Origin of the sequence: Nitratireductor sp. GZWM139, assembly GCF_030068685.1 — a bacterium.
GTDB classification, from domain to species: Bacteria; Pseudomonadota; Alphaproteobacteria; order Rhizobiales; family Rhizobiaceae; genus Nitratireductor; species Nitratireductor aquimarinus.
Map to the genome: position 1 here is coordinate 166,341 of NZ_JAMQML010000005.1, position 56,895 is coordinate 223,235.

Here is a 56,895-nt window from a genome sequence, read left to right on the forward strand (position 1 = left end):
CGTTCTTGATGCCGACATCGGCCTTGATAACGCCCTGCACCGCGTCAACGATGGTGACGTTGGTGATGACGAGGTCGGGCGCGCCGGCGGCGCTGGTCAGCTCATTGTCGAAGCCCATGCCGTCGCGCAGCGTCTTGCCGCCGCCATAGACGGCCTCTTCACCGTAGACGCGCAGGTCTTCCTCGATCTCGATGTAGAGATCGGTATCACCGAGGCGGATCTTGTCGCCGGTCGTCGGTCCGTAAAGGTCGGAATACTGCTGCCTGGAAATCTTTGCCATTTCATAAGTCCTGTAAAACGAGATTGCGCCCGGGCGATTATTTTTCCGTCTTGAAGCCGTACCGCTCGACGCGCTCCATGGCATCGGCGAGACGCGGACGGGAATCGTCGTAGCTCTCGTCGCCGACCCAGCCATTGACGAGGCCGTTGAAGCCGATGGCGCGCTGCTTGCCCTGATACGGGACCAGCGTGACTTCCTTTTCATCGCCCGGCTCGAAGCGCAGGGCTGTCGTGGCAGGGATGTTCAGGCGTTTTCCGAAGGCCTGCTCGCGGTCGAATTCCAGAGCGGCGTTCACTTCGAAGAAATGAAAGTGGGAACCAACCTGGATCGGACGGTCGCCCGTGTTGCGCACCTTCAGGTCCGTGGTCGGGTAGCCGGCATTGATTTCAATGTCGCCTTCGCCAAGCACCAGTCCGCCGACTGGCGTTTTTTTCTGTTCGGTCATTTAAGAAGCTCCCTTCGCGGCACGCACTACTGGATAGGATCGTGGATCGTCACAAGCCGGCTACCATCGGTGAACACGGCTTCCACCTGCACGAAAGGAATCATCTCGACGACGCCTTCCATCACATCGTCGCGGGTGATCTCCTTGCGGGCGATCTCCATCACTTCCTCGACGGTCTTGCCGGCGCGCGCGCCGTTGAGAGCGGCCACGGAAATGAGCGAAACGGTCTCGGGGTGATTGAGCTTCAGCCCCTGATCCTTCCGCTGCTGAGCGACCTGCGCAAGCGTGTAAATCAGAAGCTTGTCGATCTCTCTTGGTGTAAAGTGCATGTACTTCTTCCCTGTCAGAATGGATAAACTTGCACGTCGCGCAGGTCGGTGGGGCACCGACATGCAGACAATCCCTGCCAGCCGCAGATCCAGAAAAAGCGCAACGCCTCCGGATCAGAGCTGTTTGACGACGATTTAGCGACACACCTCCCAAATGCTTTTATCGCTCAAAGCAGACAAAACAGCCCGCTTGATTGTAAAAACACCCAAGGCGAACGTCGCGCCGCCACGTAAAAGCCACCCTCCTTCAAAAACCCTCTAATACCTGCCATGGAATACAAAATGCATACAAGCGTTTTTCATTTTTTTATTGATTAACCAGAGGTTAACGCAGAAAAACGCCATACATATACTAAAACGCTTGCACTCCGTTGAAATACAACTTGGCGGCGTGCACGCCAATGAACGCAAATCCGAACGAAACGACGATCGTGATGAAGACGTAGTAGAAGGCGGCAAGGCTTTCGCCCTTGTCGATCAACTGGATCGTATCAAGCGAGAACGAGGAGAATGTCGTGAAGCCGCCCAGAACGCCGGTAACGACAAGGGCCCGCCACTCTGCAGAACTGACGGCGGCGCGCGATATGATCTCGACAGCAACACCGATCACGAAAGAACCGATGATGTTCACGATCATCGTGCCCCAGGGAAAAGCATCGCCCCAGATGCGGTTGGCGAGAAGCCCGACAGACCAGCGCCCAACCGAGCCAACGGCTCCGCCGAAAGCGACAAGAAGCGCGAGAGAAAAGTAATTCATCGACCCAGCAAGCCCCACTGAAATCCATTGCCTATGTAAACCATTAATACACCGGACTCACACGCGCAATGAATTCATGTGGAATTTTGAATATACTTGATCACCTAAATAAAACTTGAAAATATACAATTAAACAACCATTTAATATAAACCGATATATGTCGACTGGTCTATTCTCAAAAACTGGTATCCATACGTATTGACAGCGTCGCATTCCAAAAAGCGTAAGCGACTCACACACTCCACCCGCCCCTCCAGGCCGTCGAAAAGGCGCCCAAGGATGCGCAAACCGACTTCGGGGCCATGTCCGGCCAGCGAATTCCTGCAAATTCTGACGAATACTGACCAAATCTTACAGGTATCGCCGCTTTTTAGCCGCTTCACGAGAAATGACGGTTTTCACCGGCCCTGCCTTCTTGCACCGGCCCAAAGCTTGCGTCATCAAAGGTCATGCTCGACCTCAAGACGCTGCTGCTGCTGGAATTCTGCACGACGACACTCCAGGCAATCGCCTGGGTTCTCGTGTGGATGTCCTGGCGTCATCTCTATGAGCTGAAAGTCATCGCCGCCGGCTTCGTGGCCATCGCGCTCGGCCTGCTTCTCCTGCTTCAGCGCGGTCAGGAGGCTTCGGCGCTGCGCATCGTGCTCGACAACATGATGATCAAGATCGGGCTGGTTCTGCTTGCCGATGGCATGGCCCGGTTTCTCGGCCAGCCAAGATGCCTGAGGATCGGCGTTTTTTGCCTGGCCGCGCATCTCGTTTTCTGGGTCACGGCGGTCGCGCTTGCGCCCGAGCGCCTCGAACTGCGCATTCATGCCTCCACGGCTTTCACCGTCGTCATGATGGGGGTCATGATCAAGACCCTCTACATGGACCGCACCCAGCCGCCCTTCCTGCGCTGGATCACCATCGCTTTGCTGGGGGAATATGTCGGCGCAAGCCTCCTGCAGAGTTTCCTGCTCTACTGGTACCCGGACACTTTCGCCCATGGCGCGCTGCTGAGCGATGTGAACGCCTGGTACTTTTTCCAGGGCCATCTGTTCATTGTCGGCTTTTTCATCTGCCTTCTGTTCATGGTCGGCATGCGCCTTTCAAACGACCTGCGCGACAGGAACTCGGCGCTCGCCCGTGAGGTTGCCGAACGGCGGCGGCTTGAAGGCGAACTTTCCGCGAGCCTTGATGCGGAAAAGGCCGCGCGCGAAGAGCAGCGACAGCTCATTCGCATGGTGAGCCACGAATTCCGCACCCCGCTGGCCGGCATCCGCTATGCCAGCGAGATGCTCGAGATGATGCTCAAGCGCCGCTCGGAGGCCGTCACCAAGCGCCTCAGGAGCATTGATGACGCCGTCTCCCGGATGACCATGCTCATCGACCGGTTTTTGTCGACCGAACGACAGGTCGAGGGCGTGCTCAAGGTCGAGCAGCTGGACATCGGCGAACTGACACAGGACATCCAGCGGCATTTCGATCAGGTTGGTCTTGGCGACCGACTGCACTTCACGACCGTCGAGGCGGTTTCCGATTACTGGGCGGATGTCGAGATGCTGCGCACCGTAATCGTCAACCTGATCGACAACGCGCTCAAATATTCAGCCGATGACAAACCGGTCGAGATCGCCATTTCCGCGCGCAACAAACTTCTCATCATGGAGGTGTCCGATCGCGGCATCGGCATTCCCGAAGGAGCGCTCAGCCATGTGGGACGACGCTTCTTTCGCGCCCCAAACACGGGGAAGACGGCGGGCAACGGTCTTGGCCTTCACACATGCCGGCAATTGCTTGGCTACCACCGGGGCGCGGTGAACCTGAAAGCGCGCAGCGGCGGCGGCACCGTCGCAACCGTCATGCTGCCGATGCCCGGCCTGGTGCCGATGAACGATACGGAGCGGTGGGAGGAGAAAACCGCATGAGCCGGATACTGATCGTCGAAGATGAAGACGCCCTCAGGGGCGACCTGATCGACTACATGCACTTGCAGGGGTTTGACGCAGCCGGCGTTGGAACGGCCGGTGAGCTGAAAAAAGCCCTTGAAGTGCAGGCGCGGCCCGACGTTGTGATCCTCGACATAACCCTGCCGGACGGCGACGGCTTCCATCTGGCGGAGATGATCCGGGCAAGGCTCGATTGCGGCATCATCATGCTGACTGCGCATGGCGACACGGAAAGCCGGGTGCGCGGCTTTGACAGCGGCGCGGATATCTATCTCGTCAAGCACAGCAGCCTGCGCGAGATCACCGCAGCGGTTCACAGCCTGCTGCGCCGCCTGCCCCAGAACCAGGCACATGACGGGCAGACAGGAACCTGGGTGCTCGATACGGTGAGCTGGACCCTGCTTTCTCCCGATGGCAGTTCGGTAAAGCTCACCGCGACCGAGAATTCCTTCATCGGCGCACTGATCGAGAATTCCGGTACGCCACGCTCCCGCGAGGAACTGGCCCGGATCCTCTCCCGGCGGCAGACCCAGTTCGACAACCGCCATCTCGACGCGGTGGTGAGCCGCTTACGACGCAAGATCCTCGACCAGACCGACATCGACCCGCCGATAAAATCCGTCTACGGCGTCGGCTATTCCTTCAGCGCAGCCGGAAAGATCGGGAGCCTCCAGCCCGGCGAAGCGCGCGGCTAGCATTCAGACAAAAGAGTTTCGACGTGGGATATTCTGGTGCAGAGGCCGGCCCGTCTAAGCCACGCCTGAAATTTCCGCGACAGCGTCACCGGCAAGAACCTTCGCCAGATGGGCGCGGTATTCGCCGCTGGCATGGATATCATAGAGCATGTCATCCAGAGGCAGCGCGAGCCGCTCCAGCGCCTCCGGGTGGAAGCGCTCATTGAGCGCCTCTTCTGCCGCAGACCAGCGAAACACGCCATCGCGGCCGGCACCGGTGATGGCGACGCGCACACTCCCTGGCACACCGGCCACGAAGACGCCGACAATCGCAAACCGGGAGGCAGGATTGCGAAACTTCAGATAGGCGGAGCGACGCTGAAGGGGAAAACGCACCCCGGTGATGATCTCCCCCTCTTCAAGCGCAGTCTCAAACAGGCCCAGGAAAAAGGCGTCTGCCCCGATTTCGCGCCGGTCGGTAAGAACGGTCGCGCCAAGCCCCACACAGGCAGCCGGATAATCGGCTGCCGGATCATTGTTGGCGATGGACCCGCCAAGCGTTCCGCGATTGCGCACCTGCGCATCGCCGATCTCTCCGGCAAGGGCGGCAAGGCCCGGAACATGTCTGCGAACGGCCTCGGCGCCTGCCACCTGTGCATGGGTGCACATGGCCCCGACAATGATCGCATCAGGCTCGATGCGGATCTTTTTCAGAGCGCTGATCCCTGTCAGATCGACCAGCATGTCGGGCGCGGCCAGCCCCTGCTTCATCGTCGGCAGCAGGGTCTGCCCGCCGGCAAGCAGGCTCGCCTCATCGGCCTCGCCCAGAAATGCAGCCGCAGCCTCCACGCTTTCAGCGCGCCTGTAGCAGAACGGGTTCATGCAGAGATCTCCTGCGCGCCCTGGCGGATCGCCTTCACGATGTTCTCGTAGCCGGTGCAGCGGCAGATATTGCCTTCGAGCTCATGCCGAATGGTCGCCTCATCCAAAGCCGCGCCATGACGGCGCACCATATCGAGCGCCGACAGGATCATTCCCGGCGTGCAGAAGCCACACTGAAGCGCATGGCATTCGTGAAACGCCTTCTGCATGGCGTGCAGGTTTTCGCCCTCGGCAAGCCCCTCAATGGTGGTCACCTCCCGCCCCTCGCACTGCACGGCAAGCATGGCGCAGGATTTGATCGCCTCGCCATCGACATGCACCACACACGCGCCGCACTGGCTGGTGTCGCACCCGACATGCGTTCCAGTCAGGCGTCTGCGCACCCGCAGGAAATCCACGAGCAGCGTGCGGTCTTCGATGTCTTCGGTCACGGCCTCGCCATTGATGCGCATGGTCACGCAGGTCATGGACATACCTCATGGCGCTTCAGCGCAGACGATCTGCAGCACACAAACCAGACGTCAGATGCCGACATGGCGATGCACCAACTCTGAATCGCGCTCCAGATCGGCGCTTGTGCCCGACCAGACCGTACGTCCTTTTTCCAGAACGTAATGATGGTCGGCAAGGCGCTTGAGCACCTCGACATTCTTGTCGATCAGCAGGATCGACTGGCCTTCAGCCTTGAGGCGCTCCAGACATTGCCAGATCTCGCGGCGAATGACGGGGGCGAGCCCCTCCGTCGCCTCATCGAGGATGAGAAGATGCGGATTGGTCATCAGCGCGCGCCCGATCACCAGCATTTGCTGCTCACCGCCCGACAGGGTTCCAGAAGACTGCCCCGCCCGCTCGCGCAGACGCGGGAACATCTCGTAGACCCGCTGCAGCGTCCAGGGATTGTTGCGCTTCAGCCGGTTGCTGGCCGTCGCTACAAGGTTCTCCCGCACGGTGAGCGTTGGGAACACCTGGCGCGATTCCGGCACCAGCCCGACACCGAGGCGGGCGACCTTTTCGGGTGCGGCCGCGGTAACATCCCTGCCGCGAAGCTGCACCTTGCCGGACTGCGCCGGCAAAAGCCCCATGATGGTGCGCACCGTGGTCGTCTTGCCCATGCCGTTGCGACCGAGCAGGGTCACGACCTGCCCCTCTCCGATCTCCAGTGCGACATCGAAAAGGATCCTGCTTGCGCCATAGGCGGCCTGAAGCCCTTCAACGCTCAGCATAGCTCGTCTCCTTCGCCCAGATAGGCCGTCTTCACATCGGCATTGCTTCGGATTTCATCGGCGCTTCCGGTGGCAATGATCCGCCCGTAAACAAGAACGGAAATGCGGTCGGCCAGCGCGAACACGGCATCCATGTCGTGCTCGACCAGAAGCATGCTGAACTGTCCTTTCAGGCTCAAAAGCAGGTCGACCATCTGCTGGCTCTCCACATGGCCAAGACCGGCCATGGGTTCATCCAACAGGAGCAGGCGCGGCCTCGTGGCAAGCGCCACGGCGAGCTCGAGCTGCTTGCGTTCGCCATGGGCGAGGTTCGCCACCAGCTCACCGGCGCGCTCCTCCAGCCCGACACGGCGCAGAAGCACTGCCGCTTCTTCCTGCAAATCGGTGTCGCGCCGGGCGCTCGCCAGAAAGTGAAAGCTGTGGCCCTTCTGCACCTGGCAGGCGATGGAGACATTCTGCAACGCGGTGTAATCCGGCAACAGGCAGGTGATCTGAAACGTCCGGGCCAACCCGCGCGCCACGCGATCCGGTGTCGGCAGGCTGTCGATCTTCTGACCGTTCAGGCTGATGTGGCCAGCGTCGTGCGCCAGCTCGCCAAAGAGCTGCGAGATCAGTGTGGTCTTGCCCGCACCATTGGGTCCGATCAGCGCATGGATTTCGCCCGGCTCCACGGTGAGGCTCACATCGTCGGTGGCCGTCAGACCGCCAAAACGTTTCTGCAGGTTCTCGACCTTGAGGATGGAACTGGTCATGAGCGGCTCCCGAAAACACGCTGGAGCAAGGCCTGCACGCCGCCCTGCGTATAAAGGACAACGAACAGCAGGATGAAGCCGAGGCCGAGCTGCCAGTTCTCGGTCCACGAGGCGAGCAGCGTTTCCAGCACGATGAACGTGCCTGCGCCGATCAGCGGCCCAAACACGGTTCCGACCCCGCCGAGAATGACCATCACCATCAGTTCGCCCGATTTTGTCCAGTGCAGCATGTCCGGGCTGGCAAAGCGCATGAAGTTGGCCATGAGCGCACCGGCCAGTCCGGCCCCCATGCCCGAGATCACGAAGGCGACCAGCTTGTAGCGATAGGCGTGCAGGCCGATGGCCGCCATGCGCTGTTCGCTCTGCCGCAGGCCGGCAAGCACGTAGCCGAAGCGGGAGTTCACCAGCCGCGTCAGAAGCGCGAAGAACAGAACGGCGATTGCCAGACAGACATAGTAGACGGTCTGCTTGTCACGCATGTTCAGCCCCGGAACCTCGTTTGCACGGCGGATGATCAGCCCGTCATCGCCGCCATAGGCCTTGAGCGAGACGAAGAAGAAGAACAGCATCTGCGCGAAGGCCAGCGTGATCATGATGAACTGAATGCCGCTGGTGCGCAGCGAAAGCGCGCCGATGATCGCAGCGACCGCCCCGCTGACGAGAATGGCCAGAGGCAGGGTGATCAGAAGCTGATTGGTGCCCGGCAGGAAGCCGAACAGCGGTTCGCCCGATGCGTAGTGCTGATAAAGGATGCCGACCACATAGCCGCCGACACCGAAGAAGGCTGCGTGCCCGAAGCTGACCATGCCGCCGAAGCCGAGGATGAAGTTCAGGCTGGCTGCGGCGATGCCGTAGATCAGAACCCGCGTTGCCAGCGAGGTGAGCGCCGGCTGCCCCAGCATGTCGGCGATCACCGGCAGTGCCAGAAACACTGCCAGCAGGCCGATGCCCAGGAGAGTTTTGCTTGATGATTGTGTCATCGAAATAATCAATCCGAAACTTACGAGTGCGCCGGGAAGAGACCCTTGGGCCTGACAAGCAGAACAAGCGCCATGAGAAGGTAGATGCCCATCGAGGAGAGGCCCGCGCCCAGCGCATCGGCCTCGGAGCCCGCCATGATCTGCCTGAGGAAGCCCGGCAGATAGGCACGGAGCATCGTGTCGAAGACGCCGATGATGAGGCTGGCGAAGAACGCGCCGCGGATCGACCCGACGCCGCCGATCACCACGACGACGAAGGTCGTGATGAGGATCTGCTCGCCCATTCCCACCTGCACCGCCAGGATCGGGCCGGCCATGTAGCCGGCGAGGCCTGCCAGCAGCGCGCCCAGCCCGAACACGATCGTGTAGAGCATGCGGATATCGACACCCAGCGCGCGCACCATGTCACGATTGGTGGAACCGGCCCGCACCAGCATGCCGATGCGTGTGCGGTTGATGACCAGGTAAAGACCAAGCGCCACGAGCAGACCGACGGCAATGATCGCGAGCCGATAGCTCGGATAGAACAGGCCGGGCAGAAGCTCGACCGAACCGCTCAGCGCCGATGGCAGGCCCACGAACAGGGGCTGTCTGCCGAAGATGAGCGTGATCACCTGGTTGGAAATGAGGATCAGGGCGAACGTGGCCAGCACCTGATCGAGGTGATCGCGCTTGTAGAGACGCCTGACGACGAGGAATTCCATCGCCGCGCCCGTCAGCGCCGCAGCGGCCAGCGCCGCCGGAATGCCGGCGTAGTAGACGCCCGTCTCCATGGCGACATAGGTTCCGGCATAGGCCCCGATCATGTAGATCGAGCCATGCGCCAGATTGATGATACCCATGATACCGAAGATCAGGGTCAGTCCCGCGGCCATCAGAAACAGCATTACGCCGAGTTGCAGACCGTTGAGAACTTGTTCGAGAAACAGAGTCATTGCGTTTCGCTGGCCAGTTGCTCAGAGATTGGAAGGAAGCGGCCGCTCCGGCGCAAAGGCCATCGCGACCGCCATATGCGTGTGATTAAAGGCTGCACTCGGCGGCATAGACGTCGCCGTGATCCTCAAAGACCGTTCCCACGGTCTTGAGTGCCGGCTTGCCATCCTCGCCATCGACAACCTTGAGAGAGAACCAGTCCTGAACCGGATGCTGGTTGGGACCGAAGGCGAAATCGCCGCGCACGGATTCGAAGGCTGCTTCGCGCATGGCGTTGCGGAACGCGTCCGCATCGTCGACGGAACCGCCCGTCGCCTTCAGCGCCGCGGCAATGGCGCGCGCCGCATCGTAACCCTGGCTCGCATAATAGGTGAGCGGACGGTCATAGGCTTCTTTCCAGGCAGCCACGAAAGCTTCGTTGGCGCTGTTCTCGAAGTCCGTGTTCCAGTGGCTGGACACGTTGACGCCCTTGGCGGCATCGCCAACCGCGTTCAGGATAACCGCATCCATGGACGGTTCGGCGACCACCATCGGCACGGTTTCGAGAAGGCCCGCCTGCTGATACTGGCGCAGAAACGCAATGCCCAGACCACCGGGATGGAACTGGAACACGACATCCGGCGCGGCGTCGCGGATCTGCGCCATTTCGGCGGCGAAATCGGTCTGGTCGAGGCGGGTATAGACCTCACCGACGATATCGCCCTTGAAGAACCGCTTGAAGCCGGAGATGGCGTCCTTGCCGGCCTGATAGTTGGGGGCCAGTACGAAGGCCGTCTTGTAGCCCAGATTGGTCGCGTTCTGTCCCGCGCTTTCATGCAGGCTGTCATTCTGCCAGGACACCACGAAATAGTTCTCGTTGCATTCCTTGCCGGCGAAATTGGACGGCGCGGCATTGGGGCTGATGTAGAAAGCGCCTGCATCGACAATGTCCGGCACGGTGGCGCCGGCAACGTTGGAGAAGACGATACCCGTGAAGAGCTTCACGCCCTCATTGTTGAGGTAGCGATCCGCGATCTGGCGGCCATTGCCCGGTTTCAGACTGTCATCCTCGACCATCAGTTCCACCGGAACACCGCCGAGCTTGCCGTCTTCTGCGTCAATGGCCAGCTGGAAACCGTCGCGAATGTCCTGCCCCAGATAACCGGCCGGGCCGGACAGCGTGGTGATCATGCCGATCTTGACCGGCTCCTGCGCCGCCAGCGGGGTCGCTGCGGCTGCAGCCAGCACACCGGCCAGAATGGTCTTTCTCAATGTCATTTCCCGTTCTCCTCTGGTTCCCGCGCTGTGCGCGTTGTTGCCGGCTAGCTGACGTCCTCGACCGCGAGGGGACAGAACCGGAAGCTCGTCTCATCCGTTTTCAGACGACCGAAAACGGGGGCTGGAAAGTGGTAGGGTGCGAGAACAGCATTGCCTGCCGCAGCCTGGGCCAGAAGCCTCTGCCGGGTGCTGCAGGCCTGTTCCGGGTTCTCACAGAAGTTCGAGCTGACCGCCGCATCATCCAGCTGCAGCGGATGATGGATGGCATCGGCCGGAAACATCACGTCGCCGTGCGGGGTCGACAGAATGACGGCAGCCATTCCCGGTGAATGGCCGGGGGCCGGCTGGAAGCAAAGCCCCGGCGCAATCTCCGCGTCCGCAGCGACCGCTTCGTAACCGACCGTCTCCACGATGGGAGCGATGCTGTCGGCGAATGCGCCGTGCAGCGTTCCCACACCGTCCGGGCCAACGCCATCGTTCTCACGGTCGATTGCCGACCAATGGTCAAGTTCGGCCCCGCACACCACGTAGCGCGCGGAGGCGAAAGTCGGCTGCCAGACACCCTCCACCAGACATGTGTTCCAGCCAACATGATCTGCGTGGAGATGCGTGTTGATGACGATGTCCACCTGCTGCGGCGCAACGCCGAGCGCCGACAGCGCGTCGAGAAAGGAGCCGCTGCGGCGATGCCAGGCCGGACGGTCGGGCCGCTCCTTGTCGTTGCCGACACCGCAGTCGATCAGGGCGGTGAAATCCGGTGTTTCGATCAGGTAGCTGTTGAAGCTCAGCCGCACCGTTCCGTCCGACGCGTTGACCGTGCCGGACGGAGCGCGGGTTTCGGCAGCCGCCAGAGCGTCGGACGACAATGCGCCGAAAATGGCTTTTGCCGGCCACGCAATGTTTGCGATGTCGGGGATGCATGTCACCCGCACCGGGCCGCATTCCAAACGGTCGACAACCATGTCGACGCCCTCAAGTTTCTGCCGAATTACCCGCATGTCGTGCGCCTCAGAAGCTGCAGTCTTGGGCGAATGGATCGCCGTGAGCAGACATGAGTTTCTTGCGCGTCTTCAGAACCAGTTCACCCGCATCGTTCTTTTCAACACGCATCGCGTACCAGTCCTGGACCGGATGCTGGTTTGCGCCGAACTCGAAAGCACCGCGTGTGGTCTCGAAGTCGGTCTCGCGAAGGGCGCTCCGGAACGCATCCAGATCGCTGATGTCGCCCTCGACCTTGCCGAGCGCCGACGCGAAGGCGAGCGCCGTGTCATAGCCCTGCGCCGCATACATGGTGGGCGTGCGGCCGTAGGTTTCCTCGAACTGCGCCACGAAGGCCGCATTGGTCGGGTTGTCGAGATCGGTGTTCCACGCGCCGGAAACATTCAGGCCCTCGGCAGCGTCGCCAACAGCCTTCAGGATCGCGTGATCCATCGACGGCTCGGAGACAACCATCGGAATGGAGCCAAGCAGGCCCGACTGCTGATACTGGCGCAGGAAAGCGATGCCCAGACCACCGGGCTGGAACTGGAAGACCACGTCCGGCGCGACTTCGCGGATCTGCGCCATCTCGGCGGCGAAGTCGGTCTGGTCAAGGCGCGTGTAGATCTCGCCGACGATCTCGCCGTCGAAATAGCGCTTGAAACCGGTGATCGCGTCCTTGCCAGCCTGGTAGTTGGGTGCGAGCACGAAGGCGCGTTTATAGCCGAGGTCGCTGGCGTTCTTGCCGGCGCTGCCCTGCATCGTGTCGGTCAGCCAGGACAGCACGAAATAGTTGGGGTGGCAGCCCGCGCCGGCGAACTCCGAGGGCCCGGCATTCGGGCTGACAAAGATCGCGCCCTCATCGACGATATCGGGAACGGTCGCACCCGCCACATTGGAGAAGATGATGCCCGTGAAGAGCTTCACATCTTCATTGTTCAGGAAGCGGTCGGCGATCTGGCGACCATTGCCGGGCTTCAGTCCGTCATCCTCAACGAGGATCTCGACCGGAACGTCGCCAAGCTTGCCGTCATTCATCTTGACCGCGAGCTCGAAACCGTCGCGGACGTCTTGTCCCAGATAGCCCGCCGGCCCCGAGAGCGTGGTGATCATGCCGATCTTGACCGGTTCTTGAGCCCCACCGGTCACCACGCTCCCCAGGAGGCCGGCGAGCGCGAACAAGCCTGCTTTCATGTTTTTCATTTTATCGTTTCCACTTTGCAGGAGAGGTTAGAGTTGAACCCAATTCGCAGGCGGCTCCTTGCCCGGATGAACCGTTCCGCAATTGGGACAGATGCGCGCCTTCTCGTCGGCGTAGAACGCCTCGTAGATGGGCGGCAGGTCACGCACAATGCTCTTGAGTGAAACCTCGACGCGTTTGACGAGCGCCTGGCATTCGAAGCAATACCACTCGAACGCGTCGCGTTCGTCGGGCTGGCGCTTGGGTTCTACGACCAGCCCGACAGAGCCTTCCTGCGGACGTTGGGGTGAATGACGCACATGCGGCGGCAGGAGAAAGATTTCCCCCTCGCGGATCGGCACGTCATGGAATTCGCCATTGTCGACGACCTTCAAAAGCATGTCGCCGCGCAGCTGGTAGAAAAACTCCTCCACCGGATCGTCATGATAGTCGGTGCGTTTGTTGGGGCCGCCAACGACCGTCACCATCATGTCTGCGTCTTCCCAGATCTGCTGGTTGCCCACCGGCGGGCGAAGAAGATGTTCGTGTTCGTCGATCCATTTTGAGAAACTGAAAGCCGACAGTCTTCTTTTCGTCGTCATGTCAAACTCCCGTTTTTCCGCTGCCGTGGATGCGCCTGCGCCCATTCTTGCGGCAGGGCACGCCAGATTGTTTCGCTGGTTAATGGCATCTGCAGCTTGTGCGGACCGAACGGCGCGACCGCATCCGAGACCGCATTGAAGATCGCGGCTGGCGCCCCGATGCAGCCGGCCTCCCCCACGCCTTTCGCACCGAGTGCGTTGGCCGGAGAAACGGTCTCCAGTTTTGCGATATCGACGGCTGGGATGTCGATGGCGCGGGGCACGGCATAGTCCATCAGGGATCCCGTCAGAAGCTGGCCGTCATCGTCATAGACAATGCGCTCCATCAGCGCCTCACCAAGCCCCTGCGCCATGCCGCCGACCAGCTGGCCGCGCACAAGCATCGGATTGACGACGCGACCGGCATCGTCCACCCAGGAGAGCTTCTCGAAGGTCGGCGCGCCGGTGCGCGGATTGATGGACACAAACGCGAGGCAACAACCGCTGCTCCACGCTTCGCCTTCGGCGTGGTAGACGACGGAACCGGTCAGAAGCGGCTTGAGGGCCGGACCGGGTGCTTCTCCCGCCACATGATCGGCCAGGGCATTCCAGCTTATCGATGCAGCGCCCACAACACCGGCCGAAATACCCTCACGGGTGAAAAGCAGGATTTCCGGATCGCACTGGAAAAGCCCGGCGGCGATCTCCGTCAACTGGCCCCGTAACATCTCGCAGGCGCGAACGACTGCGCTGCCGCCGATGGCCGTGCCCCGGCTCGCCAGCGCGCCGATGCCGCCGGAAAGATCGTCGGTATCGCCCTGCCGGACGGCGATGCGATCGGGCGAGACCTGAAGCATGTCGGCCGCGATCTGGGCGAAGGCCGTCTCGCGTCCCTGCCCCTGCGCGCTCGCCCCGGTCAGGACCTGAAACATCCCGTTGCGGCAGAAATTCACATCCGCGCTTTCCCAGCCCTGCCCGCAGGGTTCGATGTAGAGCGCCAGACCGAGACCGACGACTTCACCGGCAGCCCGCCGTTCGTCACGCTGCGCAAGCAGGGCCTCATAGCCTGCATGGCTGCGCATCCTGTCGAGGAGCTGTCCGTAATCGCCGGAATCGAGCGTCTGGCCGGTCGGCGTCGTATAAGGAAAGGAGTTTGCGTCGATCACGTTTCTGCGGCGCAGTTCCAGCGGATCGATTTTCAGCCGTTTTGCCGCAGCATCCATCAGGCGCTCCAGCAGCATTGCCGCCTCGGGACGGCCTGCACCCCGGTAGATGCCAACGGCGGCGCGGTTGGCGCGATAGCCCTTCAGGTCGATGTCCATTGCCTGAACCCGGTAGGGGCCGGGAAGGATGCGGCTCGCATTGCGACCGGGAATGGCGGCGCTGTAGGGCATCCAGTGACCAAGCTGAAACGCCAGCCGCGCCCGGAGCCCGAGCAGAACGCCATCTGCGGACAAGGCCAGTTCGCCCTCGCTGCGCGCGCCACGCCCCTGCGTCGCGGCGAGCAATTCCTCACCACGGGTGGCGCACCATTTGACCGGCGCCTTCAGATGCCGCGCTGCCCAGGCGACAACCACATCTTCGGGATAGATCGACGATTTCCCGCCGAACGCACCGCCAACATCCGGCGCGACAACGCGCACCTGCGCCAGAGGCAGGTCGAGAATGCGCGCAAGATCCTCACGCACCCGGAAAGGGGTCTGCGTCGAAGCCCAGACGGTCAGCGTGTTCCGGGACCAGTCGGCAAGCGTTGCGCGCGGCTCGAGCGCGGTCGGAGCCACCAGCGCGTGTTCCACCGACACAGTGACAATGTGCGCCGCCTGCTCAAAGGCCGCGTCCACATCGCCATCGGTGTGGTGGTGTGCGTAGATCTCGGCTTCTGCCGCTGCACTGCCGCCCTCCGACGGCTCCACATCCAGAAACACGCTCTGGGCGGCGTCACGGGCAGCGGAAAGGGACGTTGCGATGATGGCGGCAACAGCCTGACCTGTCGCCTCGACAACACCCTTTGCCAGTGGACGCAGCGGGCGCGCGCCCATATCCGCCAGTACCAGATTAATCGCTGATGCGCCCAGATCACCAAGGTCGTCAGCGGTCAGAACGGCGACAACGCCTTCCGCCCGCCGGGCCGCTTCAACATCCAGCGCGACGATCTCGCCGCATGGATAGGGGCTGCGGACAAATTCCAGGAAAAGACAGCCCTCGGGCAGGAGATCGTCGACATATTGGCCGCCACCGCGCACAAGGCGCATATCCTCGACACGCAGAAGGCTGCGGCCAAGCCATGCATCTTTTCGTGCGGAGGTGTTCTCGCCGATATCCAAACTCTGCTCCCCATCGCGATCCTTGGTGGATCGTCGTTCGTTGGCGAGAAGCAAACATGGAATTCATCTATATGACCATCTGGATTTATCGTATTAATTTATCAGTTTTCATTATAAGAACGCCATATGAAGGTCACCATCAGACAGATCGAAAGCTTTCTTGCCGTTGCCAATGAGGGAAGCTTCTCCGCCGCAGCACGACGCCTCGGCTCGGCGCAGCCCGCACTATCCCAGGCCGTTCGGGATCTGGAGCTGGAGCTTGGCGTGCGCCTGTTTGACAGAACGACCCGGCGCGTGGAGCTGACGAGCGCGGGACGCGAGTTCATGGGCGCGTCTGGCAAGGTTCTGGAAGATCTGGATCACGCCGTGCAGAACGCGCGCGATCTTGCTGATCGCAAGCGGGGCCGCATCCGCATCGCCGCACCGCCACTGCTGGCGGCAGTCGTGTTGCCGCAGGCGATTGCCGAGTTTCAGGCGCAGCATCCCGGCATCAGGCTGGAGCTGGTCGATGTGGGCACCGAGCAGATCGTGGAAAGTGTGCTCAATGGCCAGGCCGAGTGTGGGCTTGGCACATTTCCGCCGGGCGAGACGGGCATTGAGCGGACCGTTTTGATGCGGGACAATCTGATGCTTTTTTGCGCCTATGACAGTCCCTTCACCGGAAAATCGACTGTGGAATGGGCTGATCTGGATGGGCAGCCCCTGATCACGCTGACACGCGACAGCGGCATTCGACTGCTGGTCGAGGTCGGTTTCGAGACCGTGCGCCTCCCGCTGAAACCGGCCTTTGAGGTTTCGCTGGTGACAACGGCTCTGGCACTGGTGGAGGCCGGGCTCGGCGTTGCCGTTCTGCCCACCTATGCGCTCGCTTCAGCGCAGCATCACAAGGTGACCGGCAAGATACTCACCAATCCCAGCATCGCCCGCGAAGTGGTTCTGATCCACGCCAGCGGCCGCTCCGTCGCGCCGGCAACAGCCGCCTTTGCAAGCGTGGTGCGGCGCATGGCGCAAAGGCTCACACCGCGCGAGCAGAGCTAGGGTCGGGATCTAGGGTCAGGACCGCTCCGGGCTGCCTTCGATCATCGCAACGAGCGCCCTGGCGAGATCGGTATCCGCATTGGCCAGATCGGAGATCACGTCGAAATGGTGGCGGTCCGGGACTTCCATCAGCGTGGAGGTCAGTCCCGCTGCCGACCACATTTCATGATAGGCGCGCGACTGCCGGCGAAAACCCGCCGGCTCGCCTTCTGCATAGGCGACGATGATGGGCGGGCCGCTCGCGGGAATGTTCTCGGCAGGGCTGAGGTCAGCCACTTCCTGCGGTGTGAGCGACATCCATTCCTGCACAAAAGACCGTGCGATGGGGGCCAGGTGGAACAGCCCGCTCACCGGCATCGCACCCTTGATCACATTTGTCGGAACGCCGAATTCCTCATGCCAGCCGGCCGAGAGCAGTGCGCCCGTCAGATGACCGCCTGCCGAGCTGCCGCCCACGAAGATGCGTTCGGGATCGACGCCGTGGACCTTTCCCTCCCGCCACAGAAACGCCAGCGCCGCACGAACCTGACGCACGATTTCGCTCAGGCTCACGGCCGGGGCAAGTGTGTAATCGAGGACGGCAGTGGCGATGCCCTTTTGCGCAAGCATCGACGCCATGAAGCCTGAATCCTGCTTGGAAAGCGCGCGCCAGTAGCCGCCATGCACAAAAAGGAAGACGGGCCGCGCCTCGCCCTCACGCACGCCGAAAATATCGAGGGTCTCGCCGCTGGTCTGGTCGTAAACCACGTCGCGCAGACCAGCGAGCGGGGCGCAGGCCTCCTCCGACAGCCGGCGATAGCGCGCCATCTCGTCGGCGAATGCCTGCTCAGACACGGATGCCCGCGCATTGTAGTCGACATCGAGAACGTCCTTCGGCAGCGCTTCCTCGCCGGCGAACGGGCTTGTCGTCATCATGTGTCTGACCTTTCGTGATTGAGCCCGAGGCAGGCGAGGCTGCCTGCCCGCATATGGCTACCCCTTCAGGGATTGCTCCCGAAATACTGCACCGCAAGCTCGCGGATCGTCCCGTCCTCCCGGGCCCCGATCACCTCGACGGTGAGCGGCTTGCGCAGCGGGCTCTGCGGCGGCAGGCCGAAGCCGTATTTGTCGGGATTGAAAACCGCGCCGACAACCGAGAAAGGCGCTGCCGGGTGGTTGTTGGCGAAATACTCCAGCACCGGCTTGTCGCCGATGATCGCATCCACATGCCCCCTGAGCAGAGCGTCGGCGGAGCGGGAGATATTCGGGAACGGCACCACAGCCAGTCCCGCAGCCTGTGCGAATTCCTCGGCCGTGCTCCCGTCCGTAACCGCGATAACGCGGCCACCGAGATCGGCAACGCTGTGAATTTCGCCACGCAGGGACAGGGTGGTCATCACACTGGTTACCGAAGAGGTCACGAATGCGACGACGATCACACCGAAGACGAGCCACAGGCCCTGCCAGACACGCCCGAACCAGCCAAACAGGTTCTTGCGAGCAGGCGGCTTGCCCGAGGTGGCAATCGTCATGACAGAGTAAAAGCTCTCCGCCAGCCCGTCGCGCCAGCGTTTGGGAAATGATTTGTCGAAATGCCGGTCAAAGAGCGTGTAGCCAAACGTGGCGGCGAGAACGACGAAACCAAGCCATGCATAGGCTGTGAGGAAGCCTGAATCCCGCAGGCCCCGCAGCAGGTCCCACAAGCCGTTCGAACCACTGTCATTGACCATGATGCGCAGACCGGAATCGAACCATGGCTGCGTGAATTCGATGCGTTCGGCGCGCGTCTCGGTGATCGTGAGATTGGTGACGGCGACATCCAACTCGCCTGCGGCCGTTGCATTGACCATCTCGCTTACCGTGTCGAACGGCACGTAGCGATATTCCAGCTCCAGTTCTTTGGCCAGATACTCCCAGAGATCGATGGCCATGCCGGAGAAGCGCCCTTCCTCTTCGGAAACGAAGGGCGGGCTTTCGTGAACCCCGACGATCAAAGGTTCGTCCTGTGCGGCGGCGGGTGCTGCGACACCCAGGGTCATGGCGCAGATGACAGCCAGCGCCAGACGCTGAAACCAGATGGCGGAAAAGCGAAGAAGGCCGCGATTACGAGGTGGCGTTTGCTGGTTCGTCATGGTGGCGTGCACGGAAAATCAGGGGGAAAATCAGGGAAGGATCGAGATGGTGATAAAGGCGGCGAAGATCACCAGGTGAATGCCGCCCTGCATGATCGTGGTTCGCCCGGTCGCCAGCGACAGCGTGCTGGTGAAGAGCGTCAGCACGAGAAGCACCATGTGCTCGGACGCCAGACCGAGGATCAGCGTCTTGCCCTGAAAAACCGAAATCAACGCAACGGTAGGAATGGTCAGACAGAGGCTGGCGAGCGCCGAACCGAGCGCCAGATTGAGGCTGGTCTGGAGACGGTTCTGTGCAGCCGCGCGGATGGACGCAATGCCTTCGGGCATGAGCACCATCAGGGCGATGACCACGCCAACCAGTGCGTCGGGCAGGCCGGCCTGTTCGATCTTCTCCCCCACGGGATCGGCCAGGATTTCCGCGAGCATGACAACGGCGACAAGCGACACAGGCAGCGCCAGAAGCGAGGATATGAGCATACGGCGCGGCGGAGGCTCATGCGCATGATCGTGCCCATGTCCCTGGGGCTCTCCTATATCGAGAAAGTCGTCGCGATGGCTGAACATCTGGACGAACAGGAACAGCGCATAAAGGCTGAGCGAAACGACGGCGACGAAGATAAGCTGTGCCGGCGCATAAACCGGCCCCGGCTCGCCGACCGTGAAGTTCGGCAGCACAAGACCGAGCACGGCCAGCGTGCCCAGAACGCCCAGAGCCGCCGTGGCGCTGCGCCCCTGAAAGCCCTGCTCGTGATAGCGAATGCCGCCGACCAGCAGGCAGACGCCGACAATGCCGTTCAACACGATCATGATGGCTGCAAAAACGGTATCGCGGGCCACCGGACTGTCGCCCGCGGGATCGGCCAGAAGAACGGACACGATCAGCGACACCTCGATAATCGTCACGGCCAGCGCCAGAAGGATCGAACCGAAGGGCTGGCCAACCCGATGGGCAATCACCTCGGCATGATGGACTGCGGAAAAAACCGACAGAAACAGAAACGGCGCAGCGAGGAGTAACAGAAAAACTGAAGTCGTTTCACCGGCCTGATGTTCGATGAAGAACGATAAGCCAAGTGCCACAATGGGCGCTGCGAGTGTCCAGGCTGGATTACGAATCATTTCGCCAATCTTCCAAGCAATAAATATCGAAGCGTATGTGAGGGGCCTGACGCCAAACGGTTAGCCATATTACGATTATGCGCATCGAAGCATTATCCTGTGCCCTGCGGGAATGAAACCCGCGCATTTTTTAAAGCTGTTCACAGGAAACATGGTTCTTCGGGCTGTTCATTCGAATTCGGCCTGTTTTTTCGCAAGTTTTCAGCGAATCCAGCCCATGACCACCCCATGGCCACGTATTTTGCGAGCGCCGCCAAACGACTAAACGCGTGAGAAGAAGTAAAATGGCGGTCTTGACCTTGCCTTCCAGAAACGAAAGAACTCCAATAGATGCTATTGGCGCCGACACGTTTTTTGCAGGAACGCTGTAATCTTGGTGTCGAATTGATGGCCTAAGTCTGGAAGCAAGTGCAGCGCGACCGCTGCGGGTTTGAGTAGCAATGGGGCGTTGTGTGTCGCGAACAACAAGAGTCACTGTTTCCCGTCTCCCCAGGCTTGCCCTGCTACTGGCCCTGAGCGCCTTACCGGCAGCCTGTGTATCCGAGATGTCCGAGCTGACCTCGCCAGCGCCCGACCAGGCGTGGAATGCTGAAGGCAAGAGCGGCGACTATTCTGTGCCGGCAAATATGGAGGCGGCTTCCCCCATCTCCAGCGCCGACCAGCGCTCTCCCGCATCGTCCACCCCTCAGATCCGCAGGGACCACGCCTACACGCTGCCCGAGCTGATCGACATGGGGCAGCGGCTGAACCCTGCGACGCGCGTTGCATGGGAGCAGGCGCGGCAGGCGGCCACCGCCGTGGGCATGGTCGAGGCCACCTTCCTGCCCGTCATCACGGCCAACATCATCGCCGGTCAGCAGGAGGTGACAACGCCGATCCCCACGCTGACAGGCGGCACAGCCTATCTCGACACGACCGTCAGCGGCGCGGTTCCGAGCGTCACCCTGCAATGGCTGATCTTCGATTTCGGCGAACGACAGGCATGGCGCGACGCCGCCAAGCAGAACGCCTATGCAGCCAGCGTGAGCTTCAACGGCACGCATCAGGCGCTGATCTACAACATCACGCGCGCCTATTATCAGTATGGTGCGGCCAGCAGGAACCTGCAGATCGCGCGGCAGACGCTGACCAACAGCCGGCGTCTGCAGGATGCCGCCAACACACGCTACAAGAACGGTGTCGGCACCACGATCGAAACCGCACAGGCGAAACAGATCGTCGCCCAGTCCGGTTTCCGCCTCGTGCAGGCCGAGGACACGGCGCGCGATTCCTATCAGGATCTGCTTGGCGCAGTTGGCCTCTCGCCCCACACCAACATCAAGATTGCCAGCGATGCGGCGCGTCGTCTGCCGCGCCCCCGCGCCCTGCCGACAGAGGAACTGGTCAGGACCGCGCTCGCCCGCCGGCCCGACGTTCTGGCAAGCTACGCAGCGGTGAAGGCCAGCGAGGCCAATGCCCGCGCCGCCGACGCCGCCTTCATGCCAAAAGTCTATCTCGGCGCGATGGCAGCCGCGAACAATGGCCGCATTCAGGCCGGCAGCCTGCCGGGCCTCGGACTTCAGAACACCTCGACCGGCATCGTCGTCGGCGCTTCGGTTCCGATCTATGATGGTGGCCTGCGCGCCAACCAGCGCCGTCAGGCGCAGTCGGTAACGAGGGCGGCCATCGCCACCCATGAGCAGGTGCGCACCGCAGCCATCCGCGAGATTGTCGTCGCCTCCGACACGCTGCGCTCGGCGCTGGCTTCGCACAGCGCTGCGAGCGAACTCGTCAATGCGGCCGGCGTCACCTACAACGCGTCGTTCGAGGCCTTCAAGAACGGGCTGGTGCCGATCACCGATGTGACGACGGCGGAGACCGGGCTTCTGGACGCGCGACAGGCGCAGGCCGACGCCCATGCCGCCTCGCTGATCGCGGCCTCCACGCTCGCCTTCTCGCTCGGGAACATGACCTCCAAGAACGCACCGTCACAGGCGGTTCGCTAGTTCCGGTCATTGTTGCGCCGGAACACAATCCATTCGCCCAGGAGAATATGATGCGGCTTCGTTTGGGAAAGAAATACGGGCACCTGGTTCACGGCCTGAACTGTGCCTGCCACAGTCCTGAAGCGCTCAGCCTTTTTCAGCGTGTCGACAAGGGCCTGTCGCGCCGCTCGGTCCTGCGCGGCATCGCGGCAACACTGGCCGCGCCCGCTCTTGGCGTTGCCTCGCCAAGCTTCGCGCAGCCGGCTCCAAAGCCGATCCTGCTCAAGAATGTGCGTATTTTCGATGGCCGTTCGGCGCAGCTCATCGATGGCAAATCCATCCTGATCGAAGGCGCGCGCATCGCAGCCCTGCCAGCGCAGGACGACACCGTGAGCGATGCCGAAATCATCGATTGCGGCGGACGCACGATCATGCCCGGCATGATCGACGCGCACTGGCACACAATGCTTGCCGGCATTTCCCAGATGACCGCGATGACAGCGCAGGTGCCCTATGTGCATCTCGTTGCGGCCGAAGAGGCGGAGCGCACCGTCATGCGCGGCTTCACCTCGGTTCGCGATGCGGGCGGCCCCTCCTTCTCTGTCAAGCGTGCGATTGATGAAAGCCGCATCCCCGGCCCGCGCATCTACCCGTGCGGCGCCATGGTGTCGCAGACTTCGGGCCATGGCGACTTCCGCCCGCTCTACGAGCTGCCGCGTTCGCCCCAGACCAATCTGAGCCATGCGGAAGAAGCGGGCATTTCGGCGATCGCCGATGGCGTGCCGGAAGTTCTGCGCCGGGTGCGCGAACAGCTCATGCTCGGAGCGAGCCAGATCAAGATCATGGCGGGCGGCGGCGTTGCCTCCGCTTACGATCCGCTCGACAGCCTTCAGTTCACCGAGGAAGAAATCCGCATGGCCGTGACGGCCGCTGAAGACTGGGGCACCTATGTGTGCGCCCATGTCTACACCTCGAATGGCATCAAGCGCGCCCTGGCCGGCGGCGTCCGCTCCATCGAGCACGGGCAGCTTGCCGATGAAGAGGCAGCGCGCCAGATGGCCGACATGGGCGCGTGGTGGTCCATTCAGCCATTCCTCGCCGATGAAGATTCCAACATGTATCCCAATCCGCTGCAGCGCGAGCAGCAGAAGCTGATTGCCGAAGGCACGGTGCGCGCCGTGGAGCTGGGCAAGAAGTTCGACGTCAAGATGGCGCTGGGCACCGACATCCTGTTCAACCCGCAGGCGACCGCCAGCCAGGGCAAGCAGCTGACCAAGTTCGCCCGCTGGTATGACAATGCCGACGTTTTGCGGATGCTGACGAGCGGCAATGCCGACCTGCTGGCGATGTCGGGACCGCGCAACCCCTATTCCGGCAAGCTCGGCGTCGTTGAAGCCGACGCCTTTGCCGATCTTCTGCTGCTCGACGGCAATCCGCTGGAAAACATCGACCTGATCGCCGATCCCGAGACCAGCATGAAGCTGATCATCAAGGATGGCCGCATCCAGAAAAATACATTGGGAGCATAGGAATGCGTGCATCACTGGCTGTTCTGGCTGCCGCCACCCTTACAGCGACTGCACTTGGCGCGAAGGCCTCGGACCTTCCTGCTCCCGCACAGAACGAGGGCGAAACCCAGCGCCCGTGGGTGCTACAGATCACGCCCTATGTGTGGGGCACGGGCCTCAGCGGCGATGTGTCGCCGTTTCGCCGCGGCCCCACAATCGGCATCAAAAAGAGCTTCTCCGACGTGATTGAGGATCTCGACTTCGCCGGCTTCGTGAATGTCTGGGGCCGGTATGAGCGCTTCGTGTTTTCAGCCGATATGCTCTACGTCTCGACCACGGACAGCAAGGTCGTCCACGGCACGATCCCGCGCCCGCCCCTCTCCGTGCGGCTTGATGCATCGATCGACACCAGGCAGTTCACCTCGACGCTGCAGGCCGGCTACCGCGTGATCGAAACGCCTGACTTCACATTCGACGTGCTCGGCGGCGTGCGCTTCTGGCACATCTCGAATGATGTCGATCTGGACGTCGAGGTCGCCGGCCAGAAGCGCAGGATCAGCTATGGCGAGGATTTCGGCTGGGTCGATCCGGTCATCGGCGCGCGCGCGTTTCTGCGCATGACGGAGAAGCTCTCGCTTCAGGCACAGGCCGATGTCGGCGGGTTTGGCGGTGGATCGAACTCCACCTGGTCGGTTCTGGCCACCGCGAATTACACGATGACGGATCACCTGTCCGTGTCAGCCGGCTACAAATATCTCGACATCAATTACGAAGATGACGGGCACGTGTTCGACACGACCATGAGCGGGCCGGTTATCGGTCTTACCTATCGCTTCTGACCAATCGGCATAACGGTTTCGGGCATGCATGGCCCAAAACCGCCCGCAACCAGCAGCGTCGTCCGGAGCGACGACCGACAGACGAAAAGGAGGTTACCGTGCGAAGACAATCCAGCCCCCGCACCGGTGGCCGTTTCAGGTTCCTCTTGCCGCTGGCCACGCTTCTGGCCGCCAGTGCGCCCGCTCATGCGGCAGCGCCCTCGGTGCCCATGTTCGGCAGTTTTTTCCCCTACTGGCTGCTCAGCCTTTTTGCCGGCGTCATTCTGACGGTCGTTCTGCGGCTGGTTTTCGTCCTGATCGGCCTCGATGACATCCTGCGCTGGCGTGTCCCTGTCTATATGAGCATGGCTCTGGGGCTCACCTTCATCATCTCTTTCCTGGCATTTGGGCGCTAGAAAATGAAGCACTCCCCTTCCCGTCGCGTTCTCGCCGTCCTCGGTGGCGCAATCAGTCTGGCGATCATCGCCGGCGCAGGCGCGCTCGCCTATCGCAGCCATCTCGAGACACAGGCCAATCCGCTATCCGACGATGCATCGCTCGATGCCGAAACGGTGAGCATCGCCGCCGGCGTTGCCGGGCGCATCAAGGCCCTGCACGTGAGCGAAAACGCCATGGTCCGCGAGGGCGACATTCTTGTCGAGCTGGACGATTCCGCATACCGGATGGCGGTGGAGCAGACCCGCGCGGATCTGGAGATCGCAACGGCGGCCGCCCACGACCAGACGCGCAACATCCAGGCCGAGCGCGCCAATGCGCAGATCGCTGCGGAGCAGGTTGCGCGCGCCACGGCCAATCTCGAACTGGCGACCCAGACGCTCGACCGCCTGCTTCCGATGCAGTCCAAGGGCTATGTCTCCGCGCAGCAGATCGATGACGCCAGGACCGTCAAGCGCGATGCGGAAGTCAGCCTGAACGAGGCGCTGCGTCAGCAGGAAGCCGCCGAGGCGCTGGTGGGCGATGAAGAAGGCGTCGAAGCGCTGATCCGCGCCCGTCAGGCCGCCCTCGCCATCGCCGAACATGAGCTGGCCGGCACGATCATTCGCGCGCCCGCCGACGGACGCGTGGTCGATCTGACGGTCGGCAAGGGCGGCTATGTGCTGCCGGCGCAGTCCATGTTCACCCTCATCAAGACCGATGCGTGGTTTGCCTCCGCCGCCTATGTCGAAACCGTTCTCCCCGGCATTTCCGTTGGCGACTGCGCCACGGTCTACGCGCTTGCCGACCGCAAGCGGGCGATCAAGGGAACCGTGGAGAGCATCGGCTGGGGCGTTTCGTCAAAGGATTTCATCACCCTGCCGGTGGGCCTGCCGATCGTTCCGAAGTCGCTCGACTGGGTGCGCGTTCAGCAGCGCTTTCCGGTGCGCATCCGGCTGGTCGATCCCCCGGAAGATCTCATGAGAGTGGGCGCATCCGCCGTTTCGGTGATCCACCGCGATGACTCCTGCTAGCTCACCCCTTTCGCGCCTGCTCAGCCAGGCCTGGGCCGACCTGCAGCCTTTTGCCGGCCGCTTCGGGCTGACCTGGAGGGTCGCGCTTCTGTGCGCGATCGTCACCGCTGCGGCGATGATGTTCAAGATTCCGGAAGCGTCGATCAGCTGCTACCTGATCATCTTCCTGATGAAGGAAGACGCCGTTCAGAACTGCCTGATGGGTTTCGGGCTGATCCTGCTGGCCACGCTGGTGGTCGTGCTCATGATCCCGGTGATCAATCTGAGCATCGACAGCCCGGCCATGCGGCTGGCGATCATGTTCGGCGTCTCCTATGTCTTCCTGTTTTTGAGCTCGACCACACCGCTCGGAGAGCAGGCCGCCATTGTCGGCCTCATCGTCGCTTTCATCATGACGCTGGTGACGGATGTGCCGATTGGCCAGATCGGCAATCAGGGGCTTCTCGCGGCCTGGAAAATGGCCTGCATGCCCATGGCCCTGATGATCCTGTTCAATCTGGTCCTCGGCATTCCCGCACAGACACTGGTGCGCAACAGGATCGTGCGACGCCTGCGCGCCAGCGCCGACGTGCTGGAGAACCCGGAAGCGGGAGAAGAACTGCAGGAGCTGCTGGCCGAAGGCAACGACCTTTCCCTGCAGCAGATGCTGACGGTGAAGCTGCTTCACCTGATCTCCAAAGAGAAATCGACCTGGCTGAACGGCGCTGTCGAGACCAGCTATCGCGTCATGCTTGCGTCGCTCGCACCTGCGGGCAGCATTGCCCCGGAACGCGCCCGCGCACTGGCAGGTGAACTCCGGCAGGCTGCCGATGAGATCGCCTCGGGCAGCATCCCGGCTGCCCCTGCACCCGAAAACGCGACCGATGACAACACCGCCGCACGCAAACTCTCTTATGCGCTTGCAGCGCTTTCAAAGCCCGATGGCGGCGCGTCGCCGAAGCCCGCCCCGCAGCGGCTTCTGTCGGCTGACGCCTTCACCAACCCCGATCACCAGCGCTATGCGCTGAAAACCTCGCTGGCCGCGATCATCTGTTACCTGATCTACACCGGCATTCAGTGGGACGGCATCCACACGGCCCTGATCACCTGTTATGTGGCCGCGCTCGGCACGACGGGTGAAACCGTGCGCAAGCTCACGCTGCGCATCGTTGGCTGCCTCATCGGCGCTGCCATGGGCGTTGGCGCACTCCTGTTCATCATGCCCCACCTCACCAGCATTGGCGGACTGATGATCCTCGTCTTCGCCGGCACGCTGGTGGGCGCATGGGTCTCCTCCGGGAACGAGCGCATCTCCTATAGCGGCGTCCAAATCGCCCTCGCCTTCCTGCTGACCACGCTGAACGGATTTGGCCCCAGCTTCGAGTTTTCGCAGGCTGGCGACAGGATCATGGGCATTTTCGTCGGCATCTTCGTGATCTACGTCATTTTCACGCAGTTCTGGCCGAAAAGCGTCGTCAACGAGGTGCGCGACACGCTCGACCGCGTCAGTGGCGATCTCAAATCTCTGGCTGGCGAAACCAAGGATCGGCGCGACAGCGATCTGGCGATTTCCATGCGTGCCTTTGGCGATCTGGAACACGCTGACGAGATGCTGGACATGGCCTATTTCGAGCCCCGCAGCGAGCGCGCGCCCAATGAGCAGCTTGATGGGTATCGCGTGACGCTGGAGGAAATGCGCAGCCGGCTCTGTGGCCTTCAGGCCAGGGCATAAAGCCGTGCTCCAGAGACCGAAACAGCGTGGTTAACAAAGAGTTCAAAGCTCAGATTGGAGAAGATTACAAATTTGTAATCGCAAACACCGAACTCATGTCACGTTAATGGACAAGTATTGTTCGCCAGCTTAGTGTTTCCCTGAATCGCATTGAGGAATATCGTATATGTGCACATCTCTTATTTACCGCGACGTCTCCGACAACGTTTATTTCGGGCGGACACTGGAGCTTACGACCGACCTGCCATACCAGGTCGTCTATTTCCCGGCCGGTGTTCCGTTTTCCTCAGAAAGTGAAGGTCACCCGGCCCTCAAGTTTACAGGTAAATACGGATTTGTCGCCGTAACCATGCCCGGCCGCCTGCCGACGGCAGAGGCCCCGCTGGGCTTTCAGGATCTCAAGCCGCTGGAAGGCATGAACGAAAGCGGGCTGACCTTCAGCCTCCTCTCCTACCCCGCTGCCGGTGGCGCCCAGAAGGCAGTCGCTGCAACGCAGGCCGTGCTTTCGGCCACGGATCTGGGTTCGTGGGCGCTCAGCCAATTCGCCACTGTGGCCGAGGTCAAGCAGGCCCTCGGCGAGCAGCCGGTGCTTCTGGAAGCGCTGGCGCTTCTGGGGGGCGTTGAATCGCCGTTCCACTACGTCGTTCACGACGCATCGGGCGCCTGCCTGGTGATCGAGTTCAACAAGGGTGAGATGAAGCTCTATGACAACCCCGTCGGCGTGATGACCAACGGGCCGGAGTTCAGCTGGCACCTGACCAATCTCGACAATTACACGTTCCTCAGCAATGTCGACAAGACGAGCGCGACCTTCGGAAGCTACAAGGCCGTGCAGCCGGATTCAGGGATCGCCACGGCCGGCCTTCCCGCCTCCAACACGTCGGTGGGACGTTTCGTCCGGGCCGCCTACTACGCCCAGTACACCGAGAAGGCGAAGACCGCCGATCAGGCCGTGCAGACGCTGGCGCATGTCATGAACAATTTCGACCGCCCGCGCGGCGTGACCATTGACTATCCGAGCGAGGATGGCGGCCATCTGGAGGTCGCAGGCCTCTCAAATTCGAGCAGCGAAGCCTATGCGACGGAGTTCACCTGCTGGACGAACCTGTCGGATCTGGCCCGCCGCCGCTTCTACCTGCGCACCTATCGCAGCCTGAACTACACCTGCTTCGACCTCAATGAACTGGCTGGTTCGAAAGAGGTCTTCGTGCTGCAGATGGACAAGTTCGACGGTCTTTCCGCAGACGCGACCGACCTTCTCAAGCAGGCCAAGGCCGCCTGATCACGAAACGACGTCATGCGGCCGGCAAAACGCTTGCCGCCGCATGACGCTCCTCCCTGCCCCAACCGAATTCGATAACCGACGGGCTGGTGCAACACCCCCGTCCGCCACGCGATGGAGAGCCGCCATGAGCAAACATCGAAACGACAATCTGGACGAAGTCTACGGCGCCGGCGATCTGGCGCAGGCGCTGCCCAAGTCGCAGTTTCCCGGCACCGAGCGCGATGCGCGCCATGTGTATTCCGCCCTGCGCGACGAGCTGATGCTCGATGGCAATGCACGCCAGAACCTGGCCACCTTCTGCCAGACCTGGGAAGAGCCGGAAATCCATCAGCTGATGGATGACTGCATCGACAAGAACATGATCGACAAGGACGAGTATCCGCAGACCGCGGAGATCGAAATGCGCTGCGTGCGCATGCTTGCCGATCTCTGGCACGCACCGGAAGGCCCTGCCACCGGCTGCTCCACCACCGGTTCGAGCGAGGCTGCCATGCTCGGCGGTCTGGCCATGAAGCGCCGCTGGGAAGCCAAACGCAAGGCCGAGGGCAAGCCCACCGACAAGCCCAACATCATCACCGGCCCGGTGCAGATCTGCTGGCACAAATTCACCCGCTACTGGGACATCGAGCACCGCGAGATCCCCATGGAGAACGGTCGCCTGCTGATGACGCCCGAAGAGGTGCTGAAGCTGTGCGACGAGAACACGATCGGCGTCGTGCCGACGCTCGGCGTGACCTTCACCGGCGAGTACGAGCCGGTCAAGGCTGTCAGCGACGCGCTCGACAAGCTGCAGGCCGAAACCGGCCTCGACATTCCGATCCATGTCGACGGCGCAAGCGGCGGCTTCCTCGCTCCGTTCTGCGCACCGGAGCTGGAATGGGACTTCCGCCTGCCGCGCGTTCGCTCCATCAATGCGTCGGGCCACAAATTCGGCCTCTCGCCGCTGGGTGTGGGCTGGGTCATGTGGCGCGAAGAAGCCGACCTGCCCGAAGAGATGATCTTCTGGGTCAATTATCTCGGCGGCAACATGCGCGACATCGCCCTGAACTTCTCGCGTCCGGGCGGCCAGATCGTCTGCCAGTACTACAACTTCCTGCGTCTTGGCCGTGAAGGCTACGCCAAGGTTCACAACGCCTGCTACAAGAGCGCCAAGTATCTGGCTGACGAGATCGCCAAGCTGGGCCCGTTCGAGATCGTTTTCGACGGCGACAAGGCGCGCGGCATTCCGGCTGTTTCCTGGAAGATCAAGGACGGCACGGAGCCGGGCTTCACCCTGTTCGACCTGGCGGACCGTCTGCGCGTGCGCGGCTGGCAGGTGCCGGCCTACACGCTGCCGGCCAATTGCCAGGACCATGCCGTGCAGCGCATTCTCGTGCGCAACGGCGTGAGCCTCGATCTGTGCTCGCTCCTGATCGAGGACATGAAGGCCGCGCTCGAGCATCTCGAAGCGCACCCGAAGAAGACGCCGCTCGGCAGCGAAGACTTCTCCGGTTTCCACCATTGAGCGCGGCCTCACGGCTGCCCTCCAACCGGGACACGCGATGAGCACGCTGTCTGATACCGGGAACAAGGGGGCCACGCACGCTCGTGGCCCCTGGCCTTTCATCACATTGCGCAGTTTCGTGCTGCACGGCCAGCACATCGTTCTGAAATCGCGTGAGCGGCGCAAGGGGCTGATCCGCTTCCTGCAGCACGATGATGCGCCTGCCTGGCGGCAACCCGCCTACAATTGGTGGATGGGTCTCATCTTCGCCTGTGGCGCTTCGCTTTTCATGCTCGGCGCGGCGCTCTCCCTCGTTCACACATCGCTGGCGAACTGGCAGATCGGCCTCGTCTTCTTTCTGGGGTCCATCCCCTTCACCACCGCTGCCTTCATGCAGAACCTGCAGGCCGCAAATGCGCCCGACGACGCCCCTCCGAAGGCAAGCGCGGCTCCACAGCCCTTCCGGGTGATCGGCTGGCGGCCGGGCAATCTGGGCTGGCTGAGCACGATCACGCAGTTCGTCGGCACCATTGCCTTCAACTTCAACACGCTCGACGCCATCCATCCGCTGCCGGGCTGGTATGCGCAGGATCTGACCATCTGGCTGCCCGGCATTGTCGGCTCCATCCTGTTCATGATCTCCGGCTATCTGGCCTTCATGGAAATCAGCCATGGCTACTGGTCATACAGCTCGCGCGACATCGACTGGTGGATCGCCTTTTCCAACCTGTTGGGCTGCATCTTCTTTCTGACGGCCGGCGTTCTGGCCTTCGTTCCCAGGGGGCCTGAACCGGGCTGGATCGCGGATGTTGCCAACATCCATCTTTTCCTTGGAGCCACGGGCTTTCTGGTGGGCGCAGTGCTGATGATGCGCGAAAGCAGGCAGGTCGAAACAATCGACAACGCCCGCAAAACCGCCTCACAGGCAACAGCGTAGTTTTCCGGATGGGCGCAGAACGCCCGTCCATGGATGCCCCGCCTCAGGCAAAAGCCCTGCGGCGACGATTGCAACAATCATAAATTAGACTATAAGACTCAAGTTTAATTTCAACGGTTGCAGCAGGGTGCATTCATGACGATGCCAGGTTCTTTTCGCGCGCAGTTGCGTCTCCCGCAGATGGCCGGTTCGCGATTAACGGATGCGCTGATCAAGGGCATGGGCGCAGAGCCTCTCGAAGAGACGGCGCAGGGCACGCGGCTCGCGCACACATTCGGCCGCATCGCCGTCGAGACGCAGGCATCGGGCCTTGATATCAGCCTCGATGCGGATGACCGTACGTCGCTTGCCTATCTGCAGCTCAGCATCAGCCACCGCCTGCAATCGCTCGAAAAGGGCATTGAGCTTCCATGGGACAGCGACAACAGGCCCGGCATGCTGCTCCCCTATTTCCGCAAGATGCAGGTGGTCTCCACGCAGGACCTCACGCCCTCCATGCGGCGTGTCCGGCTTGCCGGTGAGGATCTGGAACGGTTCTCCCGCAACGGGCTTCACATGCGACTTCTGTTTCCGCCCGCTGGCAGCACCTCCCCTTCATGGCCGCAGATCGGCAGGAATGGCGACGCCGTCTGGCCCGACGATGAAAACCGCCCGGTCGCACGCGTTTACACGATCCGCACGATTGACGTGGCCGCCGGGCTGATCGACGTGGACATGGTTCTCCATGAGGGTGACGCCTATCCCGGCGCAGGCTGGGCGGCGCGTGCAAAGCCGGGCCACATCGTCGGCATGACGGGACCGGGCGGCGGCGAAGCCCCGCACACCGCCACGCTGGTGCTTCTGGGCGATGAAACCGCCCTGCCCGCCATCGGCCGCATTCTGGAAGGACTGCCGAAGGAGACGAACGCCATCGTGCGCATCGAGATCGCCAGTGAGGAGGAGAAGCAGCTGCTTTCCACCCGCGCGACACTCGATCTGGAATGGCTCGTGCGCGGCAATGCAGAGGCTGGAACGACGACGCTTCTGGTAGAGGCGGCAAAAGCTCTGGATATCAAGGGAGACGATCCCGATCTCTTCGTCTGGGCTGGATGCGAGTTCTCCGCCTTCAAATCCATCCGCAGTCATCTGCGCAAGGAGCTGCGGCTGCCCAACCGGCAGCATCTGGTCGTGTCCTACTGGCGGCGCGGCGTGGCCGGCGTTCACTAGGGGCAGGAAAGTGGGAACCGGTTTTCCGTCCCCGGACACGCGATTGCGCTCCGGGCCGGACTTCAGATCCGGCCCGGCTTCAAGGCTCAGATTTCCACCGTGCGGCCGGAACCGCCAACACCAAAAGCCTGTAGCAGCGCCGCCGGCGGCGCGACTTCCCGCTCACTGCCCGACTGAAGCAGGAAAGCCGTGGTCTGCGGCTCGCGATAGGCTTCCGTCGCCGCGCGCGATGCGCCCGTGCACAGGGCGCGAATGGCGCGAAAGCAGCCGCTATGGGTGACGACCACATGCGCCTGATGAGGGTCGAGCCCATCGAGCCATCCTTCGATCCGCGCGAAAAGCTCATCCTTGCTTTCGCCGCCGGGCACCCGGTAGCCCCATGGATCGGCTGCATGCTGCCTGAATTCTTCGGGCCGGTCGGTCTCCACGTCACTGAGCGTGTTTCCTTCCCAGGCGCCATAGGCGCGCTCGGCGATGTCGGGCGCTTCGATGAAACGGTCAAAGCCGATCTGCCAGCAATCCGCCAGAATGGACGCCGTCTGCCGGGCGCGCCCCAATGGGCTGACCCAGAAGCACACATCCCCGGGCAGGGTTCGCATATGCGCATCGACCGTTGCGGCGACGGCAAGACACTGCCGCATGCCATTGAGCGTCAGGGGCGCGTCCCTGCGCCCCTGCAATCGCCCCTGCCGGTTCCACTGGGTCTCCCCGTGCCGGATGAGCAGGATGGGCGGATAAAGGCCGGGCTCCCGGCCCGACGCCTCACATGCGTCACCGGCATGACCCGCTTCACGGGCAAGCATCTCGTCAGTCATGGATCAGAACGCCCTCCTGATGGCGCACGTCGAGACTGACCGCCTCACCGGCCTGCCGCCGCCCGCTGCCACGGTTATGGACTTCGTCCACGAGGAGCGTCTGGCCGGAGACCTCGACCGCATAGCGGATCATGCCGCCAAGGAACTCGGCGGATTGAACCGTGCCGCTGAGATCCGCATCCCCATTCTGCGCAAATGAAATGCTCTGCGGCCGCAGAACGAGCTTGCCCGCGCCGGGTCTTGCATCCGCCGCGCAGGGAATGGCGATGCCGGACGGCAGCACGAATGCGTTTCCGTCCGTCCGCTGTTCCACCACGCCTTCCAGAACATTGGCCGTGCCGAGGAATTTTGCCACGAAGGCATTGGCCGGCGTGTCGTAAACCTCGTCGGGCCGCCCCACCTGCTGCACGACGCCATCGGCCATGACCGCGATGCGATCGCAGATCGTGTTGGCCTCCTCCTGATCGTGCGTGACGAAGATGGTCGTGATGCCGAGCCGCCTTTGCAGTTTCAGGAGATCCTGCCGCATCTGTACGCGTAAATTCGCATCCAGATTGGAAAGCGGCTCGTCGAGCAGCAGAACACGCGGCTCCACGACGATGGTGCGGGCAAGCGCAACACGCTGCTGCTGGCCGCCGGAAAGCTGCGAGGGATAACGCTCGGCATACTGGTTCATGCCGACCATCTCCAGCGCCGCACTGACGCGCTTTGCAGTCTCCGCCTTCGGCACACGGCGTTCATCAAGACCGAAGGCGACGTTGCGCGCGACGGTCATGTGGGGCCAGAGCGCGTAGCTCTGGAACACCATGCCGACATTGCGCTTCCACGGCGCGGTGCCGACAACATCCTGCCCGCCAAGCAGGATCTGCCCTCTGGGCGTCGGTCCGAAACCGGCAATCGCGCGCAGCAATGTGGACTTGCCGGAGCCCGAGGGACCGAGGAAGGCGAAGAACTCGCCGGGCTCGATCTTCAGGTCGATGCCTTTCAGCACCTCCGTCCTGCCAAAGGAAAGCGAGACGTTGCGAATGTCGATCTCGACCGGCTCCACCCGGCCTGCGCCTTTGTCTGCGGTTTCAGCGGGGCCGTCGCCCGTCATGGATTTCATGGGCATGTTCATCTCAATGTCCTCCCCCTGGGGCGCTGGCGGCAGCCTGGTTGCGGCGGGCGTTCTCGACCAGACGATGCGACAGGTAGGTCGCCAGCCCGACGATCACGACCGCCATGATGCCCAGCGCTGCGCCGGGGCCGCGGCCTGCCGCCGATTGCATGAAAAGATAAAGTCCGTAGGCCAGCGGCGCGTCTTTCTCGCTGGAAACCAGCATGATCGTCGCCGAAAGCTCCACGGCTGCGGTTGCGAAACTGGTCACGAAACCGGCCACCAGACCGCTCACCATGAGCGGCACGACGACACGCCGGACCGTGCGCAGTTTCGATGCGCCGAGGTTCTCGGCCGCTTCTTCGAGTGCCGGTGAAATCTGCTGCAACGCGGCGGTGCATGAGCGCAGCGCATAGGGCAGACGCCGGACCGCGAGCGCGATCACGATGATGCCCCACCAGGTTGCCAGAGGCTGGCCGGTGAGCGGCATCTCCACACCGTAATAGACACGCAGATAGCCAATACCCAGCACCACGCCGGGAACGGCGAGTGCGGAGACCGCCATATAGTCCAGCCATTTGCGCCCGATAATGTTTGTGCGCAGAACCAGATAGGCGATGGCCGTGCCGATGATGATGTCGATCAGGCCCGCGAGCCCGGCATAGAGAAGCGTGTTCTGGATGAAGCCCCAGGCCGAGGTCAGCGCTGTCTCATAGTGCGCGAGCGTGAACCCGTCGGGCAGGACGCCGAACGACCAGACCGTGCCGAAGGACAGAAGCAGGAGCCCCAGATGCGGCGCAAGCACCAGCGCCAGGATCAACAGAACGACGATGTAGCAGAGCACCGCCTCGCGCCGCGTCAGATCGCGCCTGGAAAGTCCGCCACCGCCCTTCTGCGTGGTCGAATAATCCTTGCCGCGCATGCCGAGGAACGACACCCACATGGCGAAGATCGAGAACACGATCAGGATGCACGAGATCACGTAGCCCATCGGATCGGAGATGCCGACCGAGGAGATGCGCAGATAGGCCTGCGGGGCGAGCATGGTGTTGACGTTGAGCAGAAGCGGCGTGCCCAGATCGTCGAACACCTTGACGAAGACCAGCGATGCGCCGGCGATATAGCCGGGCATGGCCAGCGGGAACACGATGCGCCGGAACATGCGCACGCCGCTGGAGCCAAGCATCTGGGCCGCTTCTTCCATGGAGCGGTCGATGTTGCGCAGGCTGGCCGAAAGATTGATCAGGATGAACGGGAAATAGTGCAGGCTCTGCACGAAAATGACGCCGTTCAGCCCCTTCATGAAGGGGATCGTTATGCCGAAATATTCACGCAAAAGCAGGTTCACGCTGCCATTCGCGCCAAACAGAAGCTGCATTGCCACCGCGCCGATGAAGGGCGGCATGATGAGCGGCACGAAGGCCAGCGTCTGGATGATGACCGAGCCGGAGAAGTTGAACCGCGTGGTGAAATAGGCCAGCGGCAGAGCGATCGCGGATGCGATGACCACCGACATGCCCGCCACATAGACGGAATTGTAGAAAGACTGGCGAAACAGCGTGCTGGCGAAAAAGTCCTGGAAATTCACCAGGGTGAACGCGCCGCTGGAGGGATCCTGAAAGGCGACCTGGATGACTTTCAGAACCGGGACAACCAGAAATGCGCCGAGAAACAGGACGACGATGCCAGCCGCCAGATAGGGTCCGACAGACACGTTGAGCGCCGGCCGCCGAAGGGCTGCAGTGGGCATGGAAATGCTCCGTGGGAACAGGAAATCTTGAATGGCCAAACCGGCCCTGGAGCATCGGACCGGGAACCGGTCGCGGCCCGATGCTCAATCAATGGATCAGATCGTTCCGTGAGCGTCCGAATGGACGCCTGAGGACCTAAAGCAGAGACTTGGCCTTCTCGGCCAGTTCAGTGGCCTTGCGGTAGTTCTCGACCACCATGGCGTCCCACTGCTGCTCGATCTCGGCCTGACGGCCTTCGACCTTGGTGTCGGCCTCTTTGCGCTTCACCGTGAAGATCGCATTGAAGTCCGGATCGGCGGCTTCTTCAGCGGAGACCGGAAGCGCGTTGATCAGGGCCTTTGCTTCCTCGATCAGCTTGGCGGCCTCGGCATTGCCGGAGCCGGCTTCGGCGAGCGCAGTGTCCGCCGCCTGCACGGCAGCCGTGGCGTTGCGCAGATCATCAAGCCGGTAGGTGATCATCACGTCGAACAGCGAATTGATCACATTGTAGCGCTGCTCCGACACGTCGCTGTCGAAGTTCACCTTGGTTTCGATCGAACCGTCGAACGGGTTGGGCAGACCTTCCGGCGCGCCCGCATAGGCGTTCTTGTTCACCGGCAGACGCATGATCTTCGGATCGAAGAGCAGTGCCTGGCCCTTTTCCGACAGAAGGAAGTCGATGAACTTCTGCGCCGGCCCCTCATTGGGCGCATTGGCGACAACGCCGATATTGGCCGGCACCAGCGCCGTCACGCTCGGATAATGGAACTCGACCGGGAAGCCGGAGGCCTTGGACGAGAATCCGAAGAAGTCGATCACGATGCCGACGCCGAAGGAACCGCTGTTGACGCCGTCCGGCACGCCGAAGCTGCGCTCGGTGATCGTCTTCGCGTTGCCGGAAATCGCCTTCAGCGTCTTCCAGCCTTCCTCCCAGCCTTCACCCTGGAGAATGGTCTCGATGGTCAGGTGCGTGGTGCCGGAACGCGATGGCGAGGAAATGCCGACATGGCCGTGATAGACCGGCTTTTCGAGGTCGTCCCATTCCTTCGGCGCGGGCAGTTCGTAGGCGTCCATGTAGCGGGTGTTCCACATAAAGCCGTAGCCCGAGAGGGCGAAGCCCAGATACTGGCCGTCCGGATCGTTGATCGGATAGCCGTTGAGATCGGCCGGGATGCCATCGACCTCTTTGGAGTAGCTGCCGAGAAGCTCTTCGCCCTTCAGCACTTCGAACGCATCCGGCGCGGAAGCCCAGAAAATGTCGGACTGGTTGTTCTGCGCCGTCTCGATCAGATATTTCACGCCCGAAGACGTGCTCTTGTTCACCACCTCAACGGCAATCGAGGGGTTCTCCTTCATGAAGGCGGTCTTGAAAACATCCGTCAGATCGGAGGGAAAGGACGTTACGATGACGAGCTTGTCGTCGGCCGCATAAAGCGGCGACGCCGCCAGCAAGGCCGCGGCCGCGACCCCCAGTCCCAGCGTGCGATACGGCTTGCGTTTGATGTCAGGCATAAAATTCCTCCCAGAAATATACCGCGATCTTTTTCATCGCGAACAATCAGGAGCAACCGGCGTGCCAGTTTGCGCACCGCCCGGAATTTTTCGGCAATCCATTGATGTTCATGGGAAATTCAGGACGCGGAACTGACCGGCGAACGGGTCGTTTTTGACACATCCGCCCCAATCACGTGTCACTTTCGACACGCTCATCCTCCATGAAATCCTCCCGAACGAGGCCGTGGCGCTGCATTCTGAGATAGAGCTTCTTGCGCGGAATCCGCAGATGATCGGCGGCCATCTGCACCCGTCCGCCAGTCCGGCGCAGCGCTGCGGCAAGAACGCGCTTTTCGAATGCGTCAAGCTGGTCGGCAAGGCCGGGTTCCGCTCCGCCCATGGCGTTGCCCTGCGTCTCGCCGTCAATACCCAGCGCATGACGCTCTGCGACATTGATCAGCTCGCGGACATTGCCCTTCCATGGCCGCCGGCTCAGCTCTTCCAGCAGGTTCTGGTCCGGCTCGACAAAGCCGCGCTGAATCCGCCGGCCCGCCTGCTGTACATAGTGCATGAAAAGAAGCGGCACATCTTCCGGGCGCTCCCTGAGCGGCGGAATGGAAAGCGTCGCGACGGCGATGCGATAGTAGAGATCGGCGCGGAACGTGCCTTCCTCGGATGCCTCTTCGAGATCCTTCTTCGCGGCTGCAACCACCCGCACATCGATGCCGATCTCGTCCTTGCCGCCAAGCCGCGTGATGGTCTGCGACTGGAGCGCGCGCAGAAGCTGGGTCTGATGCGCAAGCGGCATGCTCTCGATCTCGTCGAGAAACAGCGTTCCGCCGCTCGCCTGTTCCAGCCTGCCGATGCGCCGGCGATCCGCCCCCGTAAAGGCACCCGGCTCGTGGCCGAACAGTTCGCTGGCGATCAGCGTGTCCGGCAGCGCGCCGCAATTGAGCGCGACAAAGGGGCCGTCGCTGCGTTGGCCGAGCGAATGCAGCGCATTGGCCACCACTTCCTTGCCCGACCCGGTTTCGCCATAGATGACGGTGTTGACGTCGGCCAGCGCAACGGCGGCGATGCGCTTGCGCAAGCGCTGAATGGCCTCGCTGTTGCCGATGAGCTGCTTTTCCAGCGCGTAGGGCGCGCCCGCACCGCTGAGCAGCTGGCGGTTCTGAAGGATGAGTTGGCGCATTCTGGCGCCGCGTTCCACCGCCGCCAGAAGCACCTCCGGCTCCGCCGGTTTCTCGATAAAATCATAGGCCCCGTTGCGAACCGCCGACACCGCCATGGGCACATCGCCATGACCGGTGATGATGATGACGGGGATATCGCGGTCGATCTCCTGAACGGCCTCCAGAAGGGCAATGCCATCCATGCCGGGCATTCTGAGATCCGAGACGACGACGCCCGGCCAGTTCCGGTCAAGCACGCGCAGCGCCTCCCGCCCATCAGCGAAGGTGAACGGTTCATAGACCTCCAGCGCCAGCGTCTCCGCCCAGGCGTCACGGATTTCCATGTCGTCATCCACCAGAATTACCGGTATCGCATTCATGTCTTGAACAGCTCCACGGTTGCGATCACGCCGCCTTCCTCCCTGCGTTTCAGTTCCAGACGGCCACCCAGATCGCGAATGACATTGTACGATATGGAGAGGCCGAGCCCGAGCCCTTCGCCCGGCGGCTTTGTCGTGAAGAACGGGTCGAACAGCTTTCCTTCAAGCCCCTCGGCAATGCCCTCGCCATTGTCCTCCACCTCGATGCGCGCCAGCATTTCGGTCTCGCTGATGCGGATGGTGAGCCGGGCCGGGTGAACCGGCTCGGTGGCGTCGAGCGCATTGGAAACGAGATTGACGAGCACCTGCTCCAGAAGTGCCGGCTCCGTCATCACGTGAACCGGGTGCGGCGGGTGCTCCATGACAAGCGCGACCCCCTGCCGCTCGATCCGCTCCTTGAACAGGGTCAGCGCGTTCGCGACCACCTCCGTCACATCGTTGCGCACCAGCACATCCTGCGGCCTGCGGGCGAAGGTCTTCAGATGATTGGAGGTTTTCGCCAGCCGCTTGATCAGCCGTTCGATGTCGCCCAGCTTCTCCCTGCCCTTGTCGATGTCGCCGCGCTCCAGATAGCGCAGCGCATTGTGCGTATAGGACCCCATCGCCGTCAGCGGCTGGTTGAACTCATGCGCAATACCCGCCGAAAGCTGCCCAAGGGCGGCAAGCTTTGCCGCCTGCACAAGTTCTGCCTGCGTTTCGCGCAGTTCGGTCTCCACCTGTCTGCGCCGCTCGATCTCCGATGTCAGGCTGACATTGGCCTGCCGCAGCTCGCGCGCCCGCTGGTCGAGCGCTTCGGATTTGTCGCGGAAAAGGCGAACCGCATCCGCAAGCTGGCCGATTTCGTCGGAACCCGAAACGCCCACCTGAATGCCTTTCTCACCACTCGCAATGCGCCCCATCGCCTCCAGCACCTTCATCAGACGCTGGAACAGGTGCCCGCGCACGAAGAAGTAGGAGAAGGCGAGCAGAAGGAGCAGAAGAATGGCGGTGCTGAACGCGTTGAACACCCGCCAGCCCGACAGGACATCGTTGATTTCCACAGACGCAAGGCTCGACCGAAGGCCGCTTTCGCGCACCGCGCCGGCAACCACATTGCCAAGCTCTTCAAGCAGCGAGGCGTTCATTTCCTGTAACTGCGCGCTTTCAGCCAGAAGCCCGCTTTCGTTCAACCGGCGATCCAGAAGGTTGTCCGGCTCGGTGGCGAACAGGGCGATGTCGTCCCAGATCTGGCGCAGCGTGATGGCGCTTGCATTGCTCGCGATCAGCGCCGCATTGGCGTTGCCCTCATCGACCGTTTCCGCAAGCCGCCCCTGCAACTGTTCGATCAGGCGGAAATCGGTCTCGCTCGCGCCGCGCAGGATCATCCCCACCGCCAGATTGGCGCTGGCGTGCAGACGGCCAAGCGCCTCCGTCAGACGCACCTCGCGCTCGACGAGACTGCGCCGCGCATTGTCGGCGAGGCCTTCGCCGGCCCGCGCCTCAAGCGCCGATTCCACATTGAACTTGGCGTCCACCAGAAGCGGATCGACCTCCAGCAGAAAATCGCCGTGCAGACGGTTGAGACGCGCCGTCTCCTCCTCCCGCTGCTTGGCGAGAACGAAGCGCCGCGCCACATTGCGGTCGAGCGCCAGCACATTGGCCTCCACCTCGGCCAGCACGCCACCCAGCCCGCTGAACGCCTCATCCTTTCCCATGCCCGTCGCCAGAAGCTGGCGAAGGTGCCCGAAATGGTCCTCGAGCCGCTCAAGCGCGGATTCCCGTTCGAACCGTGTGCGCGCACTGCCAAGCATGGGCACATCGACGCGAATGGCCTGACCGATTTCGGCCAGCCGGGCGCTGGCCGCCGCCGTCTTGAGATTGTCCGACGCCAGATTGGAAATGGTGTTGCCGACATTGCCCAGCGTGAAATTCGCCACCAGCATCGCCACGATGGCGAAACCGGCAATCGTCGCCATGGCGACCAGAAGCTTGCTGCGCAGGGAGGTGGAATGGCCGTTCACGGCGCGCGCCCGGATGTGAGTTCGGCCAGCCGGGCGTCTCCGCGCGCGATCAGTTCGCGGGCGCGGCTGAAGCGGCCTGAAAAGTCGCGCGACCAGCTGTCCCGCAATGTGCCTTCGCCATCGGCGGAAAGATCGACGAGATCGCTTCCTTCGAGCTGCGAAATCAGCTCTGCGGCATCCGACATGAAGGAGGCGACCGGCACGGTCTCCACCCGGTCGCGCGCCTCGGCGATGAGATTGCGCAATTGCGGATCGTCAGCGGCTTCCGGGGCCGCCACGAGGCGGTCGATGCCGGCCCGGATCTCGGCGAGTTCCAGATAACGATAGGTGATCATCTCGTCGAACAGCGCATTGACGATGGGAAGGCGGCGCGCGGCGAGGGCCGCATCGAAGGCCGCGCCTGCGCTGTGTTCAGGCTCGAACCCCACCTGCCCCCAGAGGTCCGGATTGACGGGGATGCGCGCAATGGCGGGGCGCAAGAGCAGGTTCTGCCCCGTGTCGGAGCGCAGGAACTCAACGAAATCCACCGCCAGCGGGTTCTCCGCGCCGGTGCGGGCAATGCCGACACTGGCCGGGAAGACCGCACTGTCACGCAGCGGCGCAAAGGCGATGGGCGGCTGCGTTTCATTGGTCGCCTTGGCCAGAAAGTCGATGCCAATGCCCAGCTCGAACCGGTTTCGGGCGATGCCCTCGCGCACGCCGAAACTGCGCGCCGTGACAGTGGCCAGATTGCTGCCGATACGCGACAGGAGCGCCCACCCTTCATCCCAGCCCAGGTTCTGCAGGACGGTCTCGACGAACAGATGCGTGGTCCCGCTGCGCGCCGGCGATGTCATGCCGATGCGGTTGCGATAGCGGTCCTGCGCCAGAAGCTCCACCTCGGCGGTTGGCCCTATCGTCTCGCCATCGGGCTTCCACATCAGGCCGATCTGCGACAGCGCGAAGCCGAAACGCGCGCCGCTTGCATCATCCACCACCAGCCCGCCGAAATGCGACGGATCGGAAGAAAGCTCCGGCCGGTGATCGAGCAGGCCGTCGGCATCGAGCGCCGCAAAGGCAACGGGCGAGCTTGTCCAGACCACATCGGCGACCGGGCGGCGACCTTCACGCATGTGCCGCATCAGCGCGATCGTGTTCTTGTTGGTCACGCAGGCGCGGCCATAATCGCTGGAGAACCGCTCCACAAAAGGCCGGTAAAAGCTTTCGGGGTAGGAGGTGATGATCTGGAGCCGGCATCCCGTGTCGGCGGCCTGTGCAAACGCCGCCCCCGACAGCCAGACGCAGGCCGACACCACCCAGCAATGTAACAATCTGCGCAAAGGCTCTCCTCCCAGGGAGGCCAGGCCGCACGGCATCGCCGCGCCTCCTCGGCGCATCAACCTCCCCCTGTCACGATAGCGCAGCCCTCAAGGCCCCGCCACTTAGCCAGTTCCGGCGCGACATCCCAACTTCGCGCCAGCGCCATTCCTGCCTTACCCGGACAAAGCACGTCAACATGCGAGATGCGCCTGGTGGACTATTGCGTCAGGCCGCGTAGATTGCACCGGTCAATCGACCACCCGCAGACCAAGAGGCGCATCATGGCATCTTCCCGGCTCACAACCCTCGTCAGCGTGGCGCATCCATGGATGTGCGACACGATGGGGCACATGAATGTGCGCCACTATGCGGCGATGTTCGATGACGCCAGCTTTCAGCTGCTCGGCCATCTGGCCGGCCCCGAGGCCATCGACAACCACGACCTTGGCTGGGCCGATGTGCGCAGCGAGACGGAATACAAGCACGAGACCGAAGCCGGCGCGCTTTTGACGATCCACTCCCATGTGACGCGTCTGGGGCGCTCGTCGGTGAGTTTCGAGCAGGTCATGACCGGCAGCATCGATGGGGTCGTGCGCGCCGTGAACCGCACCACCACGGTGCGCTTCGATCTCAAGGCACGCCGCTCCGCGGAACTCGAAACCGGCCTGCGCGCCCGCGGCGAAGCGCTGCTCGTCGCTTCGGACTGACGCCTCAGCGGTCGTAAACGCGTTCCTCGAACGGGGTTTCGGCGATCAGTGTCTGGAGCCCGGAGATCAACGCCTTCTCCGCCCGGTTCAGAACCTTTTCCGGATTGGTCAGCATGAAGATGTCGATCTGTGGCGGCCGGTCATAGGGCGGCAGACGCCACAGCAGCCCGTCATTGACGTCGCGCCGCGCCACATGCAGCGGCAGCGGGCCGATGCCGAGCCCGGCAAGGATCATGCGCCGCACCTCCTCAAGGCTTGAGGAAACGCCAACCACGCTGCTGTCCAGCTTGGCCTCGCTGCGCAACAGCGCCACCGGACGCAGCGAATCCGAGATGTGGTCCGTATGGAAGGAAACGGAAGTCTCGCCCTTCAGATCGGAAAGCTTCAACCCGTGATGGCCGAACAGCCGGTGTTCAGGGCCGCAGAAGAAGCCGAAGAACTCGCGATAGACCATCGTGTAATCCAGCGCCGGGTCGCGCTGGCTGACAAGGCAGATGCCGAACGAGGCCCGCCGCTCGCGCACCTGCCTGGCCACATCGATGCTCGTTAACACGTTCAGCGTGATGCTGGCGCGCGGATAGTTTTTGTGAAATTCCGCAAGCGCGCGGTCGAACAGCGGCGATTCCACATGGCTTGCGAGCGCGATGGTCACATGCCCCGTCACCTCGTCGCTGATGCCGCGCATCAGGAGCGGCAGCTGCGAGATCGCGCCGAACGCCTCGATGCTCTGCTCGTAGAGGAGCTCGCCCACCTCGGTCAGTTCGAAGCGCGTTGCGTCGCGCTCGACCAGCCGCCGTCCGATGCGATCTTCCAGCCGCTTCAGCGCGTTGCTCACTGAGGGCTGTTTGAGGTTCAGCTGGTCGGCCGCGCCGGTGATGCTCTTCACCTCGGCGATCACCACAAAGGTGCGCAGAAGGTTCCAGTCGAGGTCCCAGACGAGCCTGTCAGTGCGCTGATTCATCATTCACCAAATCTATGATTTCTATTCCCATTATCTATTTGCGTAATGCATTGGCAAACGCAATCATGAACACGAATGACCTGCAAAAAATCAGAACAGCATTCACCCAGAGGAACGGAGGAACCCAATCTCATGACCAAGATTCTGTCTCGCCTGATGGCCGTCTCGCTCGGCCTCGCCGCCTCGTTTGGCGCGTTTTCCGCCGGGGCCAACGAACTGGAAGCGATCAAGGAAGCCGGCGAGATGAAAATCGCCATGTCGGGCCAGTACCCGCCCTTCAACTTCGTCAACGACCAGAACCAGGTGGTTGGCTTCGATGCGTCCATCGGCATGGAAATCGCAAAGCGTCTGGGCGTCGAGGGCGAGATCGTCACCACCGCCTGGGACGGCATCATCGCCGGCCTTCTGGCCAGCAAATACGACACCATCGTCGGCTCCATGACCATCACGCCGGAGCGCGAGAAGGTCGTGGATTTCGTAGGCCCGTACTACCATGCCGGCCGCGCCGTGTTCGTGATGGAAGATTCCGAGGTTCAGGCGCTTGACGATCTGAAGGACAAGACTCTCGGCGTGACGCTCGGCGAGACCCATGAGAAGTGGGCGCGCGAAAAGGGCGGTTGGGACATCCGCACCTACAAGGGCCTGCCCGAGCTGCTGCTTGAGCTGAAGTCCGGCCGCATCGACGCCATTGTCGTCGACAACATCCCCGTGCGCGTGGCCGTGAAGGAAACCGGCGACAAGGTGCGCATGCTCGATACCCCGGACATCGAGGGCGGCGCAGTGGCCATCGGCATCGCCATCCGCAAGAACAGCCCCGAGCTGAAAGCCGCCATGCAGGAAGCGCTCGACGCGATGATGGAAGACGGCACCTACGAGAAGATCTCGATGGAATGGGTCGGCAGCGACATCCGCTGATCCCGCAATGACCATCCGGCCGGCGCGTTCCAGCGCCGGTCGCCCCGCCTGCCCCTTTCCGGAGCTTCCGTATGGATTTCTCCCTGATGGTGCGCGTCTTTCCGTTCTTTCTGGAAGCCGCACTGGTCACCGTTCAGATTTCCGCGCTGGCGCTCGTTCTCGGCCTTGCCGCCGGTTCGCTTGCCGCCGCCGCCAAACTGTCGCGCTCGCGCATCATTCGCACGCTCGGCACGGTCTATGTCAGCATCTTTCGCGGCACGCCCTGCCTGATCCAGCTCTTCATTCTCTATTTCGGCGGTCCGCAGATCGGCATCCATCTCGACGCCTTTGCCGCCGGCGTCATCGGTCTTGGCCTCAACATCGGCGCCTATATGGCTGAATCGATCCGTGGCGCGATCCTCTCCGTGGACAAGGGCCAGACGGAAGCCGCGCGCACCATCGGCTTCGGCCGGGCGCAGACCATGCGCAAGGTGGTGCTGCCGCAGGCCGCCCGTCTGATGATCCGCCCGCTCGGCGTCAACACGGTCGCGCTGGTGAAGGGTTCCGCCCTGGTCTCGACCATCTCCGTGGTGGAACTCACCTATACCGCACAGCGCTTCATCGGCTCCACCTACAAGCCGTTCGAGATCTTCGGCGTCGCCGCCCTTCTGTACATGATCATCGTTTATGCCGTTGCGCGTGTCGTCGACCTGCTCGACCGCCGCTACGCGCTGAGCTGAGGGAGCGACCCATGCAAGGTTTGGATTTCAGCGTTGTCACTCCCTATCTCGGCCTCCTGTGGATGGGTGTCTGGTGGACCATCGTTCTCACCGTCACATCGTCCATACTGAGCTTCTTCAGCGGCATTCTGTTTGCCGTCGCCGTGCTCTACGCCCCGGCGGTCATCGCCTATCCCGTGCGCTTCTTCATGTGGCTGTTCATGGGCACGCCGCTGCTCCTGCAGCTCTTCCTGATCTATTTCGGCCTCGTGCAGATCGGCATCGACATTCCCGCACTTGGCGCCGGCATTATCGGTCTTGGCCTGCACTTCGCCGTCTACAATGCGGACATTCTGCGCGCCGGCATCACCGCTGTCGATCCGGGGCAGTCCGAGGGCGCGCGCAGCATCGGCTTCGGCCGCTGGCAGACGCTGCGCTACGTCGTCATCCCGCAGGCCGTGCGCAACACCGCGCCGCCCATCGGCAACAACATGATCGCCCTCTTGAAGGAATCCTCGCTGGTCTCGGTCATCGGCATCGCCGAACTGGTCCACGCCGCCCAGCTCGCCATCAGCGAAACCTTCCGTCCGTTCGAATTCTACATCACGGCCGCCGCGCTCTACTACATCCTGAACCTCGTTCTGGAAGCGGGCCTGCGGCAGGTCGAAAAGAAAGTGGAGGTCTCTCGATGAGCACCCGCAACCCCATGGTCGAGGTCAAGGACGCCCGCAAGGCCTATGGCTCCTTCGAGGTTCTGAAAGGCATCGACCTTTCCGTCGAGCGCGGCCAGATCGTCGCCATCATCGGCCCCAGCGGCTCCGGCAAGAGCACGCTCCTGCGTTCCATCAACCACCTTGAAACGCTCAATGGCGGCGAGGTCTGGCTCGATGGCGTTCAGGTCAACCAGCCGCTCACCGGACGCGCCTTCGAGCGCCACATCAATGCGGTGCGCCAGCAGATGGGCATGGTGTTCCAGCACTTCAACCTGTTCCCGCACCTCACCGTGCACGACAACATCGCCATGGGTCCGGTCATCCTCAAGGGGATGAGCAAGGCCGCAGCGCGCGAACTCACGCTGGAGCTTCTTTCCAAGGTCGGCCTCGCCGACAAGATCGACGCCTATCCTTCCCGCCTGTCGGGCGGCCAGAAGCAGCGCGTGGCCATCGCCCGCGCGCTGGCCATGCAGCCCAAGGTGATGCTCTTCGACGAAGCCACCTCCGCGCTCGATCCCGAGCTGGTCGACGAGGTGAACATGGTGATGAAGCAGCTCGCCGCCGAGCACATGACCATGCTGATCGTCACCCATGAAATGCGCTTTGCCGGCGAGGTCGCCGACCGCGTCCTGTTCATGGATGGCGGCGTCGTGGTGGAGGAAGGCCCGCCCGGCGAGATCTTCACCGCCCCCAAGCAGGAGCGCACCCGCTCCTTCCTCAAGAAGTATCTTGCCGCCTGAGACCATGCATATCATCGAAACCGAATTCCCCGATTTCGGGCTGACGCCGGAACAACGCCGCGAGGCGGTTCTGGGCCACTATTACGAAATTCCCGGCATGGATGGCGCACGCGGCGAAATCTGGTGCTACACCGACGCCTATGCCTATCCGCCCGGCGCGACGGTCAATCTGCATGTCAGCGCGACCGCTTCCCGATACCGGCTGGAGATCGTGCGCGACGGAGCGACCGAAACCCCTGTCCTGTCGCAGGACGGCCTTGCCGCCGCCTGGCAGGACACGCCCGACCAGTGCTCCGTCATCGGTTGCGGCTGGTCCGTCTCCCACGCGTTCCGCATCGGTGAGGACTGGCCGTCGGGCGCTTATCGCATCACGCTGACGGCAGAGGGCCGCGACGGCAACCCCGTCACCTGCCACCATGTGTTCATCGTGCGCCCGCTTGCCGGTCGCAAGCCCGGCCGCGTTCTGCAGGTCGCCGCCACCGGCACCTGGACGGCCTACAACACCTGGGGCGGCTCCAACCACTATCAGGGCATCACCGGCCCCGGACGCAATCAGTATGCGCCCATGGTCAGCACCGAGCGCCCGTTCTGCCGTGGCTTCGCAGTTCTGCCGGAGAGTGCGCCACGCGTGCCGCTGGAGATCTACACCCCGCCGGCTGCACCCCCGCGCTATCCGCACATGGAATGGGCCTATGCCAATGGCTATTCCAAGAAATACGCCTCCGCAGGCTGGGCGAGCTATGACAGCCATTTCTTCCGCTGGGCGGAACGCGCCGGCTACGCGGTCGACCTGGCGAGCCAGCACGAGCTGCACTTCACGCCGGAAATCCTCGACGGCTATGACTGCGTGGTCTTCGTCGGCCATGACGAATACTGGACATGGGAAATGCGCGACGCTGTCGACAACTATGTCGAGAATGGCGGCAGGGCGGCCCGTTTCGCCGGCAACTTCATGTGGCAGACGCGGCTTGAAGACGATGGCAAGAAGCAGGTCTGCTACAAATACCGCGCCCGCGCGGAAGACCCGGTCTACCAGTCGAAAGACAAACGCCGCACCTCCGGCTGCTGGGAAGCTGAAGAGACCGGACGGCCAGCCGCAGGGACATTCGGCCTCAACGCCCTGCGCGGCCTTTATGTGGGCTGGGGTGGCTGCGCGCCGCGCGGCGTGCGCGGGTTCCCCGTCTACCGGCCCGAGCACTGGGCCTTCGCCGGAACCGGCATCTATTACGGCGACCTGCTGGGCGCGGATGGTCACGCCTTCGGCTATGAAGTGGACGGGCTCGACTATGTGATCCGCGGCGGTCTGCCGGAACCGACGGAGGATTCCGGCGCGCCCGAAGGGCTCGAAATCCTGGCGCTCGGCATGTCCTCCCTCAAGGAGGAGAGCGCCGACATTCCCGCCGACGACCAGTTTCTCTCCGACGCCGACGCAAAATTCGTCGCCGAAACGCTGGTCGGCAACCAGTCCGACGAGGCCGTGAACCGCATCAAGCGCGGCTCGGGCATGATCGTCAATTTCCCGCGCGGCCGTGGCGAGGTGTTCCACGCCGGAAGCTGCGAATGGGTAGCCGCGCTGAAACGCGGTGACGCGATGGTCGAACGCGTCACATCGAATGTCCTCGACCGTTACCTCTCCCGCTGAGCGAGACACGCCATGCAGAATGAAACTTCGACACAACGCCCCCCGTCTCACCTCTTCTACCAGTCGCGCCTGCGCCGGCCGCTGGTGGACCGCGCCGAGGGCATCTATCTGTGGGATCAGGAAGGCCGCCGCATGATCGACGGGTCGAGCGGCGCAATGGTCGTCAATATCGGCCACGGCAACCGCAACGTGCTCGACGCGATGAAGCGCCAGATGGACCGCGTGACCTTCGCCTATCGCCTTCATTTCGAGAACGAGCCGGCGGAAGACCTGGCCCGTATGGCGGCGGAGCGCCTGCCGGAAGGCATGGACCGCATCTTCTTCGTTTCCGGTGGTTCCGAAGCGGTGGAATCCTGCATCAAGCTTGCCCGCCAGTGGGCGCTTGCCGTGGGCCAGAGCGAACGCTGGAAAGTGATCTCGCGCTTCCCCTCCTATCATGGCGGAACGCTGGGCGCGCTTGGCGTGACCGGCTATGCGGCGCTCAGCGACCCGTTCTCGCCGATGATGCGCGAGATGCCGAAAATCCCGGCTCCCACCGCCTATCTCGACCGTGACAATCTCACGATGGAGCAGCGCGGCATCAAATATGCCGACATGCTGGAGGAGAAGATTCTGGCCGAAGGCCCGGAAAGCGTGCTCGCCTTCATCATGGAGCCCATCGGCGGCGCTTCGACCGGCGCGCTGGTTGCGCCGGACAGCTATTTCCCGCGCATCCGCGAGATCTGCGACCGTTACGGCATTCTCCTCATCCATGACGAGGTGATGAGCGGCGTGGGGCGCACGGGCAAATTCCTCGGTGGCGACCACTGGAACTGCAAGCCGGACCTGATCGCCCTCTCCAAGGGCTTTGCCTCCGGCTATTGTCCGCTTGGCGCGATGGCCGCTCCCTCCCGCCTCGTGAAGCCTGTTCTCGATGCCGGCGGTTTCCAGCACGGTTTCACCTATGCGGGCAATCCGCTCGCCTGCGCGGCCGGTGTCGCGGTGCTAAACGAGATCGACCGTCTCGGCCTGATCGACAATGCAGCCCGGATGGGCGAGGTGCTGAAGGGCGAGCTTGAACGCCTCTCCGAGCGCTTCCCCTTCATTGGCGACGTGCGCGGCAAGGGGCTTCTGCTCGCTGCCGAATTCGTCTCCGACCGGGAAACGATGAAGCCCCTGCCCAAGGAGCTCAACGCGCATCAGCGCATGGTCGACATGGCCTATGAGCGCGGGCTCATCATCTATTCCAGGCGCACCCGCGGCGGGGTCGAGGGCGATCACTTCCTCGTCTGCCCGCCCATGATCGTCACACGCGAAGAAATCGGGTCCATCACGGCCATTCTGGGCGACACGCTCGAGGCACTGGCCGCCGAACTCGATCTTCCTGTCAACCGCTGAGCTGCACCATGACCAAAGACACAAAGACCGATGGCATGAAGAAAAAGCCGAACCGCAAGGTCGTCGTGACCTGCGCGGTCACCGGCTCCGTGCACACGCCCTCCATGTCGCCTCACCTGCCGATCACGCCTGACCAGATCGCCTCCGAGGCCATCGCGGCGGCAGAGGCCGGCGCGTCGATCCTGCATCTGCATGCCCGCGATCCCGAGGATGGCCGTCCCTCCGCCGATCCGGCGCTGTTCATGCAGTTTCTCCCGCGCATCAAGCAGTCAACCGATGCGGTGGTGAACATCTCCACCGGCGGCTCCTCGCTGATGAAGCTGGAAGACCGCATCGCCGCAGCCCTGCGCGCCGAGCCCGAAATGTGCTCGCTCAACATGGGCTCGATGAATTTCGGCCTCTTTCCGGCGCTGGAAAAGAAGACCGACTGGCAGCACGAATGGGAGCCGCAGCTTCTTGAGGCAACGCGCAGCTCCATCTTCCAGAACACTTTCGCCGACATGGAGAACATCCTGACCCGGCTCGGACAGGGCTGCGGCACGCGGTTCGAGTTCGAGTGCTACGATGTCGGCCACCTCTATTCGCTGGCCTATTTCCGCGATCGCGGGCTGGTCTCCGGTCACCTCTTCATCCAGTTCGTGTTCGGCGTTCTGGGCGGCATTGGCCCGGACCCGGAGAACCTCACGCATATGAAGCGCATTGCCGACAAGCTTTTCGGCGACGATTACAGCTTCTCGGTTCTGGCGGCCGGCCGGCACCAGATGCCGATGATCACCATGTCGGCAGCCATGGGCGGCAATGTGCGTGTCGGGCTGGAAGACAGCCTTTACAATGGACGCGGCGAACTGGCGCGCTCCAATGCGGACCAGGTAAAACGCATCCGAACCGTTCTGGAGGCCCTCTCGCTGGAGATCGCCTCTCCTGCCGAGGCGCGCGATCTGCTGGGCCTCAAGGGAGGCGACCGGGTCGCATTCTAGAGCAAGTGAGAACGCCCCGGGGAAGATCCCATGCCGAACCACGCCGTTGCCGATACCGGCTTCTCGATCCGCCCCGCGACGGCGGATGACGCGCAGACCATCCACCGCGCCATCATGGATCTTGCCGCCTATCTGGGCGAGCAGGACCGCGCGGTCTCGCAGGTGGAGGATTTCCGCCGCTTCGGCTTCGGGCCGGAGGCCGCCTTCTCCTGCCTGATCGCAGAGACCGACGGGGCGTTTGCAGGCCTCAGCCTCTTCTTCCCCGTGTTCTCCACCTGGCTCGGCAAACCCGGCGTCTACGTGCAGGATCTCTACGTCTCGCCAGCGGCGCGCGGGCGCGGCGTAGGCGAGGCCCTGCTGGCCGCCACGGCGGCCTGGTCGCAGGCGCGCGGCGGAGCCTATCTGCGGCTTTCGGTCGATGCCGAAAACCGCAACGCAAAAGCATTCTACGCCCGGCTGGGCATTGGCTGGAACGAAAACGAGCACGCGCATGCCGCCTATGCGGCGACATTCGAGGCGCTGGCCAGCCGACAGACAAGACAGGAGTGATGATGAAAGCCTTCTACGCCGTAGAGCAGAAACAGCACAATCCGAAAGCCTTCCTCTCCAGCGGTGCGCCGCAGCCGAACCCGGAACAGCCCGAGCGGACCGAGCGTCTTCTTCTGGGCGCGAAGGCCGCCGGCTGCGCCATCGAACGCCCCCGCGAGCATGGGCGCGGTCCCATCGCAGCCATCCATACGCCGGAATATCTGGACTTTCTGGAGCACATCTACACGCGCTGGCAGCGCATCGAGGGCGCATCCGAAGAGGTGATCCCGAACATTCACCCGCTTGGCCGCAATGGCCGCTACCCGGCTTCTGCCGTGGGACAGGCCGGCTACCACATGGCCGACACCGCCTGCCCCATCTCGGCCGAGACCTGGGACAGCGCCTGCTGGAGCGCGTGGAGTGCTGTGGAAGCCGCCGAAGCCGTGATGAGCGGTGCGCCCGCCGCCTATGCGCTTTCGCGCCCGCCCGGCCACCACGCCTTTGCCGATGCCGCCGGCGGCTTCTGCTTCTTCAACAATTCGGCAATCGCCGCGCAGCATCTTCGCAAACAGGCTGCCCGCGTCGCCATTCTCGATGTCGACCTGCACCACGGCAATGGCACACAGGGCATTTTCTATGCCCGGCCCGACGTGCTCACCGTCTCCATCCATGCCGACCCGGTGCGCTTCTACCCCTTCTTCTGGGGACACGCCGACGAGCGTGGCGAAGGACCGGGCCTTGGCTACAATCTCAACCTGCCGCTGCCGCGCAAATCGGGTGATGAAGCCTTTCTGGAAGCGCTTCAGCCTGCCTTCCGTCGCATCCGCGCCTTTGCGCCGGACGCGCTGGTCGTGGCGCTCGGCCTTGATGCATTCGAGGGCGACCCCTTCGGCGGACTGTCCGTCAGCACGCCGGGCTTCGCCCGCATGGCGGAGGCGATCTCCAGCCTCGGCCTGCCGAGCGTGATCGTGCAGGAAGGCGGCTATCTGTGTGACGCGCTGTCAGACAATCTGACTTCGTTCCTCACGGGCTACGCCTCCTGATCGCCTGATCGGGCGAGGCGGCGTTTCTCCAGAAACACTGCCTCGCCTCTAAAGGCTTTCGAGCACCGTCTTCATCTGCCGGATTTTCTCCACCGAGGTCCGGCGCTCGGTCTGCGGCGCAAAGCCGAATGCGGCGAGCCGCGCATCGGTGGGCACAGAGATTCCACAAGACGCATGAAACGCGCTTATGCCCGTCCGCTCGGAAATCGCGACGGCATTCTCGGGAGCGACACCGGACCCGACCATGATTTCGATGCGCTCGCCGGCATGCGCCTGCATGTCTTTGAGTGCCGAGAGCCCGTCAATGGCCGTCAATGCGCCGCCTGACGTGAGAATTCTCTCAAAACCAAGCGCAATGGCGGTGTCGATCGCCGCCAGCCGGTCTTCCACCGTGTCGATCACGCGGTGCAGGGTGCGCCCCATGCCCTCGCTGGCCGCGCAGAGCACCGAAAGCACGGCTTCGTCGAGAAGGCCGTCAGCGGTGGCCGCCCCCAGAACCACGCCGGCAAGGCCCGCATCCCGCGCCGCCGCAATGTCATCCACCATCAGCGCAACCTCACGCGCGCCAAAGCAGAAATCGCCCTGGCGCGGCCGGATCATGGCATAGGCCGGCACGCCGCACCCTGCCGCCGCCCGCATCAGGCCAAGCGATGGCGTCAGCCCGCCAAGCGGCAGGGCCGAGCACAGTTCGATCCTGTCCGCCCCGCCTTCGACACAGGTTTCCACGCCTTCAAGCGTGTCCACGCAAACCTCAAGCGTTGCCCGCATTGTGTGCCTCCCTTGCAAAGATTGCAGCGCCCACCAGCGCCTTTTCCGCGCCGCCCTGAACCGGGACAAGCAGCCGTTCGCTACGCTCGATCAGGCAGCGCTGACGCACCTCTCTATCAAGTGCTTCAATGAGTGTTTCATCCTGCGCCAGCCCGCCGCTGACCGGGATGATGGACGGATCGACCATGTTGACGATGTTGGCCAGCGCGCCGCCGACAATGTCGAGAAAGACATCGACGGTGCGTGTCGCCCATTCCTCGCCGGCATGCCATTGCGCAAGGATCGTCACGCTGTCGCTCTCGATGCCATGCAGGTGCCGGTGCAGCCGCTCGATGCCGCGCGCAGCCCCCAGCGTGTCGACACAGCCCACTTGGCCGCAGCCGCATTCAATCGCCGGCAAAACGGTGCCCGTGCGCATGGCGCTGGCCGGGCCGTGCCCCCATTCGCCCGCATTGCCGGTCGCGCCCGTCATCACCCGGCCATCGATCACCACCGCGCCGCCAATGCCCGTTCCGATGATTGCGGCGAGCACCTGCCGGTGTCCGACGCCCACGCCCGTCTGCGCTTCGGCTAGCGCAAAAGCGTTTGCATCGTTGATGACATAGACCGGGCGCGAGAGTGTTTCGCGCAGATCTGCGGCCACATTGCGACCGGTGATGCAGGGAATGTTGGCGCTGCGCGCAAGCCCGGTCACGGGATCGATCACCGCCGCGATGGAGATGCCCACCGGCGCATCGCCCTCGCCTGCCATCGCCTTCACCGTTTCGCGAAAAGCGTCGTAATCGCGCGCGGGCGTCGCCTGCCTGCCGCGAATGACGGGCCTGTTGTCCGATCCCGTGTCGGCAACGATGGCCTTGGACCCGCCGATGTCAAAACAACATATCATTTCAATTCTTTCGTGTTTGATGGCATAAGGCCGCGAAGGCCAGAACATTACAAGAAGACCGGAAGAATCCATGCCCGAAGACAAACCCGCGCGACGCAAAAGGCCGACGATTGCCGATGTCGCAAAGCGGGCGGGCGTGGCGCCGGCGATTGTCTCCCGTGCGCTCTCGCCGGAGCGCCGTCCGGTCTCGCGCGAGAAGCGCGAGCGTGTTCTGAAGGCCGCCGCGGAGCTTGGCTACAACCAGAACCCGCTGGCGCGCGGCCTGGCCACCAATTCGCTCGACATGGTGGCGGTCATCGTCAACCACATCACCGATCTTTCCGATCTCGACCTGTTCGACCCGCTGCTCGAAGCGATCCAGGCGCTCGGCAAGCAGGCCGTCATCATCCGTGTCGGCAACACCGAGAAGATCGAGGATTTTCTGCGCAACAGCGCCGCGTTTCACGTTCATGCAGCGCTCGTCTTTTCCGACTTCGCCGACGCTGAAGGCGTGCGCACGCTGTTCCACAGCGACAATGTTCTGATGCTCAACGGGCGCTTCGACGCCAAGTCCGCCTACATCACCATCGACGAGGCGGCGGGCATTCGCGAGGCCGTGACGCGCGCGCTGGAAAGCGGGGCGAAAACCGGCGCGCTGGTCACCGGCCGTCAGACCTCGCTCATCGAGCAGGCCCGCATTCAGGCCTATCGCGACATCTGCGCCGGGGCAGGTCTCGATCTCGTTCAGGAGCTGCAGGGCGACTATTCCTATGCGTCGGGGCTTGCCCTTGCCGGCCGCATCGACGGCGCTAGCCTTCCCGATGCTATTTTCTGCACCTCGGACGCCATGGCCATGGGCATGATGGACGGGCTGAGGGCGCGTGATCTTCTGCCGCCGCGCGACTATCGTCTTTACGGGTTCGACGCCGTGGTGAACGCCAATTTCAACGCCTTCGACATTTCCTCGATCGGCTTTGACAAGGCGGAACTGATCCATGGCATTTCGATGTTTCTGAAGGATCCCGCCGGCTATCGCGACCATCCGGAAGTGCATGAACTGCGCACCCGTTTCGTCGAGCGCAGCACCGGCTGACAAACCGACATTCGATCAATGAGAATGCCCGCCGGCAAGATTGCTCGCCAGCGGGCCGTTCGGGTTTACCAGAGCGGGTTCAGCTCCGGCGGGTTGGCGTCTTCGCCCCACCACTTCTTGTAGTTTGCCTCATAGGCGCCGGACTGGATGTAGTCCGAGACGAACATGTCGAGCCAGCGCACGAAATCCGGATCGCCCTTGGCGACCGCAATGCCGATCGGATCGTTGGAATAGAGACCCGGCACCGTGACCAGACCTTCTTCCTGTGCTGCGAGATAGTCGAGCATGGAGGAATCCTCGATGCCGGCGTCAACGCGCTTCTGGCGCAGCAGCAGAACGCCATCCGGCGAGAACGTGTCGGTGTAGACCAGCTCCGCACCCGGCACTTCACGCTTCAGGAAGGCTTCGCCCGTGGTGCCGCGCCCCACGACGACGCGCTTGCCGTCGAGATCGGCGAGGGTCTTGATCCCTGCATCGGTCTGGGCAATCACGCGCAGGCCGGCGCGGTTGTAGGGGATCGAGAAGCTCACCGCCTTGGCGCGGGGCAGCGTTGCAGACGTGTTTGCGACCACGATGTCGAGCTGGCCGGAAACCAGCATCGAAACGCGCGCATCGCCCGAAACGTCGGTGAACTCCACCGGCACGCCGATCTTCTCGGCAAGCAGGGTGGCCACGTCCACGTCGTAGCCGACGGGGTTGTTCTTGTCGTCGCGGAAGCCGATGGGCTCGCCGCCCAGCGACACGCCGATGCGCACCTTGCCGCGCTCGATGATGTCATCCAGCATGCCGGCTGCCGCCGGTCCGGCGAGCGCGGCACAGGCCGCCAGCGCCACGATGGTCTTCTTCACGAGAGATTTCATTGAACTCCTCCTTCTTAAATCAGATCGGTTGCGATTGCCGCTTTTCCGGAGCGGCCATGGAAGGCTCCCAGAACCAGTAGGCAACGGTGCCCTGGCCATGGAGATTGACGACACGGTGATTGCCGTGCGTGTCGAGCGCGTGGATCACCACTTCGCCGATGAAACCGGTGTCGAGCGCGAGCAGATCGTCGGCTGCACTCTGGATCGCGTCGTCGAGAGACAGACCGCATTTCATGCCGTGCACGATTGCGTGCGCCGTCGCCGAACGCATGGTCATCTCGCCGGTATGCGTGCACGCCGCCGCGCCATAGCGGCTGTCGGCGTAAAAGCCTGCGCCGGGGATCGGGCTGTCGCCCACGCGGCCCGGATATTTCCACGCCCAGCCCGAAGTCGAGGTGACGGTCGCAATCCCGCCGGTCTGGTCCTGCCCCAGAAACACGGTCGTGTCGCGCACCCGCTCGGGGTCGGTGATCGCGCCCAGAAGCCCCGCCAGCGGGGTGTCGGGGAAAGCGCCCTTCTGTTCCTCGGTCATCAGGCCGTCGAGCTTTTCCCACCAGACGCGCTTGCTGTCCGGATAGAGCATGTCGTCAGGCGTGAAACCGATTTCATCTGCAAACCTGCGAGCGCCCTCTCCGGTCAGCATCACATGGGGCAGCCGGCGCATCACCTCGCAGGCGAGCGCGGCCACATGCAGCGTGCGCGGAACGGCGGCCACCGTGCCCACGGCGCGGGTCGTTCCGTCCATCACGCCGGCGTCGCATTCCATCACGCCCAGCATGTTGGGCCAGCCGCCATAGCCGACGCTGCGCACCTTCGGATCGGCCTCCACGAAGCCGATGCCGCGCACCAGCGCATCCACGGCG

The 56,895-nt window shown here is 62.7% G+C and carries 54 protein-coding genes (2 of these 54 running past the window's edge); 24 read left to right on the forward strand and 30 right to left on the reverse strand.

Features of this window, described 5'->3' with window-relative positions; all coding sequences use genetic code 11:
* From NDI72_RS08085 to crcB, 4 genes are all read right to left on the reverse strand, one after another.
* On the reverse strand, positions 1-280 hold the start of the coding sequence (locus tag NDI72_RS08085) for an urease subunit alpha (RefSeq protein ID WP_113154172.1). The gene continues 1,439 nt to the left of window position 1, outside the view; the window shows 280 of its 1,719 coding nt (coding positions 1-280); the start codon lies at positions 278-280; its stop codon lies beyond the left edge, outside the window.
* 37 nt (positions 281-317) lie between these two features.
* The gene (locus tag NDI72_RS08090; RefSeq protein ID WP_113154171.1) at positions 318-725 is read right to left on the reverse strand and encodes an urease subunit beta; all 408 of its coding nucleotides are present in this window, start codon (positions 723-725) and stop codon (positions 318-320) included.
* Between the two features lie 26 nt (positions 726-751).
* The gene (locus NDI72_RS08095; protein ID WP_113154170.1) at positions 752-1,054 is read right to left on the reverse strand and encodes an urease subunit gamma; all 303 of its coding nucleotides are present in this window, start codon (positions 1,052-1,054) and stop codon (positions 752-754) included.
* A gap of 352 nt (positions 1,055-1,406) precedes the next feature.
* Positions 1,407-1,811 carry a fluoride efflux transporter CrcB gene (crcB, locus tag NDI72_RS08100; RefSeq protein ID WP_113154169.1) on the reverse strand — a complete coding sequence of 135 codons (405 nt, stop codon included), beginning with the start codon at positions 1,809-1,811 and terminating at the stop codon, positions 1,407-1,409.
* Between the two features lie 450 nt (positions 1,812-2,261).
* Between crcB and NDI72_RS08105 the strand changes: the two genes are divergently transcribed.
* Both NDI72_RS08105 and NDI72_RS08110 read left to right on the forward strand, forming a co-directional pair.
* Entirely contained in the window at positions 2,262-3,722 is a 1,461-nt protein-coding gene (locus NDI72_RS08105) for a sensor histidine kinase (protein WP_283800165.1), read from the forward strand.
* Positions 3,719-4,438 (forward strand): response regulator transcription factor, encoded by a 720-nt coding sequence (locus tag NDI72_RS08110; RefSeq protein WP_206546962.1) that lies wholly within the window; start codon positions 3,719-3,721, stop codon positions 4,436-4,438. Before NDI72_RS08105 ends, NDI72_RS08110 begins: the two co-directional genes overlap by 4 nt.
* 54 nt (positions 4,439-4,492) lie before the next feature.
* Here NDI72_RS08110 and NDI72_RS08115 read toward each other — a convergent pair whose 3' ends face one another.
* From NDI72_RS08115 to NDI72_RS08165, 11 genes are all read right to left on the reverse strand, one after another.
* Positions 4,493-5,299, reverse strand: a complete 807-nt coding sequence (locus tag NDI72_RS08115) for an FAD binding domain-containing protein (RefSeq protein ID WP_283800166.1) — start codon at positions 5,297-5,299, stop codon at positions 4,493-4,495.
* Positions 5,296-5,766, reverse strand: coding sequence for a (2Fe-2S)-binding protein (locus NDI72_RS08120; protein WP_206546960.1), 471 nt, complete (start codon positions 5,764-5,766; stop codon positions 5,296-5,298). Before NDI72_RS08120 ends, NDI72_RS08115 begins: the two co-directional genes overlap by 4 nt.
* Before the next feature lie 54 nt (positions 5,767-5,820).
* The gene (locus NDI72_RS08125) at positions 5,821-6,522 is read right to left on the reverse strand and encodes an ABC transporter ATP-binding protein (RefSeq protein WP_206546959.1); all 702 of its coding nucleotides are present in this window, start codon (positions 6,520-6,522) and stop codon (positions 5,821-5,823) included.
* Entirely contained in the window at positions 6,516-7,274 is a 759-nt protein-coding gene (locus NDI72_RS08130) for an ABC transporter ATP-binding protein (protein ID WP_206546958.1), read from the reverse strand. The genes NDI72_RS08125 and NDI72_RS08130 overlap by 7 nt, the downstream gene beginning before the upstream one ends.
* Positions 7,271-8,254 carry a branched-chain amino acid ABC transporter permease gene (locus NDI72_RS08135; protein ID WP_206546957.1) on the reverse strand — a complete coding sequence of 328 codons (984 nt, stop codon included), beginning with the start codon at positions 8,252-8,254 and terminating at the stop codon, positions 7,271-7,273. The genes NDI72_RS08130 and NDI72_RS08135 overlap by 4 nt, the downstream gene beginning before the upstream one ends.
* A 20-nt stretch (positions 8,255-8,274) precedes the next feature.
* On the reverse strand, positions 8,275-9,189 hold the full coding sequence (locus NDI72_RS08140; protein WP_206546956.1) for a branched-chain amino acid ABC transporter permease: 915 nt from the start codon (positions 9,187-9,189) through the stop codon (positions 8,275-8,277).
* An 85-nt stretch (positions 9,190-9,274) separates the two neighbouring features.
* A complete protein-coding gene (locus NDI72_RS08145) occupies positions 9,275-10,444 on the reverse strand; it encodes an ABC transporter substrate-binding protein (RefSeq protein WP_206554323.1) in 1,170 nt (389 codons plus the stop codon).
* A gap of 44 nt (positions 10,445-10,488) precedes the next feature.
* Entirely contained in the window at positions 10,489-11,442 is a 954-nt protein-coding gene (locus NDI72_RS08150; protein WP_283800167.1) for an MBL fold metallo-hydrolase, read from the reverse strand.
* A gap of 10 nt (positions 11,443-11,452) precedes the next feature.
* The gene (locus tag NDI72_RS08155) at positions 11,453-12,616 is read right to left on the reverse strand and encodes an ABC transporter substrate-binding protein (protein WP_283800239.1); all 1,164 of its coding nucleotides are present in this window, start codon (positions 12,614-12,616) and stop codon (positions 11,453-11,455) included.
* Positions 12,617-12,652: 36 nt separating this feature from the next.
* Positions 12,653-13,204 (reverse strand): 3-hydroxyanthranilate 3,4-dioxygenase, encoded by a 552-nt coding sequence (locus NDI72_RS08160; protein ID WP_206546953.1) that lies wholly within the window; start codon positions 13,202-13,204, stop codon positions 12,653-12,655.
* A complete protein-coding gene (locus tag NDI72_RS08165) occupies positions 13,201-15,507 on the reverse strand; it encodes a xanthine dehydrogenase family protein molybdopterin-binding subunit (RefSeq protein ID WP_283800168.1) in 2,307 nt (768 codons plus the stop codon). The genes NDI72_RS08160 and NDI72_RS08165 overlap by 4 nt, the downstream gene beginning before the upstream one ends.
* Before the next feature lie 126 nt (positions 15,508-15,633).
* On the opposite strand from NDI72_RS08165, the gene NDI72_RS08170 reads away from it, so the two are divergent.
* Positions 15,634-16,545 carry a LysR family transcriptional regulator gene (locus NDI72_RS08170; protein WP_206546952.1) on the forward strand — a complete coding sequence of 304 codons (912 nt, stop codon included), beginning with the start codon at positions 15,634-15,636 and terminating at the stop codon, positions 16,543-16,545.
* Between the two features lie 15 nt (positions 16,546-16,560).
* On the opposite strand, the gene NDI72_RS08175 is transcribed toward NDI72_RS08170, so the two are convergent.
* The 3 genes from NDI72_RS08175 to NDI72_RS08185 form a co-directional block, all read right to left on the reverse strand.
* Positions 16,561-17,460, reverse strand: coding sequence for an alpha/beta hydrolase (locus NDI72_RS08175; RefSeq protein ID WP_283800169.1), 900 nt, complete (start codon positions 17,458-17,460; stop codon positions 16,561-16,563).
* Between the two features lie 65 nt (positions 17,461-17,525).
* Entirely contained in the window at positions 17,526-18,656 is a 1,131-nt protein-coding gene (locus NDI72_RS08180; RefSeq protein ID WP_224924715.1) for a transporter substrate-binding domain-containing protein, read from the reverse strand.
* Between the two features lie 30 nt (positions 18,657-18,686).
* Positions 18,687-19,778 carry a calcium:cation antiporter gene (locus NDI72_RS08185; protein WP_206544609.1) on the reverse strand — a complete coding sequence of 364 codons (1,092 nt, stop codon included), beginning with the start codon at positions 19,776-19,778 and terminating at the stop codon, positions 18,687-18,689.
* Positions 19,779-20,218: 440 nt separating this feature from the next.
* Here NDI72_RS08185 and NDI72_RS08190 point away from each other — a divergent pair, with 440 nt between their 5' ends.
* The 10 genes from NDI72_RS08190 to NDI72_RS08235 all read left to right on the forward strand — a co-directional run bounded on the left by NDI72_RS08190 (position 20,219) and on the right by NDI72_RS08235 (position 32,159).
* Positions 20,219-21,763: a TolC family protein gene (locus NDI72_RS08190; RefSeq protein WP_502888381.1), complete on the forward strand. Its 1,545-nt coding sequence runs from the start codon at positions 20,219-20,221 to the stop codon at positions 21,761-21,763.
* Positions 21,764-21,813: 50 nt separating this feature from the next.
* Positions 21,814-23,271, forward strand: coding sequence for a metal-dependent hydrolase family protein (locus NDI72_RS08195; protein WP_206546950.1), 1,458 nt, complete (start codon positions 21,814-21,816; stop codon positions 23,269-23,271).
* Between the two features lie 2 nt (positions 23,272-23,273).
* The gene (locus tag NDI72_RS08200; protein WP_283800172.1) at positions 23,274-24,089 is read left to right on the forward strand and encodes a DUF481 domain-containing protein; all 816 of its coding nucleotides are present in this window, start codon (positions 23,274-23,276) and stop codon (positions 24,087-24,089) included.
* A 98-nt stretch (positions 24,090-24,187) separates the two neighbouring features.
* A complete protein-coding gene (locus tag NDI72_RS08205; protein ID WP_222473794.1) occupies positions 24,188-24,484 on the forward strand; it encodes a YtcA family lipoprotein in 297 nt (98 codons plus the stop codon).
* A gap of 3 nt (positions 24,485-24,487) precedes the next feature.
* Positions 24,488-25,537 (forward strand): multidrug transporter subunit MdtN, encoded by a 1,050-nt coding sequence (gene mdtN, locus NDI72_RS08210; RefSeq protein ID WP_283800173.1) that lies wholly within the window; start codon positions 24,488-24,490, stop codon positions 25,535-25,537.
* Positions 25,524-27,248, forward strand: a complete 1,725-nt coding sequence (locus tag NDI72_RS08215) for an FUSC family protein (RefSeq protein WP_283800174.1) — start codon at positions 25,524-25,526, stop codon at positions 27,246-27,248. Before mdtN ends, NDI72_RS08215 begins: the two co-directional genes overlap by 14 nt.
* 166 nt (positions 27,249-27,414) lie before the next feature.
* Entirely contained in the window at positions 27,415-28,530 is a 1,116-nt protein-coding gene (locus tag NDI72_RS08220; protein WP_283800175.1) for a linear amide C-N hydrolase, read from the forward strand.
* Positions 28,531-28,657: 127 nt separating this feature from the next.
* Positions 28,658-30,037 (forward strand): glutamate decarboxylase, encoded by a 1,380-nt coding sequence (gad, locus tag NDI72_RS08225; protein WP_206544605.1) that lies wholly within the window; start codon positions 28,658-28,660, stop codon positions 30,035-30,037.
* Positions 30,038-30,074: 37 nt separating this feature from the next.
* Complete coding sequence (locus NDI72_RS08230) at positions 30,075-30,953, forward strand: hypothetical protein (protein WP_206993933.1); 879 nt, start codon at positions 30,075-30,077, stop codon at positions 30,951-30,953.
* Positions 30,954-31,088: 135 nt separating this feature from the next.
* Positions 31,089-32,159, forward strand: coding sequence for a siderophore-interacting protein (locus NDI72_RS08235; RefSeq protein ID WP_283800176.1), 1,071 nt, complete (start codon positions 31,089-31,091; stop codon positions 32,157-32,159).
* A gap of 86 nt (positions 32,160-32,245) precedes the next feature.
* On the opposite strand, the gene NDI72_RS08240 is transcribed toward NDI72_RS08235, so the two are convergent.
* The 7 genes from NDI72_RS08240 to NDI72_RS08270 form a co-directional block, all read right to left on the reverse strand.
* The gene (locus tag NDI72_RS08240; protein WP_224873275.1) at positions 32,246-32,974 is read right to left on the reverse strand and encodes a histidine phosphatase family protein; all 729 of its coding nucleotides are present in this window, start codon (positions 32,972-32,974) and stop codon (positions 32,246-32,248) included.
* Complete coding sequence (locus NDI72_RS08245; RefSeq protein ID WP_283800177.1) at positions 32,967-34,091, reverse strand: ABC transporter ATP-binding protein; 1,125 nt, start codon at positions 34,089-34,091, stop codon at positions 32,967-32,969. Before NDI72_RS08245 ends, NDI72_RS08240 begins: the two co-directional genes overlap by 8 nt.
* Before the next feature lies 1 nt (position 34,092).
* On the reverse strand, positions 34,093-35,820 hold the full coding sequence (locus NDI72_RS08250; RefSeq protein WP_113154157.1) for an ABC transporter permease: 1,728 nt from the start codon (positions 35,818-35,820) through the stop codon (positions 34,093-34,095).
* Between the two features lie 136 nt (positions 35,821-35,956).
* Positions 35,957-37,312, reverse strand: a complete 1,356-nt coding sequence (locus NDI72_RS08255) for an extracellular solute-binding protein (protein WP_206544600.1) — start codon at positions 37,310-37,312, stop codon at positions 35,957-35,959.
* A 172-nt stretch (positions 37,313-37,484) separates the two neighbouring features.
* Positions 37,485-38,846: a sigma-54-dependent transcriptional regulator gene (locus NDI72_RS08260; protein WP_283800178.1), complete on the reverse strand. Its 1,362-nt coding sequence runs from the start codon at positions 38,844-38,846 to the stop codon at positions 37,485-37,487.
* On the reverse strand, positions 38,843-40,846 hold the full coding sequence (locus tag NDI72_RS08265) for an ATP-binding protein (RefSeq protein ID WP_283800179.1): 2,004 nt from the start codon (positions 40,844-40,846) through the stop codon (positions 38,843-38,845). The genes NDI72_RS08260 and NDI72_RS08265 overlap by 4 nt, the downstream gene beginning before the upstream one ends.
* Positions 40,843-42,165 carry an ABC transporter substrate-binding protein gene (locus NDI72_RS08270; protein WP_283800181.1) on the reverse strand — a complete coding sequence of 441 codons (1,323 nt, stop codon included), beginning with the start codon at positions 42,163-42,165 and terminating at the stop codon, positions 40,843-40,845. The genes NDI72_RS08265 and NDI72_RS08270 overlap by 4 nt, the downstream gene beginning before the upstream one ends.
* A 261-nt stretch (positions 42,166-42,426) precedes the next feature.
* On the opposite strand from NDI72_RS08270, the gene NDI72_RS08275 reads away from it, so the two are divergent.
* The gene (locus NDI72_RS08275; RefSeq protein WP_206544598.1) at positions 42,427-42,852 is read left to right on the forward strand and encodes an acyl-CoA thioesterase; all 426 of its coding nucleotides are present in this window, start codon (positions 42,427-42,429) and stop codon (positions 42,850-42,852) included.
* A 4-nt stretch (positions 42,853-42,856) separates the two neighbouring features.
* On the opposite strand, the gene NDI72_RS08280 is transcribed toward NDI72_RS08275, so the two are convergent.
* Positions 42,857-43,816 (reverse strand): LysR family transcriptional regulator, encoded by a 960-nt coding sequence (locus NDI72_RS08280; RefSeq protein ID WP_206544597.1) that lies wholly within the window; start codon positions 43,814-43,816, stop codon positions 42,857-42,859.
* Positions 43,817-43,969: 153 nt separating this feature from the next.
* Between NDI72_RS08280 and NDI72_RS08285 the strand changes: the two genes are divergently transcribed.
* From NDI72_RS08285 to NDI72_RS08325, 9 genes are all read left to right on the forward strand, one after another.
* A complete protein-coding gene (locus NDI72_RS08285) occupies positions 43,970-44,728 on the forward strand; it encodes an ABC transporter substrate-binding protein (RefSeq protein WP_502888383.1) in 759 nt (252 codons plus the stop codon).
* Positions 44,729-44,799: 71 nt separating this feature from the next.
* Positions 44,800-45,447: an amino acid ABC transporter permease gene (locus tag NDI72_RS08290; protein ID WP_283800186.1), complete on the forward strand. Its 648-nt coding sequence runs from the start codon at positions 44,800-44,802 to the stop codon at positions 45,445-45,447.
* Between the two features lie 11 nt (positions 45,448-45,458).
* Complete coding sequence (locus tag NDI72_RS08295; protein WP_065815904.1) at positions 45,459-46,118, forward strand: amino acid ABC transporter permease; 660 nt, start codon at positions 45,459-45,461, stop codon at positions 46,116-46,118.
* Entirely contained in the window at positions 46,115-46,879 is a 765-nt protein-coding gene (locus NDI72_RS08300) for an amino acid ABC transporter ATP-binding protein (RefSeq protein WP_281431869.1), read from the forward strand. The genes NDI72_RS08295 and NDI72_RS08300 overlap by 4 nt, the downstream gene beginning before the upstream one ends.
* Before the next feature lie 4 nt (positions 46,880-46,883).
* Positions 46,884-48,521, forward strand: a complete 1,638-nt coding sequence (locus NDI72_RS08305) for a N,N-dimethylformamidase beta subunit family domain-containing protein (RefSeq protein ID WP_283800189.1) — start codon at positions 46,884-46,886, stop codon at positions 48,519-48,521.
* Between the two features lie 12 nt (positions 48,522-48,533).
* Positions 48,534-49,898, forward strand: a complete 1,365-nt coding sequence (locus NDI72_RS08310; RefSeq protein ID WP_206544594.1) for an aminotransferase family protein — start codon at positions 48,534-48,536, stop codon at positions 49,896-49,898.
* Between the two features lie 8 nt (positions 49,899-49,906).
* Positions 49,907-50,875, forward strand: a complete 969-nt coding sequence (gene kce / locus NDI72_RS08315; protein WP_162742241.1) for a 3,5-dioxohexanoate:acetyl-CoA acetone transferase — start codon at positions 49,907-49,909, stop codon at positions 50,873-50,875.
* A 30-nt stretch (positions 50,876-50,905) separates the two neighbouring features.
* Positions 50,906-51,424: a GNAT family N-acetyltransferase gene (locus NDI72_RS08320; RefSeq protein WP_283800192.1), complete on the forward strand. Its 519-nt coding sequence runs from the start codon at positions 50,906-50,908 to the stop codon at positions 51,422-51,424.
* A 2-nt stretch (positions 51,425-51,426) separates the two neighbouring features.
* Positions 51,427-52,446, forward strand: coding sequence for a histone deacetylase family protein (locus NDI72_RS08325; protein ID WP_113156166.1), 1,020 nt, complete (start codon positions 51,427-51,429; stop codon positions 52,444-52,446).
* 48 nt (positions 52,447-52,494) lie between these two features.
* On the opposite strand, the gene NDI72_RS08330 is transcribed toward NDI72_RS08325, so the two are convergent.
* Positions 52,495-53,214 (reverse strand): copper homeostasis protein CutC, encoded by a 720-nt coding sequence (locus NDI72_RS08330; protein ID WP_283800194.1) that lies wholly within the window; start codon positions 53,212-53,214, stop codon positions 52,495-52,497.
* Positions 53,198-54,100 carry an ROK family protein gene (locus tag NDI72_RS08335; RefSeq protein ID WP_283800196.1) on the reverse strand — a complete coding sequence of 301 codons (903 nt, stop codon included), beginning with the start codon at positions 54,098-54,100 and terminating at the stop codon, positions 53,198-53,200. Before NDI72_RS08335 ends, NDI72_RS08330 begins: the two co-directional genes overlap by 17 nt.
* 70 nt (positions 54,101-54,170) lie before the next feature.
* Between NDI72_RS08335 and NDI72_RS08340 the strand changes: the two genes are divergently transcribed.
* The gene (locus NDI72_RS08340) at positions 54,171-55,172 is read left to right on the forward strand and encodes a LacI family DNA-binding transcriptional regulator (RefSeq protein ID WP_206993942.1); all 1,002 of its coding nucleotides are present in this window, start codon (positions 54,171-54,173) and stop codon (positions 55,170-55,172) included.
* A gap of 65 nt (positions 55,173-55,237) precedes the next feature.
* Here NDI72_RS08340 and NDI72_RS08345 read toward each other — a convergent pair whose 3' ends face one another.
* Complete coding sequence (locus tag NDI72_RS08345; protein ID WP_113154146.1) at positions 55,238-56,032, reverse strand: transporter substrate-binding domain-containing protein; 795 nt, start codon at positions 56,030-56,032, stop codon at positions 55,238-55,240.
* Between the two features lie 19 nt (positions 56,033-56,051).
* On the reverse strand, positions 56,052-56,895 hold the 3' portion of the coding sequence (locus NDI72_RS08350) for an isoaspartyl peptidase/L-asparaginase (protein WP_283800198.1). 74 nt of this gene lie beyond the right edge of the window; only the last 844 of its 918 coding nucleotides appear in the window; the start codon falls outside the window, past its right edge; its stop codon occupies positions 56,052-56,054.

Coding starts and splice junctions, on each gene's coding strand:
- NDI72_RS08150 (WP_283800167.1), bottom strand. CDS start 11,442: ATGCGGGTAATTCGGCAGAAACTTGAGGGCGTCGACATGGTTGTCGAC.
- NDI72_RS08095 (WP_113154170.1), bottom strand. CDS start 1,054: ATGCACTTTACACCAAGAGAGATCGACAAGCTTCTGATTTACACGCTT.
- NDI72_RS08090 (WP_113154171.1), bottom strand. CDS start 725: ATGACCGAACAGAAAAAAACGCCAGTCGGCGGACTGGTGCTTGGCGAA.
- NDI72_RS08215 (WP_283800174.1), top strand. CDS start 25,524: ATGACTCCTGCTAGCTCACCCCTTTCGCGCCTGCTCAGCCAGGCCTGG.
- NDI72_RS08245 (WP_283800177.1), bottom strand. CDS start 34,091: ATGAACATGCCCATGAAATCCATGACGGGCGACGGCCCCGCTGAAACC.
- NDI72_RS08305 (WP_283800189.1), top strand. CDS start 46,884: ATGCATATCATCGAAACCGAATTCCCCGATTTCGGGCTGACGCCGGAA.
- NDI72_RS08240 (WP_224873275.1), bottom strand. CDS start 32,974: ATGACTGACGAGATGCTTGCCCGTGAAGCGGGTCATGCCGGTGACGCA.
- NDI72_RS08155 (WP_283800239.1), bottom strand. CDS start 12,616: ATGAAAGCAGGCTTGTTCGCGCTCGCCGGCCTCCTGGGGAGCGTGGTG.
- NDI72_RS08125 (WP_206546959.1), bottom strand. CDS start 6,522: ATGCTGAGCGTTGAAGGGCTTCAGGCCGCCTATGGCGCAAGCAGGATC.
- NDI72_RS08255 (WP_206544600.1), bottom strand. CDS start 37,312: ATGCCTGACATCAAACGCAAGCCGTATCGCACGCTGGGACTGGGGGTC.
- NDI72_RS08180 (WP_224924715.1), bottom strand. CDS start 18,656: ATGACGAACCAGCAAACGCCACCTCGTAATCGCGGCCTTCTTCGCTTT.
- NDI72_RS08160 (WP_206546953.1), bottom strand. CDS start 13,204: ATGACGACGAAAAGAAGACTGTCGGCTTTCAGTTTCTCAAAATGGATC.
- NDI72_RS08170 (WP_206546952.1), top strand. CDS start 15,634: ATGAAGGTCACCATCAGACAGATCGAAAGCTTTCTTGCCGTTGCCAAT.
- NDI72_RS08290 (WP_283800186.1), top strand. CDS start 44,800: ATGGATTTCTCCCTGATGGTGCGCGTCTTTCCGTTCTTTCTGGAAGCC.
- NDI72_RS08320 (WP_283800192.1), top strand. CDS start 50,906: ATGCCGAACCACGCCGTTGCCGATACCGGCTTCTCGATCCGCCCCGCG.
- NDI72_RS08135 (WP_206546957.1), bottom strand. CDS start 8,254: ATGACACAATCATCAAGCAAAACTCTCCTGGGCATCGGCCTGCTGGCA.
- kce (WP_162742241.1), top strand. CDS start 49,907: ATGACCAAAGACACAAAGACCGATGGCATGAAGAAAAAGCCGAACCGC.
- NDI72_RS08330 (WP_283800194.1), bottom strand. CDS start 53,214: ATGCGGGCAACGCTTGAGGTTTGCGTGGACACGCTTGAAGGCGTGGAA.
- NDI72_RS08220 (WP_283800175.1), top strand. CDS start 27,415: ATGTGCACATCTCTTATTTACCGCGACGTCTCCGACAACGTTTATTTC.
- NDI72_RS08110 (WP_206546962.1), top strand. CDS start 3,719: ATGAGCCGGATACTGATCGTCGAAGATGAAGACGCCCTCAGGGGCGAC.
- NDI72_RS08120 (WP_206546960.1), bottom strand. CDS start 5,766: ATGACCTGCGTGACCATGCGCATCAATGGCGAGGCCGTGACCGAAGAC.
- NDI72_RS08250 (WP_113154157.1), bottom strand. CDS start 35,820: ATGCCCACTGCAGCCCTTCGGCGGCCGGCGCTCAACGTGTCTGTCGGA.
- NDI72_RS08195 (WP_206546950.1), top strand. CDS start 21,814: ATGCGGCTTCGTTTGGGAAAGAAATACGGGCACCTGGTTCACGGCCTG.
- NDI72_RS08115 (WP_283800166.1), bottom strand. CDS start 5,299: ATGAACCCGTTCTGCTACAGGCGCGCTGAAAGCGTGGAGGCTGCGGCT.
- NDI72_RS08300 (WP_281431869.1), top strand. CDS start 46,115: ATGAGCACCCGCAACCCCATGGTCGAGGTCAAGGACGCCCGCAAGGCC.
- NDI72_RS08260 (WP_283800178.1), bottom strand. CDS start 38,846: ATGAATGCGATACCGGTAATTCTGGTGGATGACGACATGGAAATCCGT.
- crcB (WP_113154169.1), bottom strand. CDS start 1,811: ATGAATTACTTTTCTCTCGCGCTTCTTGTCGCTTTCGGCGGAGCCGTT.
- NDI72_RS08145 (WP_206554323.1), bottom strand. CDS start 10,444: ATGACATTGAGAAAGACCATTCTGGCCGGTGTGCTGGCTGCAGCCGCA.
- NDI72_RS08340 (WP_206993942.1), top strand. CDS start 54,171: ATGCCCGAAGACAAACCCGCGCGACGCAAAAGGCCGACGATTGCCGAT.
- NDI72_RS08310 (WP_206544594.1), top strand. CDS start 48,534: ATGCAGAATGAAACTTCGACACAACGCCCCCCGTCTCACCTCTTCTAC.
- NDI72_RS08175 (WP_283800169.1), bottom strand. CDS start 17,460: ATGATGACGACAAGCCCGTTCGCCGGCGAGGAAGCGCTGCCGAAGGAC.
- NDI72_RS08140 (WP_206546956.1), bottom strand. CDS start 9,189: ATGACTCTGTTTCTCGAACAAGTTCTCAACGGTCTGCAACTCGGCGTA.
- NDI72_RS08190 (WP_502888381.1), top strand. CDS start 20,219: ATGGGGCGTTGTGTGTCGCGAACAACAAGAGTCACTGTTTCCCGTCTC.
- NDI72_RS08345 (WP_113154146.1), bottom strand. CDS start 56,032: ATGAAATCTCTCGTGAAGAAGACCATCGTGGCGCTGGCGGCCTGTGCC.
- NDI72_RS08200 (WP_283800172.1), top strand. CDS start 23,274: ATGCGTGCATCACTGGCTGTTCTGGCTGCCGCCACCCTTACAGCGACT.
- NDI72_RS08235 (WP_283800176.1), top strand. CDS start 31,089: ATGACGATGCCAGGTTCTTTTCGCGCGCAGTTGCGTCTCCCGCAGATG.
- NDI72_RS08130 (WP_206546958.1), bottom strand. CDS start 7,274: ATGACCAGTTCCATCCTCAAGGTCGAGAACCTGCAGAAACGTTTTGGC.
- NDI72_RS08230 (WP_206993933.1), top strand. CDS start 30,075: ATGAGCACGCTGTCTGATACCGGGAACAAGGGGGCCACGCACGCTCGT.
- NDI72_RS08275 (WP_206544598.1), top strand. CDS start 42,427: ATGGCATCTTCCCGGCTCACAACCCTCGTCAGCGTGGCGCATCCATGG.
- NDI72_RS08185 (WP_206544609.1), bottom strand. CDS start 19,778: ATGATTCGTAATCCAGCCTGGACACTCGCAGCGCCCATTGTGGCACTT.
- NDI72_RS08105 (WP_283800165.1), top strand. CDS start 2,262: ATGCTCGACCTCAAGACGCTGCTGCTGCTGGAATTCTGCACGACGACA.
- NDI72_RS08335 (WP_283800196.1), bottom strand. CDS start 54,100: ATGATATGTTGTTTTGACATCGGCGGGTCCAAGGCCATCGTTGCCGAC.
- gad (WP_206544605.1), top strand. CDS start 28,658: ATGAGCAAACATCGAAACGACAATCTGGACGAAGTCTACGGCGCCGGC.
- NDI72_RS08285 (WP_502888383.1), top strand. CDS start 43,970: ATGGCCGTCTCGCTCGGCCTCGCCGCCTCGTTTGGCGCGTTTTCCGCC.
- NDI72_RS08295 (WP_065815904.1), top strand. CDS start 45,459: ATGCAAGGTTTGGATTTCAGCGTTGTCACTCCCTATCTCGGCCTCCTG.
- mdtN (WP_283800173.1), top strand. CDS start 24,488: ATGAAGCACTCCCCTTCCCGTCGCGTTCTCGCCGTCCTCGGTGGCGCA.
- NDI72_RS08325 (WP_113156166.1), top strand. CDS start 51,427: ATGAAAGCCTTCTACGCCGTAGAGCAGAAACAGCACAATCCGAAAGCC.
- NDI72_RS08280 (WP_206544597.1), bottom strand. CDS start 43,816: ATGATGAATCAGCGCACTGACAGGCTCGTCTGGGACCTCGACTGGAAC.